General features: G+C 70.3%; 56 protein-coding genes (1 of these 56 running past the window's edge). 24 read left to right on the forward strand and 32 right to left on the reverse strand.

Going from position 1 to position 54,875, the window contains the following annotated elements; all coding sequences use genetic code 11:
- The coding region (locus tag VGO10_RS21710) for a prepilin-type N-terminal cleavage/methylation domain-containing protein (RefSeq protein WP_349258908.1) at nt 1-171 on the reverse strand (171 nt) is incomplete at its 3' end.
- A 270-nt stretch (nt 172-441) separates the two neighbouring features.
- Between VGO10_RS21710 and VGO10_RS01410 the strand changes: the two genes are divergently transcribed.
- Nucleotides 442-2,118, forward strand: a complete 1,677-nt coding sequence (locus VGO10_RS01410) for a glycosyltransferase 87 family protein (protein WP_327464379.1) — start codon at nt 442-444, stop codon at nt 2,116-2,118.
- Here VGO10_RS01410 and VGO10_RS01415 read toward each other — a convergent pair.
- Nucleotides 2,115-2,333 (reverse strand): hypothetical protein, encoded by a 219-nt coding sequence (locus VGO10_RS01415; protein WP_327464381.1) that lies wholly within the window; start codon nt 2,331-2,333, stop codon nt 2,115-2,117. The genes VGO10_RS01410 and VGO10_RS01415 overlap by 4 nt on opposite strands.
- Before the next feature lie 131 nt (nt 2,334-2,464).
- Between VGO10_RS01415 and VGO10_RS01420 the strand changes: the two genes are divergently transcribed.
- From VGO10_RS01420 to VGO10_RS01435, 4 genes are read left to right on the forward strand one after another with little or no spacing between them, the layout of a single operon-like run.
- A complete protein-coding gene (locus VGO10_RS01420; protein ID WP_327464383.1) occupies nt 2,465-2,890 on the forward strand; it encodes a hypothetical protein in 426 nt (141 codons plus the stop codon).
- Nucleotides 2,887-3,819 (forward strand): NAD(P)-dependent oxidoreductase, encoded by a 933-nt coding sequence (locus VGO10_RS01425; protein WP_327464385.1) that lies wholly within the window; start codon nt 2,887-2,889, stop codon nt 3,817-3,819. The genes VGO10_RS01420 and VGO10_RS01425 overlap by 4 nt, the downstream gene beginning before the upstream one ends.
- Nucleotides 3,786-4,739: a tRNA glutamyl-Q(34) synthetase GluQRS gene (gluQRS, locus tag VGO10_RS01430; RefSeq protein ID WP_327464387.1), complete on the forward strand. Its 954-nt coding sequence runs from the start codon at nt 3,786-3,788 to the stop codon at nt 4,737-4,739. The genes VGO10_RS01425 and gluQRS overlap by 34 nt, the downstream gene beginning before the upstream one ends.
- Before the next feature lie 58 nt (nt 4,740-4,797).
- On the forward strand, nt 4,798-5,955 hold the full coding sequence (locus tag VGO10_RS01435) for a ribonuclease D (RefSeq protein ID WP_327464389.1): 1,158 nt from the start codon (nt 4,798-4,800) through the stop codon (nt 5,953-5,955).
- Nucleotides 5,956-5,971: 16 nt separating this feature from the next.
- On the opposite strand, the gene VGO10_RS01440 is transcribed toward VGO10_RS01435, so the two are convergent.
- From VGO10_RS01440 to VGO10_RS01455, 4 genes are all read right to left on the reverse strand, one after another.
- Nucleotides 5,972-6,985, reverse strand: a complete 1,014-nt coding sequence (locus tag VGO10_RS01440) for a GGDEF domain-containing protein (protein ID WP_327464391.1) — start codon at nt 6,983-6,985, stop codon at nt 5,972-5,974.
- A 193-nt stretch (nt 6,986-7,178) separates the two neighbouring features.
- Nucleotides 7,179-7,772, reverse strand: coding sequence for a hypothetical protein (locus VGO10_RS01445; RefSeq protein WP_327464393.1), 594 nt, complete (start codon nt 7,770-7,772; stop codon nt 7,179-7,181).
- 121 nt (nt 7,773-7,893) lie between these two features.
- Nucleotides 7,894-9,102, reverse strand: a complete 1,209-nt coding sequence (locus tag VGO10_RS01450; RefSeq protein ID WP_327464395.1) for a type II secretion system F family protein — start codon at nt 9,100-9,102, stop codon at nt 7,894-7,896.
- A 3-nt stretch (nt 9,103-9,105) separates the two neighbouring features.
- Complete coding sequence (locus VGO10_RS01455; RefSeq protein WP_327464397.1) at nt 9,106-10,191, reverse strand: type IV pilus twitching motility protein PilT; 1,086 nt, start codon at nt 10,189-10,191, stop codon at nt 9,106-9,108.
- Nucleotides 10,192-10,269: 78 nt separating this feature from the next.
- Between VGO10_RS01455 and VGO10_RS01460 the strand changes: the two genes are divergently transcribed.
- On the forward strand, nt 10,270-10,779 hold the full coding sequence (locus tag VGO10_RS01460; protein WP_327464399.1) for a GNAT family N-acetyltransferase: 510 nt from the start codon (nt 10,270-10,272) through the stop codon (nt 10,777-10,779).
- Here the strand turns inward: VGO10_RS01460 and VGO10_RS01465 are convergent.
- Genes VGO10_RS01465 through mnmA form a run of 6 tightly spaced genes read right to left on the reverse strand, consistent with a single transcriptional unit; the run spans nt 10,776 to nt 19,505 of the window.
- A complete protein-coding gene (locus tag VGO10_RS01465; protein ID WP_327464401.1) occupies nt 10,776-12,599 on the reverse strand; it encodes a GspE/PulE family protein in 1,824 nt (607 codons plus the stop codon). The two genes, VGO10_RS01460 and VGO10_RS01465, sit on opposite strands and share 4 nt — an antisense overlap.
- Entirely contained in the window at nt 12,568-13,440 is an 873-nt protein-coding gene (gene aroE / locus VGO10_RS01470; protein ID WP_327464403.1) for a shikimate dehydrogenase, read from the reverse strand. Before aroE ends, VGO10_RS01465 begins: the two co-directional genes overlap by 32 nt.
- 7 nt (nt 13,441-13,447) lie before the next feature.
- Complete coding sequence (mltG, locus tag VGO10_RS01475; protein ID WP_327464405.1) at nt 13,448-15,064, reverse strand: endolytic transglycosylase MltG; 1,617 nt, start codon at nt 15,062-15,064, stop codon at nt 13,448-13,450.
- Nucleotides 15,061-15,462 carry a Holliday junction resolvase RuvX gene (gene ruvX, locus VGO10_RS01480; RefSeq protein ID WP_327464407.1) on the reverse strand — a complete coding sequence of 134 codons (402 nt, stop codon included), beginning with the start codon at nt 15,460-15,462 and terminating at the stop codon, nt 15,061-15,063. The genes mltG and ruvX overlap by 4 nt, the downstream gene beginning before the upstream one ends.
- Before the next feature lie 33 nt (nt 15,463-15,495).
- On the reverse strand, nt 15,496-18,099 hold the full coding sequence (alaS, locus tag VGO10_RS01485; RefSeq protein WP_327464409.1) for an alanine--tRNA ligase: 2,604 nt from the start codon (nt 18,097-18,099) through the stop codon (nt 15,496-15,498).
- On the reverse strand, nt 18,096-19,505 hold the full coding sequence (gene mnmA / locus VGO10_RS01490; protein ID WP_327464411.1) for a tRNA 2-thiouridine(34) synthase MnmA: 1,410 nt from the start codon (nt 19,503-19,505) through the stop codon (nt 18,096-18,098). Before mnmA ends, alaS begins: the two co-directional genes overlap by 4 nt.
- Nucleotides 19,506-19,681: 176 nt before the next feature.
- Between mnmA and VGO10_RS01495 the strand changes: the two genes are divergently transcribed.
- Nucleotides 19,682-20,500: a hypothetical protein gene (locus VGO10_RS01495; protein WP_327464413.1), complete on the forward strand. Its 819-nt coding sequence runs from the start codon at nt 19,682-19,684 to the stop codon at nt 20,498-20,500.
- A gap of 33 nt (nt 20,501-20,533) precedes the next feature.
- On the opposite strand, the gene aspS is transcribed toward VGO10_RS01495, so the two are convergent.
- From aspS to VGO10_RS01525, 6 genes are all read right to left on the reverse strand, one after another.
- Nucleotides 20,534-22,345, reverse strand: a complete 1,812-nt coding sequence (gene aspS / locus VGO10_RS01500) for an aspartate--tRNA ligase (RefSeq protein WP_327464415.1) — start codon at nt 22,343-22,345, stop codon at nt 20,534-20,536.
- Nucleotides 22,342-23,583 carry a histidine--tRNA ligase gene (gene hisS, locus VGO10_RS01505; RefSeq protein ID WP_327464417.1) on the reverse strand — a complete coding sequence of 414 codons (1,242 nt, stop codon included), beginning with the start codon at nt 23,581-23,583 and terminating at the stop codon, nt 22,342-22,344. The genes aspS and hisS overlap by 4 nt, the downstream gene beginning before the upstream one ends.
- A complete protein-coding gene (locus VGO10_RS01510) occupies nt 23,583-24,239 on the reverse strand; it encodes an MBL fold metallo-hydrolase (protein WP_327464419.1) in 657 nt (218 codons plus the stop codon). Before VGO10_RS01510 ends, hisS begins: the two co-directional genes overlap by 1 nt.
- Before the next feature lie 3 nt (nt 24,240-24,242).
- A complete protein-coding gene (locus VGO10_RS01515) occupies nt 24,243-24,596 on the reverse strand; it encodes a hypothetical protein (protein ID WP_327464420.1) in 354 nt (117 codons plus the stop codon).
- A gap of 19 nt (nt 24,597-24,615) precedes the next feature.
- On the reverse strand, nt 24,616-25,479 hold the full coding sequence (locus tag VGO10_RS01520) for a hypothetical protein (RefSeq protein ID WP_327464422.1): 864 nt from the start codon (nt 25,477-25,479) through the stop codon (nt 24,616-24,618).
- A 109-nt stretch (nt 25,480-25,588) separates the two neighbouring features.
- Nucleotides 25,589-27,577: a glycoside hydrolase family 3 protein gene (locus VGO10_RS01525; protein WP_327464424.1), complete on the reverse strand. Its 1,989-nt coding sequence runs from the start codon at nt 27,575-27,577 to the stop codon at nt 25,589-25,591.
- Between the two features lie 218 nt (nt 27,578-27,795).
- On the opposite strand from VGO10_RS01525, the gene VGO10_RS01530 reads away from it, so the two are divergent.
- Complete coding sequence (locus VGO10_RS01530) at nt 27,796-28,155, forward strand: STAS domain-containing protein (protein ID WP_327464426.1); 360 nt, start codon at nt 27,796-27,798, stop codon at nt 28,153-28,155.
- Here VGO10_RS01530 and VGO10_RS01535 read toward each other — a convergent pair.
- Entirely contained in the window at nt 28,136-28,984 is an 849-nt protein-coding gene (locus VGO10_RS01535) for an alpha/beta hydrolase (protein ID WP_327464428.1), read from the reverse strand. The genes VGO10_RS01530 and VGO10_RS01535 overlap by 20 nt on opposite strands.
- Before the next feature lie 126 nt (nt 28,985-29,110).
- Between VGO10_RS01535 and VGO10_RS01540 the strand changes: the two genes are divergently transcribed.
- From VGO10_RS01540 to VGO10_RS01560, 5 genes are read left to right on the forward strand one after another with little or no spacing between them, the layout of a single operon-like run.
- Nucleotides 29,111-29,944: a transglutaminase family protein gene (locus VGO10_RS01540; protein WP_327464430.1), complete on the forward strand. Its 834-nt coding sequence runs from the start codon at nt 29,111-29,113 to the stop codon at nt 29,942-29,944.
- Between the two features lie 39 nt (nt 29,945-29,983).
- Entirely contained in the window at nt 29,984-30,349 is a 366-nt protein-coding gene (locus VGO10_RS01545) for a metalloregulator ArsR/SmtB family transcription factor (protein WP_327464432.1), read from the forward strand.
- A complete protein-coding gene (locus VGO10_RS01550; RefSeq protein ID WP_327464434.1) occupies nt 30,346-30,927 on the forward strand; it encodes an SRPBCC domain-containing protein in 582 nt (193 codons plus the stop codon). Before VGO10_RS01545 ends, VGO10_RS01550 begins: the two co-directional genes overlap by 4 nt.
- Before the next feature lie 19 nt (nt 30,928-30,946).
- Entirely contained in the window at nt 30,947-31,420 is a 474-nt protein-coding gene (locus VGO10_RS01555; RefSeq protein WP_327464436.1) for a group III truncated hemoglobin, read from the forward strand.
- A gap of 14 nt (nt 31,421-31,434) precedes the next feature.
- Nucleotides 31,435-31,758: a hypothetical protein gene (locus VGO10_RS01560; RefSeq protein ID WP_327464438.1), complete on the forward strand. Its 324-nt coding sequence runs from the start codon at nt 31,435-31,437 to the stop codon at nt 31,756-31,758.
- Nucleotides 31,759-31,765: 7 nt separating this feature from the next.
- On the opposite strand, the gene VGO10_RS01565 is transcribed toward VGO10_RS01560, so the two are convergent.
- From VGO10_RS01565 to VGO10_RS01580, 4 genes are all read right to left on the reverse strand, one after another.
- Nucleotides 31,766-31,984, reverse strand: a complete 219-nt coding sequence (locus VGO10_RS01565; RefSeq protein WP_327464440.1) for a hypothetical protein — start codon at nt 31,982-31,984, stop codon at nt 31,766-31,768.
- A gap of 78 nt (nt 31,985-32,062) precedes the next feature.
- The gene (locus VGO10_RS01570) at nt 32,063-32,266 is read right to left on the reverse strand and encodes a cold-shock protein (protein ID WP_327464442.1); all 204 of its coding nucleotides are present in this window, start codon (nt 32,264-32,266) and stop codon (nt 32,063-32,065) included.
- Between the two features lie 138 nt (nt 32,267-32,404).
- Nucleotides 32,405-32,773 carry a hypothetical protein gene (locus VGO10_RS01575; protein WP_327464444.1) on the reverse strand — a complete coding sequence of 123 codons (369 nt, stop codon included), beginning with the start codon at nt 32,771-32,773 and terminating at the stop codon, nt 32,405-32,407.
- Between the two features lie 38 nt (nt 32,774-32,811).
- A complete protein-coding gene (locus tag VGO10_RS01580) occupies nt 32,812-33,675 on the reverse strand; it encodes an alpha/beta hydrolase (protein WP_327464446.1) in 864 nt (287 codons plus the stop codon).
- 60 nt (nt 33,676-33,735) lie between these two features.
- On the opposite strand from VGO10_RS01580, the gene VGO10_RS01585 reads away from it, so the two are divergent.
- From VGO10_RS01585 to VGO10_RS01595, 3 genes are all read left to right on the forward strand, one after another.
- The gene (locus VGO10_RS01585) at nt 33,736-34,581 is read left to right on the forward strand and encodes an SDR family oxidoreductase (protein WP_327464448.1); all 846 of its coding nucleotides are present in this window, start codon (nt 33,736-33,738) and stop codon (nt 34,579-34,581) included.
- Between the two features lie 59 nt (nt 34,582-34,640).
- Nucleotides 34,641-35,699 carry a flippase-like domain-containing protein gene (locus VGO10_RS01590; protein WP_327464450.1) on the forward strand — a complete coding sequence of 353 codons (1,059 nt, stop codon included), beginning with the start codon at nt 34,641-34,643 and terminating at the stop codon, nt 35,697-35,699.
- A gap of 166 nt (nt 35,700-35,865) precedes the next feature.
- Complete coding sequence (locus tag VGO10_RS01595; RefSeq protein WP_327464452.1) at nt 35,866-37,419, forward strand: M1 family metallopeptidase; 1,554 nt, start codon at nt 35,866-35,868, stop codon at nt 37,417-37,419.
- Between the two features lie 11 nt (nt 37,420-37,430).
- Here the strand turns inward: VGO10_RS01595 and rsmD are convergent, their stop codons facing one another.
- From rsmD to VGO10_RS01620, 5 genes are all read right to left on the reverse strand, one after another.
- On the reverse strand, nt 37,431-37,985 hold the full coding sequence (rsmD, locus tag VGO10_RS01600) for a 16S rRNA (guanine(966)-N(2))-methyltransferase RsmD (protein ID WP_327464454.1): 555 nt from the start codon (nt 37,983-37,985) through the stop codon (nt 37,431-37,433).
- A gap of 15 nt (nt 37,986-38,000) precedes the next feature.
- Nucleotides 38,001-38,438, reverse strand: a complete 438-nt coding sequence (locus VGO10_RS01605; protein ID WP_327464456.1) for a hypothetical protein — start codon at nt 38,436-38,438, stop codon at nt 38,001-38,003.
- Between the two features lie 74 nt (nt 38,439-38,512).
- A complete protein-coding gene (locus tag VGO10_RS01610; protein ID WP_327464458.1) occupies nt 38,513-39,013 on the reverse strand; it encodes a nitroreductase/quinone reductase family protein in 501 nt (166 codons plus the stop codon).
- Nucleotides 39,014-39,050: 37 nt separating this feature from the next.
- Complete coding sequence (locus VGO10_RS01615) at nt 39,051-39,347, reverse strand: nickel-binding protein (protein ID WP_327464460.1); 297 nt, start codon at nt 39,345-39,347, stop codon at nt 39,051-39,053.
- Nucleotides 39,348-39,371: 24 nt separating this feature from the next.
- Nucleotides 39,372-42,335: an ATP-binding protein gene (locus VGO10_RS01620; protein WP_327464462.1), complete on the reverse strand. Its 2,964-nt coding sequence runs from the start codon at nt 42,333-42,335 to the stop codon at nt 39,372-39,374.
- A 159-nt stretch (nt 42,336-42,494) separates the two neighbouring features.
- Here VGO10_RS01620 and VGO10_RS01625 point away from each other — a divergent pair, with 159 nt between their 5' ends.
- Nucleotides 42,495-43,889 carry an FAD-binding oxidoreductase gene (locus VGO10_RS01625; RefSeq protein WP_327464464.1) on the forward strand — a complete coding sequence of 465 codons (1,395 nt, stop codon included), beginning with the start codon at nt 42,495-42,497 and terminating at the stop codon, nt 43,887-43,889.
- A gap of 81 nt (nt 43,890-43,970) precedes the next feature.
- Here the strand turns inward: VGO10_RS01625 and VGO10_RS01630 are convergent, their stop codons facing one another.
- From VGO10_RS01630 to VGO10_RS01640, 3 genes are all read right to left on the reverse strand, one after another.
- The gene (locus VGO10_RS01630; RefSeq protein WP_327464466.1) at nt 43,971-45,989 is read right to left on the reverse strand and encodes an SIR2 family protein; all 2,019 of its coding nucleotides are present in this window, start codon (nt 45,987-45,989) and stop codon (nt 43,971-43,973) included.
- Nucleotides 45,990-46,124: 135 nt separating this feature from the next.
- Entirely contained in the window at nt 46,125-46,817 is a 693-nt protein-coding gene (locus VGO10_RS01635) for a hypothetical protein (protein ID WP_327464468.1), read from the reverse strand.
- 74 nt (nt 46,818-46,891) lie between these two features.
- On the reverse strand, nt 46,892-47,452 hold the full coding sequence (locus VGO10_RS01640; protein WP_327464470.1) for a hypothetical protein: 561 nt from the start codon (nt 47,450-47,452) through the stop codon (nt 46,892-46,894).
- Between the two features lie 474 nt (nt 47,453-47,926).
- Between VGO10_RS01640 and VGO10_RS01645 the strand changes: the two genes are divergently transcribed.
- From VGO10_RS01645 to VGO10_RS01675, 7 genes are all read left to right on the forward strand, one after another.
- Nucleotides 47,927-48,532 (forward strand): helix-turn-helix transcriptional regulator, encoded by a 606-nt coding sequence (locus tag VGO10_RS01645; protein WP_327464472.1) that lies wholly within the window; start codon nt 47,927-47,929, stop codon nt 48,530-48,532.
- A gap of 459 nt (nt 48,533-48,991) precedes the next feature.
- Nucleotides 48,992-49,786, forward strand: coding sequence for a hypothetical protein (locus VGO10_RS01650; RefSeq protein ID WP_327464474.1), 795 nt, complete (start codon nt 48,992-48,994; stop codon nt 49,784-49,786).
- Nucleotides 49,787-49,850: 64 nt separating this feature from the next.
- Nucleotides 49,851-50,411 (forward strand): helix-turn-helix domain-containing protein, encoded by a 561-nt coding sequence (locus VGO10_RS01655; RefSeq protein WP_327464476.1) that lies wholly within the window; start codon nt 49,851-49,853, stop codon nt 50,409-50,411.
- Nucleotides 50,412-50,529: 118 nt separating this feature from the next.
- The gene (locus VGO10_RS01660) at nt 50,530-50,781 is read left to right on the forward strand and encodes a multiubiquitin domain-containing protein (protein WP_327464478.1); all 252 of its coding nucleotides are present in this window, start codon (nt 50,530-50,532) and stop codon (nt 50,779-50,781) included.
- Nucleotides 50,778-51,179, forward strand: coding sequence for an E2/UBC family protein (locus VGO10_RS01665; protein WP_327464480.1), 402 nt, complete (start codon nt 50,778-50,780; stop codon nt 51,177-51,179). Before VGO10_RS01660 ends, VGO10_RS01665 begins: the two co-directional genes overlap by 4 nt.
- Complete coding sequence (locus VGO10_RS01670) at nt 51,176-52,603, forward strand: ThiF family adenylyltransferase (RefSeq protein WP_327464482.1); 1,428 nt, start codon at nt 51,176-51,178, stop codon at nt 52,601-52,603. The genes VGO10_RS01665 and VGO10_RS01670 overlap by 4 nt, the downstream gene beginning before the upstream one ends.
- Before the next feature lie 14 nt (nt 52,604-52,617).
- Complete coding sequence (locus VGO10_RS01675; RefSeq protein WP_327464484.1) at nt 52,618-53,583, forward strand: hypothetical protein; 966 nt, start codon at nt 52,618-52,620, stop codon at nt 53,581-53,583.
- Between the two features lie 1,076 nt (nt 53,584-54,659).
- Here VGO10_RS01675 and VGO10_RS01680 read toward each other — a convergent pair.
- Nucleotides 54,660-54,875, reverse strand: the 3' portion of a protein-coding gene (locus tag VGO10_RS01680) for a hypothetical protein (protein ID WP_327464486.1). It continues 225 nt past the right edge of the window; the window shows 216 of its 441 coding nt (coding positions 226-441); the start codon falls outside the window, past its right edge; its stop codon occupies nt 54,660-54,662.

The following is a 54,875-nucleotide window of genomic DNA, read 5'->3' on the forward strand; positions in this document are numbered from 1 at the left end:
GATGGCGTTACGCGCGTCCGACTTGGCCGAGGAGTCCTGGGCCTTCTTCTGCTGACCGAGGAAGCTCGGCAGAGCGATCGCGGCAAGGATGCCGATGATCAGGATGACGACGAGGAGCTCGATGAGCGTAAAGCCCTCATCCTCGTTCTTGAAACGCTGAAGCAAGACGATCCCTCCTGTGAGATCTAGGTTTGGCCTTCTCGTGCGGAGGGCCGACGTCCCTGCGGTTTCCGTCCGGGGTTTAGGTCTTTGCAGCAAGCCCCGTCAGTTGCCCGGTGGTCCGTCACCGCACAGTCGGAGTGATCGGCCGGTTGCGCCTTGGCTTGCGCACGAGTGTCCGATCTCTGGACTTCTGTTCTACGGTCAACACCCCAGAGGGGCCGTCGGTCTGTGCCAGGGGCACAGGCTCAAGCTCACGCCCGGGGCGCCGATCTGCTGGGCATGCGGCGTCTTTCCCTCCTCGGCCTGCTACTCGGCCTCGTCGTCCTCGTGCTTCCCGCGGCTGCGCGCGCGGGAGAGCTCGATCACCGGTCGGTCGGCGTCCCGCTCACCCCACCGCCGAGCCTCGATGTGCCGCCTCCCGGCTTCAAGACGACGGGCCGTCAGGCCATCGCCATCGCCGACGCCCAGCCGCAGGTGCGCAAGCTGCGCGCCGCGCACCACGACGCGCGCGTCGAAGTCGCCGTCTTCGCCGGCTGGCGCTGGGAGGTCGACGTGATGGAGGGGTCGCACTCGCTGGCCGTCGTGGACATCGGCTACGACGGCCGCCTGCTGCACACGTGGACGGGCGTGGCCGCCAACTCCTACATGGCCCGCGGGCACTTCAACCCGACGTTCGACCGACCGTGGGTGTGGCTCGTGTTCGGCGTCCTGTTCCTGGTGCCGTTCGTGGATCCGCGCCGCTGGCGCCGGATGCTGCACCTCGACCTGCTCGTGCTGTCGTCCTTCGGGATCTCCTACGCGCTGTTCGAGACGGTGCGCTCCAACGCGGCGGTGCTGGCCGTCTACCCGCCGCTCGTCTACCTGCTGGTCCGCATGCTCATCGTGGGCCTGCGGCCGCGCCCGCGCCACGGCCGCCTCGTGCCACTGCTTCCGACCGTCGTCCTGGCGGTCGGCGTGATCGCGCTGTGCGGCGCGCGCGTGGCGCTCAACGTGACCAGCGATCGCGTCATGGACATCGGCTACTCGTCGGTGGTCGGCGCCGACCGGATCGCGCACAAGCAGGAGCTCTACGTCGACAACGACACCCATGGCGACACCTACGGGCCGGTCAACTACCTGGCCTACATCCCGTTCGAGCTCGCGTTCCCGTGGGTCGGCGAGGGCGCGAAGGTGCCGGCGGCGCACGCCGCGACCGTGGCCTTCGATCTGCTGACGATCGCCGCGCTGCTGCTGCTCGGCATGCGGCTGCGGGCGGGACCGGAGGGCCGGCGCCTCGGCCTGGCGCTCGCGTGGGCGTGGGCGGCGTTCCCCTTCACGCTGCTGGGCGTGATGGAGAACACCAACGACGGCCTCGTCGCGCTGCTGATCGTCGGGTCGCTGCTGGTCTTCGGCCGCCCGCTGGCGCGCGGGGCGATGCTCGGCCTGGCCGTCGCGGCGAAGTTCTCGCCTGGCGGACTGCTGTTGCTGTACCTGCGCGGCCGTGACGGCGACGGGCGCCAAAGCGCGCTCGCGGTCGCCGCGGGATGCCTCGGCGTCGCCGCGTTCTCGCTGCTCGTCTACATGCCCGCGGGCGGCCTGCACGAGCTGTGGGCGTGCACGATGGGCTACCAGTTGAGCCGTCCGCCGGATTGGTCGCTGTGGGCGATCTCCACGAACATCGGCTGGACGCAGACCGCGCTCGAGGCGTTGAGTGTCCTGCTCGCGGTCGCCGTCGCGGTGATCCCGGGGCGACGGACGATCGTCGAGGTCTCCGCGCTGGCCGCCGCCGTGCTGATCGCCCTGCAGCTGCCGGCCGGCCACTGGTTCTACTTCTACCTGATGTGGTGCACGCCGCTGATCTTCGTGGCGCTGTTCGCCGCCTACCTGCCGCCCGCGGCTGCCGCGGGCGCCGAGGACCACGAGCGCGACGGCGACGATGTCGTCGCGCTCCCGCCGCGCCTGGCGCTGGCGAGTTAGTTCGCGGCGCTGGCGCCGCTGGCCTGCTGCTCGGCGGCAGCCTTGCGGGCCGCCTGGGCGTCGTGGTCGGGAAGGAACACGCCGGTGCCTTCGCACCAGGCGCAGTCCACGTTGGACGGCGAACCGCCGAGGTTGGAGATCAGCGTGCCGGTGCCGCGGCACACAGTGCACGGCACGGGCTCAGCGGTCTCGGGGGTCTCTTCGTCAGCGCTCACGACGCCGCGAGCGTAGCGGCTTGCCGCCCCGGTGACCGGTCCGCCCGGTCCACGACCCCTGCAACCGGTCCGGTGCGATGGCGCCGTAGTGGTCCTGTCGGGCGGACCGGCGGCGCAGTAGCGTCGCGCCTATGCAGCACATCGTCCCCACCCCCGCAGCGCGTGCGACGGCCCTGCGCGCCGGCGTGTTGGCGGTCGCCGGCGTCCAGCTGGTCACCGGCCTCCTGATGGCGTTCACGCCGGGCGCCTTCTATAGCGCGATCGCCGATTTCGGCCCACGCAACGAACACGACCTGCGCGACATGGCCGCCTTCTACCTCGCGTCGGCGATCGTGCTGGCGGTCGCCGCCGGCCGCCCGTCGTGGCGCGCGCCGGCGCTGGCGCTCGTCGGCCTGCAGTTCGCGCTGCACGCCGTCAACCACCTCGTCGACGTCGGCAACGCCGACCCGTCGTGGATCGGCCCCTTCGATCTCGCCACGCTCGCGATCGGCGGGCTGCTGCTCGGCGGCCTCTATCGCGTCGCGGCCCGCGACGACGACGCGCGAGGCGTCCGATGAGGGTCTTCCTGGCGGGCGCCGCAGGCGCGGTCGGACATCCGCTGGTCGCTCGTCTTCTCGCCGAAGGCCACACGGTGGTCGGCACGACGCGCGACGAGGCCCGCGCGCGGACGCTGCGCGCCCAGGGCGCCGAGGCGGCCGTCCTCGACGCCTTCGACGCCGCGGCACTGCGTGCCGCAGTCCTGGCGGCCGAGCCCGAGGTCGTCATCCACCAGCTGACCGCGCTCCCGGCCCAAGCCGACCCCAAGCTCATGGCCGCGGCGCTGGCATTGACCAACCGCCTGCGCCGCGAGACGGTCCCGACGCTGCTGTCGGCCGCGACTGAGGCCGGCGCGCGCCGCGCGGTGGTGCAGAGCATCGCGTTCGTCACCCGTCCCGACGGCCGCCCCGTCCACGACGAAGACGCACCGCTGTACCTCGATGCGCCCGAGCAGTTCCGCGACAACGTCGCGGCCGTGCGTGACCTCGAGGCGGCGACCGCCGGCGCGGCCGGCATCGAGGGGCTCGTGCTGCGCTACGGCTTCTATTACGGGCCGGGCACGTGGTATGCCAAGGACGGCACCATGGGCGAGCTGATCCGCAAGCGGCGCTATCCGATCATCGGCAGCGGCGAAGGACGTATGTCGTTCGTCCACCTTGACGACGCCGTCACGGCCACCGTGCGCGCGCTGGACCATGGCACGCCGGGCGTCTACAACATCACCGACGACACGCCCGCCACCTCGCGTGAGTGGGTCCCCGAGGCCGCGCGGCTGCTTGGGGCCAAGGCACCACGCAAGGTGCCTGCGTGGCTGGCGCGGCGGCTGGCCGGCGACGCCCTGGTCTATTACTCCACGACGCTGCCGGGCAACGCCAACGGCCGGGCGCGCGCCGCCTTGAACTGGGCGCCGCGCCCTTGGCGCGACGGCTTCGCCGAGGTCTTCGGCTGAGCCCGACACCGAACCGGACCGGGCGCTTCGCGCCGTCGCCGACCGGGACGCTGCACCTCGGCAACCTGCGCACCGCGCTCCTGGCGTGGCTCTACGCCCGCGCCCAGGGCGCGCCGTTTCTCCTGCGCGTCGAGGATCTCGACACCGGCCGGGTGCGCCCGCACTTCGAGACCGAGCAGCTCGCCGATCTCGCGGCGATCGGGCTGGACTGGGACGGTCCGGTCGTGCGCCAGTCCGAGCGGCTGGAGCTCTTCGGTGCGGCCTTGGAGCAGCTCGCCGCCGATGGCGCGCTCTATCCGTGCTGGTGCACGCGAGCGGAGATCCGCGAGGCGGCCTCAGCACCGCACGGTCCGCTGCCCGAGGGCCACTATCCCGGCACCTGCCGGCGACTGACGACCGCGCAGCGCGCCGAGCGCGAAGCCTCCGGGCGACCGCCCGCGCTGCGCGTCGACGCCCGGGACGCACTGATCACGTTCGTCGATCGCCTGCACGGCCCACAGCAAGGCGTGGTCGACGACTTCGTCGTGCGCCGCAACGACGGAGCGTTCGCCTACAACTTGGCCGTCGTCGTCGACGACGGCGCCCAAGCCGTCGGCGAGGTTGTCCGCGGCGACGACCTGCTCGACTCCACCCCGCGTCAGCTCTGGCTCGCCGCACGTCTGGAGCTCACCGCCCCATCGTTTGCCCACGTGCCGCTCGTGCTCGGCCACGACGGCGCCCGCCTGGCCAAACGCCATGGCGCGGTCACCCTCGCCGATCGCATCGACCAGGGTGAGAGCGCCGCCGACGTGCGCGCCCACCTGGCCGCCTCGATCGGCCTGGCCGCGCCGGGCGAACGGCCCTCCCCCGCCGAGCTCGTCGCCCGCTTCGACGCCGATCGCTTCGCCGCGCCGCCGTCCGGTCCCCTGCCCGGGGTCTGACCCCTCAGGGCCCCGCCCGCGCCGCCCCACGGTGTGAATGCGGATAGCGTGCGCGCCCATGTCGTGGTCGACCGCAGACATCGCCGCACGTGCCCGAGAGACCGGGCGCCTCGGCATCGACACGGAGTTCATGGGCGAGGGCCGCTATCAGCCCCTGCTCTGCCTTGCCCAGATCGCCCTCGACGATGGCGAAGGCGGCTCCGAGGTCATCGTTCTCGACCCGCTGACCGAGGAGTACGACCCGGCGCCGCTGGCCGAGGTGCTGGCCGCCCCCGAGATCGAGATCGTCCTGCACGCCGCCCGCCAGGATGTGGCGCTGCTGCGCCGCGACTGGGGCGCCCCGGTGCGCAACGTCTTCGACACGCAGGTCGCCGCCGGCTTTGCCGGCATGCGCGCCCAGCTGGGCTACGAGCCGTTGTTGAAGGAGATGCTCGGCGTCAAGCTGCGCAAGTCCGCATCCTTCACGCGCTGGGACGACCGGCCGCTGACCGAGGAGCAGCTCGGCTACGCCCGCGAGGACGTCCTGCACCTGCTGCAGCTGGCGAGCGCGCTGCAAGACCGGCTCACCGAGCTCGACCGCCTCGAGTGGGCCCGCGAGGAGTGCCGGGCCTTCGAGGCGATCGACGACAAGCGCGATCTCGACGTCGTCTTCGGCAAGCTGCCGCGCGTCAACTCGCTCGACCCGCCCCAGCGCGCGGTCGCGCGCGAGCTGGTGCAGTGGCGCGAGGAGGCCGCACGCGAGGGCGACCGGCCGGTGTCGAGCATCCTGCACGACGCGGCGCTGATCGAGATCGCCAAGCGCCGTCCCCAAAGCGTCGACCGCCTGCGCCAGATCCGTGGCCTCAACGACGCGACGCTGCACCGTCGTGGCAAGGCGATCGTCGAGGCGGTCGCCCGCGGGCGGGAGCGCGAGCCGATCGCCGTCGAGGGCGTCCGCCCCACCCAACCCGACGCCGAGGACGCGCCGCTGATCGCCCTCGGCGAGGCGCTCGTGCGTACCAGGGCGATGGAGTCCGAGCTGGCCTATGAGTTGATCGCGGCGCGCGCGGACCTGCAGAAGATCGTCACGTCGGTCCGCGAGGGCGGCGGCGAGCCCGACGTGCGCACGCTGCAGGGCTGGCGGCGCGAGGTCGTCGGCATCGAGCTGCTGGAGCTGTTTGCCGGGCGGCGCGCGCTGCGCGTCGGCACCGACAAGCGGCTCGAGATCAGCGAGTAGCGCGGCGGCGCAGCAGCTAGGCCACGAGCGGCAGCTCGGCGGCCACCGGACGCTCATGGGTAGGTGGGTCGGTGCTGACGCGCACGCGGTTGCGGCCGTCCTGCTTTGAGCGGTAGAGCGCGAGATCGGCCTCGGCGAAGATGTCGTCGTAGGCGAACTCGCCCGGCTCCGAGGCGCTGACGCCGAAGGAGATCGTGACCATCAGCCCGGCGATCGGCTCGTTGCCGATGGCGCTGCGCAGCGTCTCGGCGACCGCGGTCGCCTGGATGCTGTCGGCACCCGGCAGGATGATGAGGAACTCCTCGCCGCCGAGGCGGTAGGCGAGGTCGTAGGCGCGCAAGGCCTTGCGCATCCGGTAGGCCACGTCCTTGAGCACGACGTCGCCGGCAGCGTGGCCATGGCCATCGTTGATGGCCTTGAAGTTGTCCAAGTCGCCGACGATCAGCGCGACCGGCTCACGCAGGATGGCGGCCTGCTGGACCAGCTCGGCGATGCGCGTCTGCAGCGCGTTGCGGTTCAACATCCCCGTCAACGGATCGATGACCGATGAGCTGCGGTGCTCGAGGTCGGACTTCATCAACGCCGAGGAGAGCAGCGCGACGGCGCCGATCAGGGCTATCGGCGCGATGATCGACTGTGGGTGGTCGATGATGTAGGGCGTATCGACCCCGAAGGTCGTCGCCAGCAGCAAGAGCGTGACGACCCCGACGCCGACGGCGACCGCGCGGCTGTTGAAGCGGGCCGGCAGCGTGACGAGCGGGATGACCAGCCAGGCCACGGCCGGGCTGCGCGGGCCGCCGGTCAGGGCGATGCTGCCAGCGATGGCGAGCTCTGAGATCAGCCACGCCGCGGCGATCGTGAACTCGGGTCGCGCCGCGGTGGCCAACGAGCGATCGACGATCAAGAAGCCCACCACGGCGACGGCGAGCGGCAGCAGCTCCCACCAGCCGACCCAATGGCCGCAGAGCAGCAGCGCGATCGCGAGCACGATGAACGACGCCCGGCGAAACGGCCTCAGCCGCTCCTCCATGTCAACAGCACGGACACGATCCGCGGGCTCCGGGCAGAGCCAGGACCTCGGGGCAACGCTGATGTCTGCGTGCTGCTGCTCCACAACACGATGGTCGGCCGCCTTGTCAAGCAACCTGAGGTCCGGCAATCCTTCTTGCACAGGTTTTCGAGCGCCGCGAGGACCGAACGTGCACCAATTGCGCAGCGGCGCGCTATTCGCAGACGGGCATGCAATCGGTCAGCCGGCCCGCGTCCGGCGCCGCGACCGCGCTGCGGGCCTGGAAGCGGAAGGAGCGGAAGATCGCGCCGACGCCGCGCTGGTCAAACGGCTCACGCGCGACCAGGATCGAGAGGCGGTGGCCGCTGATGCCGACCGTCGCCTTGATCTTGTGGAAGTGCTGGCCGGTGCCGGTGCTGTCGAGCAGGACCTCGGGCGCTTGGCCGGCCAGGACGCTGGCCTCCAGTTGGACCACGGGCGCGTCGGCAGCCTGCGGGCGCATCGTCAGCACGAACGCGACGTAGGGCCGGATCGGCGCGTCGGCGGTGAACTCCGCGCACAGCTGCGTCGGGCTCTTGGCCACGCGCAGATGCAGCAGGTCGCCCTTGGGCTCGGCGCTGGCCTTGACGCCCTTGCTCGTGCGCTGGTCGCCGGCCGGATCGTCGGTCACGACCGGCCGCCCGACCTTCGCGCAATCGGTGAAGGCGCCGAAGTTCAGCGTGTCGTCGGTCTGACCACACGCCGACAGCGCGAAGACCGCCCCGAGAGTCGCGGCACTGCCCGCGAGAATGCCGATCGGCCGACGCACGCCCGGCAGTCTCGCAAGATGGCGCCGGATCGGGGTTGCCACAACGACGACGGGCGCCCTCCCAGGCGCCCGTCGTCGTTGCTGTTGGCGCGCAGCGCGCGCCTCCCTGCCCGTAAGGGCGTTACTTGATCGCGTCGTAGACCTTGAAGAGCGGCATGTACATGGAGATGACGATGAAGCCCACCATGCCGCCGACCAGGACGATCATCACCGGCTCGAGGATGGAGGCCAGCTGCTTGACGGCGGCGCCAACCTGGTCCTCGTAGAAGTCCGCGATCTTGGACAACATGGTGTCCATCGCGCCGGTTTCCTCGCCGACGCCGATCATGTGCGACACCATGCCGGGGAAGACCGGGGCGTTCTTGAGCGGCTCGGCGATCGTGCCGCCCTGGCGGACGCTGTCGATGACGTCGGCCATCGCCTTCTCGACGCACCAGTTGCCCGCGGTCTGGCCCGTGATCTCCAGGGCCGACATGAGCGGCACGCCGGCGCTGACGAGCGCCGACAGCGTGCGCGACCAACGGGCGAGCGCGATCTTCTGCACGATGTCGCCGATCTTCATCGGGATGCGCAGCTTGAAGGTGTCCCACAGCTTGCGGCCGCCGTCGGTGGCCTTCCACTTCTTGAAGCCCCAACTCGCGGCGAAGCCGCCGATGATGAAGGCGTACCAGTAGCCGGTGATCGCGTTGGAGAGCCCGACGGTGAACTTGGTGATGGTCGGGAGGTCGCCGCCGAACTGCTTGAACGTGCCGACGAAGACCGGCACGAGGAAGACGACGAGCGCGATCAGCACGCTGAACGCGAAGACCATGACGACCATCGGGTAGGCCATCGCGGCCTTGACTTGACGGCGCAGCGAGTCGGCAGCCTCGAGCTGGTCGGCGACGCGCATCAGCGCGGAGTCCAGGACGCCGCCGGTCTCACCGGCGCGGGTCATGGCGACGAACAGCTGGTTGAAGACCTTGGGGTGGCGCTCCAGCGCGTCAGACAGCGGCAGGCCGGCCTCGACGTCCTTGCGGACGAGCGAGATCGCCTCGACCAACTTGTCGTTCTCGGTCTGCGCCTCGAGCACGTAGAGCGCCCGCAGGATCGTCATGCCGCTGTTGACCATGGTCGCCAGCTGGCGGGTCATGATCGTCAGGTCGGCGGGCTTGATCCGGTTGAAGAACGGGATCGCCAGCTCTTTGGAGGCGTGCTTGTCGGCGATGTCGAGGACGATCAGCCCGCGCTGCTTGAGCTGGTCGGAGACGACCTGCTTGCTCTCGGCCTCCACCTCTCCGGACGCCTTCGCGCCCGTGAGGTCCATCGCCTTGAAGACGTAGGTGGACATGGCCTATGCCGCCTGCAATCCGCCGAGGCCGCTGGAGAGCCGCTTGAGCTCCTCCGGCGTGGAGGACCGCTGCTCGGCCTGGCGCTGGGTGATGCGCCCGGCGCGGACGAGCGCGGCGAGCGCGGTGTCCAGGGTCTGCATGCCGACGCCGCCGCCGGTCTGCATCGCCGAGAGGATCTGGTGGGTCTTGCCCTCGCGGATCAGGTTGCGGACCGCGGGGGTCGGCACCAGCGTCTCGCAGGCCACGACGCGCGAGGCGCCGTCGGCCGACGGGATCAGCGTCTGGGTCATGACGCCCTGCAGGGCGACCGACAGCTGCGTGCGGACCTGATCCTGCTGGTGGCTGGGGAAGACGTCGATGATGCGGTCGACCGTCTGCGGCGCGCTCTGGGTATGCAGCGTTGCGAAGACGAGGTGGCCGGTCTCCGCCGCGGTCAGCGCGGTGGAGATCGTCTCCAGGTCCCTCATCTCGCCGACGAGGATGACGTCGGGGTCCTGGCGCAGCGCGCCCTTGAGCGCAAGCCCGAAGCCCTGCGCGTCGGAGCCCAGCTCACGCTGGTTGACCATGCACTTCTTGTGGGAGTGCAGGAACTCGATCGGGTCCTCGATCGTGAGGATGTGCTCCTCGCGGGTCTCGTTGATCTCGTCGATCATCGCGGCCAGCGAGGTGGACTTGCCCGAGCCCGTCGGGCCGGTGACGAGCACCAGGCCGCGCGGCTTCTTGCAGTAGTCATGGACGACGGGCGGCAGGCCGAGGTCGTCGATCTTGGTGATGACCGACGGGATCAGGCGGAACGCCGCGGCCATCGCCGAACGCTGCATGTAGGCGTTGACGCGGAAGCGAGCCGTGCCGGGGATCGCGTAGGCGAAGTCGAGCTGCCAATCGGTCTCAAGCCGCTGGCGCTGATCGTTGCTGAGGATCCCGTAGATGATCTCGCGGGTGTCCGTCGGGTCGAGGACCGGATAGTCCTCCAGCGACGTCAGGCGACCACGGACGCGGATCATGGGATGTGATCCCGCCGTGATGTGCAAGTCGGAGGCACGACGCTCGAGGACGTCGAGGAGGAGCTGGGCGAAATCGATCCGCATCGCCACGATGGTCGACGCATGGACCACTGTTCTTGAGCCGCGCCGGCCGGAATGGACGGGCGCAGTACCGTCGGCGGCGTGCCGGCAGACCAAACGGAGGTGACCCTGCGTGCGCCTGGTCCGGGCGACCTGGGCTGGATCGTCGCCCGTCATGGTGTCCTCTATGCCGAGGAGTTCGGATGGGGTGCTGGCTTCGAGGCGCTCGTCGCCCGGGTGATCGCCGACTTCGCGGCGGGGAGCACCGCGAGCGCGCAGACGCCCGAGCGCGCGTGGGTCGCCGAGGTCGAGGGCGCCGCGGCGGGCTGCGTGCTCTGCGTGCGCGGCGATGAGCCGGGCGACGCGAAGCTGCGCCTGCTGCTCGTCGAGCCGTTCGCGCGCAGCCTCGGGGTGGGCGGCAGGTTGATCGACGCCTGCATCGCCTTTGCCCGCGACGCCGGCTACAACCGCCTGACGCTGTGGACCAACGCGCCGCTGGTCGGCGCGCGCCGGCTTTATGACCGCCGCGGCTTCACGCTCCTCGACGAGGAGCCCCACAGCGATTGGGGCATCCCGACCGTGGGCCAGGTGCTCGCGCTGCCGCTGCGCTAGCCCGTGCCCGTAACGCGCGAGACCTCGGCGATCGAGGTCCGGCCCTGGCGGACCTTCTCCAGCCCGTCGTCGCGCAGGCGGCGCATGCCGTCGCGCATCGCGACCTCCGCGATGCGGTCGGCCGGCGCGCGCTCGATCGCCAGGCGGCGGATCTCGTCGGTGATCGTCATGACCTCGTAGAGGCCGATCCGCCCCTTGTAGCCCGAGCCGCCACAGCGCGAGCAGCCCTTGGGGTCGTAGGCCTCGATGTCGACGTGCGAGCGGAAGCCGTGGTCGAGCAGCACGGCCGAGGAGATGATCGTGCGCTGCTTGCAGTGCGAGCAGAGCGTGCGGCACAGCCGCTGGGCGATCACGCAGTCCACCGCCGAGGCCACCAGGAACGGCTCGATGCCCATCTCGACCAGGCGCGTGATCGACGTCGGCGCGTCGTTGGTGTGCAGCGTGGAGAGCACGAGGTGGCCGGTCAGCGCGGCCTCGATCGCGATCTTCGCCGTCTCGGCGTCGCGGATCTCGCCGACCATGATGATGTCGGGGTCGGCGCGCATCATCGCGCGCAGGCCGTTGGCGAAGGTCAGGCCGGCCTTCTTGTTGACCTGGACCTGGGTCACCCCCTCGAGCTGGTACTCGACCGGATCCTCGATCGTGATGATGTTCTTCTCGGGCGTGTTGAGCTCGCCCACCGCCGCATACAAGGACGTGGACTTGCCCGAGCCCGTCGGGCCGGTGACGAGCACGGCACCGTAGGCCTGGTGAAACGCCTTCTGAAAGCGCGCGGCGTCGCTCTCCCCCATGCCGAGCTTCTCGAAGTCGAACTGGACGTTGGACTTGTCCAGGATGCGGATGACGATGTTCTCGCCGTGGACCGACGGCAGCGTCACCACGCGCAGGTCGATGTGGCGGCCGTCGAGGCTGAGGCCGACGCGGCCGTCTTGGGGCAGGCGACGCTCGGCGATGTCCAGGTCGCTCATGATCTTCAGGCGCGAGACGACGCCCGAGACCATGCGTCGCGGCACGGTCATCGTCTCGACCAGCACGCCGTCGATGCGGAAGCGCACGCGCATCGAGCCGTCCTCGGGCTCGAAGTGGATGTCTGAGCTGCCCTGCTCGGCGGCCTGGGCGACGATCTGGTTGACGAGCTTGATGACCGGCGCGTCATCGGCCGACTCGCGCAGGTCGACGATCTCGCCGATGCCGTCTTCGTCGCTGCTGAGATCGATCTCGGCCGTGGCCGCGACATGCTCCAGGCGCGACTGGCGCGAGATCAGCGTCGCGATGTCTTCGCGCGAGGCGACCGCGACGCGGACCTCGTAGCCGGTCATCAACGCGATGTCGTCGACGGCCAGGACGTTGGCCGGGTCGGCCATCGCGATCAGCAGGCCGCGCTCGCCGGCGAAGGAGACCGGCACGGCCTCGTAGCGCTTGGCCGCCTGCGGGGCGATCAGGTTGGCCGCCGACATGTCGATGTGGAAGACCGACAGGTCGAGGTGGTCGAGGCCGTGGCGCTCGGCGACCGCGCGGGCGTGGTTCTCCATCGACAGCGCGCCCTGGTCGAGCAGGACGGCCTCGGGCGTGGTGCCGGTGGCGCGCGCCGCCTCGACGGCCTGCTCGACGCGCGGGCGGTCGACGAAGCCGAGCTCGACGATGACGTCGGTCAGGAAGCGGGCGCTGCCGCCGCCGGTGCGGCGGGGCGGCGTGATGCCGTTCCAGTCCGCTGGACGTTCGTTGGACGGGGCGGGTACCGCGGACGCTGCGACCGACGGTGGCGCGACGGTGGCGCCGGCAACGACATCATCGACCGGGGCGCCGGGGATCGGCGGCACGGCGGTCAGGTGAGTCGCTGGTTCCGGGGTCATGGGAGTCGGGGAACGCTCCGCGAGCGCTGTCTCGCATCACGTCAATGGGCGCTTGGAGGCCGGTCCAGGCCTGAAAGCTCAACGCACCCTGGCGGACGAGGACCTCGAGGCCACCGACCACCGCGCATCCTGCACTGCTCGCTGTCGCGATCAGCTCGGTGCCGCCGGCCCGGTAGACCAGGTCCGCCACGGTTGCATATGTGCCCAGCGCATCGGCGTCGATCGGCAGATCCTTGAAGTTCCCGTCCGCCAGCCCGACACTCGTGCAGTTGACCAACAGGTCGGCGGTGATCGGCCGAGTAACGGCGTCAACGCCGAGGTCGGAGGCCAGCGCGACAGCGCGGTCTGATGATCGGTTCCAGACCGCGACGCGAGCCGCGCCCGCCTCGCGCAGCGCGTAGGCGACCGCGCGCGCTGAGCCGCCGGCGCCGAGGACCAGCGCGGTCTGGCCGGCCGGCGCTCGGTCGATCGCCGCGAGCGCCGTCAGGATCCCTGGCGCGTCGGTGTTGGCGGCGGAGATGGCACCGTCGACCCCGAAGCTCAGCGTGTTGGCCGCGCCGATCGCGCGGGCGGCGTCGGTGGCCTCGTCGGCCAGCGCGAGCGCCGCCTCCTTGTGCGGGATCGTGACGTTGGCGCCGACGAAGCCCGCGGCAGGGAGCCCGCGCACGGTCTCCTCGAAGACCTCGGGAGGGACCGGCAGCCGCTGGTAGTGCCAGTCCTTGAGGCCGAGCTGGGCCAGCGCGGCGTTGTGCATCTGCGGCGAGCGGCTGTGGGAGACCGGCCAGCCCAGGACCCCGAGGCGCTTCATGAGACCACTAGCAGTGCGACGGGTCCTTGCCGCCGAGCTGCGCGCGCTTGCGGTTGTAGGCCTGCACGTCCTTGGTGAACTGGGCGTCGGTCGACGAGAAGGCGTGCGCGCCATTGCCGCAGGGCTTGACGACGTAGAACAGGTAATTGACCTTGGCCGGGTTCAGCGCCGCCTGGATCGAGGCGAGCCCGGGGCTGCCGATCGGCGTCGGCGGCAGGCCCTGGCGCGTCCGCGTGTTGAAGACCGAGTCCTGCTGCAACTCGGACTGCCTGAGCGGCCGCGACCAGTTGTTGAGGTGGTAGCGCAGCGTCGCGTCGATGCCGAGCGGGATGTGCTGCTTCAGGCGGTTGTAGATGACGGCCGAGATCAGCCGGCGGTCCTTGGCGATCTGCGCCTCGCGCTCGATCATCGAGGCGATGATCAGCACGTCGTAGTCGCTGAGGTTCTTGCGGTGGGCGGCCTTGCGATCGAGCGGATCGAAGGTGCGCTTGAAGGTCGCCAGCTGCTGGGCGGTGAGGTCGCGGGCGGTGGACTTGCGCTTGAGCTCATACGTCGCCGGAAAGAGGAAGCCCTCCAGCGTGCGGGTGCCGCGCGGCACGCCGTAGCTCTTGAAGCCCTTGACCTCGCGCGGGTTGCGGTGCGCGGCCTTTAGGTAGCTGCCGCTCAGCGCGGTCTGACGGACGATTGCCGCGGTCTCGGCGATCGAGCGGCCCTCGGGGATCGTGACCTTGACCGTCGGCGCCGCCGCCGGGTTCTGCGTCAGCGCGTCCAGCGCGGCGCCGTAGCTCATGTCGCGCTGCAGCGTGAAGCGCCCGGCCTTCAAGTCACCGCGCTTGCCCGAGATGCGCGAGCGGATGTTGAAGTAGAACGCCGAGTCGATGACGCCCTGGTCGGCAAGCTCGTCGGCGATCTCCCCGGCGGTGGCGCCGGGCGCGATCACGACGGCGATCGGGCGCTTGGCATCGCCGTCACCGTGGCCGGGCTGCCAGATGCGGTAGGCAAACCACCCTGCCACGACGACAAGGAGCAGCAAGAGCAGCGGGATCAGGCGGCGAGCGCCGCGCCGCGAGCGCGGGAGGCCGCGCTGGCGCGGGACCTTGGCGGGACGGTCACGACGGCGCGTGCGCCGGCCGGCCGGCCCACGGACGGGTCCGGGCGGCGTGGGTCGGGGGCCGCCGACCTGGGGCAGGTCGCCGACCGAGGGCGCGGTGACGCGCTTGACGCCCGCAGGCGCCTCGACCTTTGGATGCAGCTCGGTCTCGTGATCGTGCTCGAACGGTTCGGGCGGGACGGTGACCGGTTCGGGCTTGGGCTCCCATGCCGGCTCGGCGACGGGCTCGAACGCAGCCTCGTAGGCCGGCTCGGCCGGCAGCTCGGAGACCGGCTCTGGTGCAGGCTCGTAGGCGACGGGCTCTGGCTCGTAGACCTCGGGTTCCGGCTCGAACGCGACGGGTTCCGGCTCGACCGCGGCCGGCTCAGACTCGGGGACCGGTGGCGGCGTGCGCCCCTCGCGTTCTGCGCGCCGGCGCTCGCGCTCCAGCCGCGCCACCTCGCGCTCGGCGGCGCTGCGCGCGCGCTCGGCAGCGCCCCCATCGTCCTTCTTGCCTCCGAACAGCGGCGTCACGTCAGCTCTCCTCCGTGCAGCGCCAGCCAGTCCTCGAGCAGCACGGCGGCCGCGCGCGAGTCCTCGCTGGTGCGTGTGTCGCCGGACTTCGCCGCGATCGCGGTGGTGAAGCGCTCGTCGTAGAGCTCGACCGGAATCGGCTTGACGCGCTCGCGCAGGCGGTCGGCCCACTCGCGCGTCTCGCGCGTCTGGTCGGTGTCACGGCCCGACAGGCCGAGCGGCAGACCGACGACGATCCGCGCCACCTCACGCTCGCGAGCGAGATCGGCGACGCGGACCAGGCCCTTGCGGGTCCCCGGTCGCTCGATGTGGTCGATGGGCGTCGCCAGCGTCCCCGTAGGGTCGCTCACGGCAACGCCGCACCGGGCCGAGCCGTAGTCCAGCGCCAGCACGCGCATGAGGCTAGAGAATCAGCAACTGCGGACGGTGTCTCACGAAGCCAACGCGTTTTCGATGTGCGCGCGGGCCGCCGCGAGGGCATCGTCGAGCTTCTCGGGATCGCGCCCGCCGGCCTGGGCCATCGTGTCGCGCCCTCCGCCCCCACCTCCGACGACCTGCGCGGCGACCTTGACGAGCTCGCCCGCCTTGATCCCGCGCGCCACGAGCGACGGCGCGACCGAGGCGATCAGCGCGACCTTGCCATCGGTGACGGCGCCGAGGACGATCGCCGCGTCGCCGAGCACGTTCTTGATGCGGTCGGTGGCGTCGAGCAGTGCCTTGGCGTCGGGCACCGCGACCGTCGTGGTCAACACGCGAACGCCCGACAGCTCGTCGGCCTGTCCCGCCAGTGCGTCGACGTCGACAGCGCCATTGGATCCGAACGAGTGCGCCTTCGCCGCGGCCTTGAGCTGCGCCTGGAGGTCGGCGACCTTGGCCGGCACCTGCTCGGGCGACGTGCGCAGCTCGCCCGCCGCCTCGCGGATCAGCGCGTCGTGGGAGCGCAGCAGCGTCACGGCCTCCGGGCCGGTGACCGCCTCGATCCGGCGCACGTTGGACGCGCTCGAGCCCTCGCTGACAATCCGAAAGACGCCGATCTCGGCCGTCGCGCGCACGTGGGTGCCGCCGCAAAGCTCGCGGGAGTACTCGCCGCCGCCGATCTGCACCATCCGCACGACGTCGCCGTACTTCTCGCCGAAGAGCGCCATCGCCCCGAGCTCCTGGGCCTCCTTGAGCGTCGTGGTGATCGGGCGCACGGGGTCGTTGGCCAGGATCCAGCCGTTGACGCGGTCCTCGACCTGGGTGACTTCCTCGGACGAGAGCCGCGTGCCGTGGGTGAAGTCGAAGCGCAGCTTGTCGGGCCCGACGTAGGAGCCGGCCTGGCGGACGTGCGTGCCGAGCGCCTCGCGCAGCGCGGCGTGCAGCAGGTGGGTGGCGGTGTGGTTGGCTTGCGTGGCCTGGCGCGCAGCGCGGTCGACGCGCGCGACGACCTTCTCGCCCGCCTTCAGCGAGGGGTGAGTGGGACCGTCTCCCTCCAGCACAACCGCTTGGTCCTCGCCGGAGCGCAGCACCTCGTTGACGGTCGCGCGGAACGCGCCGTCCTCGGTCTCGACAACTCCCGTATCGGAAACCTGCCCGCCGCCTTGGGCGTAGAACGGCGAGCTGCCCAGCTTCACGAAGATGCGCCCGCCCTGCTCCAGGACACCGGCGACCGTCGTGCGCTCCTCCAGATGCTCGTAGCCGGTGAACTCCGTGGGCTCCTCGGAGAGCTGGCGGATGACCTCCTGCTTGGCCCCGACGCGCTCCTGGGTGCCCGCGCCTGCCGAGGAGCGCAGGCGCTGCTCCTCCATGCGCGTGTCAAAGTCGGCGATGTCGACCGGGACCTCGCGCTCACCCGCGATCTCGACCGTGAGGTCGATCGGGAAGCCGAAGGTGTCATGGAGCTTGAAGGCATCCTCGCCGCTGACCGCACCGCGCGCGAGCAGTTCGTCGAGCATCGCCAGACCGGTCTCCAGCGTGCGGCCGAAGCCCTGCTCCTCGGCCGTGACCCAGCGCAGGATCGCGTCGCGCTCGCGCGCCAGCTCCGGGTAGGCGGCGCCCATCGTCGCCATCACGACGTCGACGTACTTGGGGAGGAACTCGCCCTCGAAGCCAAGGCGATGGCCTTGGGCGATCGCGCGGCGCATCAGCCGGCGCAGCACGTAGCCGCGGTCCTCGTTGGAGGGCACAACGCCGTCCGCGATCATGAAGGTCATGCCGCGCGAGTGGTCGGCGAGGATGCGCAGCGCGCGCTCGTCGATCTCGTTCCTAGCCAGCGACCTGCCCAGCTCCATCAACGGCACGAACTGGTCGGTGTCGAAGATCGAGTCGACGCCCTGCTGGATCAAGGCCATGCGGTTGAGGCCCAGGCCGGTGTCGATGTTCTGGTTGGGCAGCGGCGTCAGGGTCCCGACCGGATCCTGGTTGTACTGCATGAAGACCAGGTTCCAGTACTCGAGGAAGCGCTCGTTCTCGCCGCCGGGCAGGTCGTCCTCGGTGCCCCACTCCAAGCCGCGGTCGTAGTAGAGCTCCGAGCACGGCCCGCAGGGCCCGGTCTCCCCCGCCTGCCAGAAGTTCTCCGAGCGCGGGCACAGGACGATGCGCTCACGCGGGACGCCGATCTTCTCCCAGACCGCGATCGCCTCCTCGTCGGGGCCGAGGCCGAGCTCCTCATCGCCCTCGAAGACCGTCACCCAGATGCGCTTAGGGTCAAAGCCGAAGCCGTTGAGCGACAACTCCCACGCGAACTCTGCGGCGCCCTCTTTGAAGTAATCGCCGAGCGAGAAGTTGCCGAGCATCTCGAAGAACGTGAGGTGGCGGGTCGTCGTGCCGACAACGTCGATGTCCGGCGTGCGAAAGCACTTCTGGCAGCTGGTCAGACGATGGTGCGGCGGTGCCTCGAGGCCCTGGAAGTACGGCTTGAGCGGGTGCATGCCCGCGGTGGTCAGCAGGACCGACGGATCGTAGGAGGCAGGCACCAGCGACGCGCTCTGAAGGCGCTTGTGGTCGCGCTGCTCGAAGTACGACAGGAAGGACTCGCGGATCTCGTCGGACGTCACGCTGCGATCGTCGCACATCCGATGACGACATCCCCCGCCAGCAGCACGGCCGTCTGGCCCGGTGCGGGGGCCGAGAACGGCTCCGACAACAGCACGGTGCCATCGTCCTGCAGACGGCAGGGCAGGATCTTCGCGTGGTAGCGCAAACGGACGCCGTCGACCTCCGTCGCGTCGCGATGCAGCCGCACGCCGCGCAGCGCGACGCGGTCGACGTCGAGCGCCGTCCGCGGGCCGACGGTCACGGTGTTGAAGCGCGCATCGGTCGCCAGCACGTAGAGCGGCTCGGCGGCCGCGACCTCCAGGCCGCGGCGCTGGCCCACGGTGTAGTGGAAGTGGCCGCGATGGCGCCCGAGCTCGTGGCCCGCGCGGTCGACGATCGCGCCGGGACGCTCACGCAGGCCACCGTGGCGGGCCAGAAAGCGCTCGCGGCCGGTGCCGGCCAGGAAGCAGAGGTCCTGAGAATCGGGCTTGCTGGCCACCGGCAGGTCGTGCTCGCGCGCGAGCGCGCGAACCTCGGGCTTGGTCAGCTCCCCGAGCGGGAAGCGCAGCCGCTGCAGCGTCGCGCGGCTCAGCGCGGCCAACATGTAGGTCTGGTCCTTGGCGTCATCGGCGGCGGCGCGCAGCAGGCCGTCGGGCGCGCGGCGCGCGTAGTGGCCGGTGGCCAGCGTGGCGGCGCCGAGGCGATCGGCGAAGTCGACCATCGCGTCGAGGCGGACCTCGCCGTTGCAGCGCACGCATGGGTTGGGCGTCAGACCCTCAGCATGCTCGGCCAGCCACGGGTCGACGACGCCGGCGCGAAAGCCGGCGCGCAGATCCAGCGTGAAATGCGCCAAGCCCATGCGATGGGCGATCGCCCGCGCCGAGCGCACGGCGCTGGCCGAGCAGCACGAGGCCTCGGCGTCGTTCTCGGGGTCACGCCAGAGCTCGAGCGTGACGGCGACGACCTCCTCGTGGGTGGCGGCGAGCAGGACGGCGGCGACCGTGCTGTCGACGCCGCCGGACATCGCGATCAGCGTGCGACCGGCCGACGGCGTCGCGGCAGCCTCCTGGGCGACCGCGGCGCCGAGCGCCTGGTGCAGCGCGTCGGCGGCGAGGTCGGCCGCATGGAGCTTGCCGACGCTGAGGCCGCCCAGCTCCTGCGCGATCGCCGCCGTCCCCACGCGCGCGGCGTCGAAGATCGAGGCGTCGCGGACCAGTTCGACCGCGGCGCTGCCGGCAGCCAGCGCCGCACCGCAGCCCGAGGCCTCAAAGCCCGCGTCGGTCACGCGCTCGCCCGAGACCGTCAGGCGGATCGTGACGAGATCGCCACAGGCGGCCCCGCCGGCCACGCCCGCATAGGAGCCTGCGGGCGTGTGGCCGCGACCGATTGGGTGGCTCAGGTGCTCTGCGAAGCGCTCATCGGGCACGTCGGGGTTGAGTCTATGGCGAAGGCTCGCCCAGAGGGCTCGCTTCGCGGCGGGTGTTCGCCCAGGGGGCGAAACCCGCGGGAGCGCAACCCGCGGGGCGTCCAATTGGTGTGGACCGGCTCAACTTCGGGTGGGGTGCGGTCGACAACGCGGGTGTGGACCAGGTCAGTCGCCCCATGCAGATCGCCCTCGTGGCCGTTGTGCTGCTCGCCGGCATGTGGTTCACGGTGCTCAGGCCAAAGCCCGCCGCCGATACGGCCGCGCCGACGCCCGCCGCCGTGACCCCGGCCAAGTCGGAGCCCGTGGCGCCTGGCGTCAAGGGCCTCACGAGCGCCATCGACAAGGCCAAGGGCGCGTCAGCCACCTCTGACGCGACCAACGCGAAGATCCAGCAGGCCACCGGGGGCGCCCCGACGATCACCGGGACGCCTGCCGCCAAGCCCGCCGCCGCAGCGCCTGCCGCTGCCAAGCCCACGGCTGCCGCCAAGCCCGCGGTCGCCAAGGCGACGCCGGCCGCGAGCAAGGGCGTCAAGAGCACGACGCCGGCCAAGGCCAAGACGGTCGCCGCCGTCAAGACCGGCACCAAGGTCGCCGCGCCCGCCGCGGTCAACGCGAAGCCCGCCGCCAACAAGGCCGCCGACGTCGACCCGTCCGACCGTCTGCTCAAGTACCTCACCAAGGGCAAGACGCTCGTCATCCTCTTCCACGGCGCCGGCGCGGATGACCGCGCGGCCCGCAAGGCCGTCCACCGCGCTGCGGCGGCCGACCCCAAGCACATCGTCTCGGCCTACATCCCGATCGGGGACGTCGGCAAGTACGAGGCGATCACCACCGACGTGCAGATCCTCTCGGCCCCGTCGATCCTCGTGATCGGCACCAACGGCAAGGCGACGCTGCTCACCGGCTACGTCGACGCCGCCGTCGTCCGCCAGACCGTCGGCGACGCGCGCCGCGAGTCCGCGGCCGACGCGAAGTCCGCCAAGACCACCAAGTAGCTCGCCCCGCGGCGCGGCCTACGGCCCTCGCCGTCAGCCCTGCGGCACCGCCGGCGGCGGTGCCGTGCTCGCGACGAACAGCTCGCGCAGCTGCTTGTCGTCCACCGGCGCAGGCGCGCCGGTCAGCGGATCGCCGCCTGAGGCGGTCTTCGGGAACGCGATGACGTCGCGGATCGAGTCGCGCCCCGCGAGGATCGCCACGATCCGGTCGATGCCCATCGCGATGCCGCCGTGCGGCGGCGCGCCCTGCTTGAGCGCGTCGAGTAGGAAGCCGAAGCGGCGGTTGGCCTCCTCCTCGCCCATGCCGAGCACCGCGAAGACCTGCTCCTGGATGGCCTGCTCGTGGATGCGGATCGAGCCACCGCCGATCTCGACGCCGTCGAGGACGAGGTCGTAGCCGCGCGAGCCGAGCGCGCCGGGGTCGGTGAAGTCGGTGCCGGTCGGCGCCGTGAAGGGATGGTGGATCGCCGTCCACGGCAGCTCCGCGTCACCGGTCGCCTCGAACATCGGCGGCTCGGTGATCCAGAGCACGTCATGGCGCCCCTCGGGAATCAGGCCGAAGCGCTCGCCGAGCTCCAGGCGCAGCGCGCCGATCGCGGCGGCGGCCGTCGGCTCGGCATCGGCGACAAAGAGCAAGAGGTCGCCGTCGGATGCCCCTAGCTCGGCGTTGACCGCGCCGATCTGCTCAGCCGTGAAGAACTTCGCCAGGTTTCCCTGCCAGCCGGCGTCTCCGCCGGCCACGATCGGGGCGACCGCCTTCGCCCCATAGCGCTGGACGATCTCGTTGAGCCCGTCGAGCTCCGAGCGCGACATTTCCCGCACGCCCGCGTTGAACGCCCGGATCGCGCCGCCGCGCCCCAGCACACCCTCGAAGACCTTGAACTCCGAGCCGCGCAGCAGCTCGCCGACGTCGTGGATCTCCAGGCCGAAGCGCGTGTCGGGCTTGTCGTTGCCGTAGCGCAGCATCGACTCGGCGTAGGTCATGTGCGGCCACGGAGCGGGCGCCACCTCGAAGCCGTCGACCAAGGCGAAGATGTTGGTCATGACCTCTTCCATGACCTCGATGACGTCGGCCTCCTCGACGAAGGACATCTCGAGGTCGAGCTGCGTGAACTCGGGCTGGCGGAAGCCGCGCAGGTCCTCGTCGCGGAAGCAGCGGGCGATCTGGAAGTAGCGCTCGTAACCGGCGATCATCAGCAGCTGCTTGAACAGCTGCGGCGACTGCGGCAGCGCGTACCAGCCGCCGGGCTGCAGCCGCGAGGGCACCAGGAAGTCGCGGGCGCCCTCGGGCGTCGAGCGCGTGAGGATCGGCGTCTCGATCTCCAAGAAGTCGCGCTCGTCGAGCACGTCGCGCATCGTCTTGACGATCGCGTGGCGCAGCTCCAGCGTGCGCTGCATGACGTCGCGACGCAGATCGACCGCGCGGTTGGTCAACCGCAGCGTCTCGTCGACCTCGATGTCCTCGTCGACGGGGAACGGCGGGGTCTCGGCCTCGGCGAGCGTGTCCATCGCCGTGACGGAGATCTCGACGTCGCCGGTCGGGATGTTGGGGTTCTTGTTCTGCGGCTCGCGCTCGACGACGGTGCCCAGCGCGGAGATCACGTGCTCGGAGCGCAGCCGCTCGGCCGCCGCGAAGGCTGCGCCACTCGTGTCCGGGTGGAACACGAGCTGGACGATCCCGCTGCGGTCGCGGACGTCGATGAAGATCAGCCCGCCGTGGTCGCGGCGGCGGTGGACCCAGCCGGCGACGCGCACCTGCTGGGGGTGGGTGGGATCGGCATCTGACGCCCGGAGATCACCGGTCCAGGTGTCGCGGAACCCGTTGGCCTTCGGCGGCTGCCTCATCCGATGTGCCTCCCACGCAGGACACGGGCGACGATCGCGTCGGCCGCCAGCACCTCCTGCTCTCCGCTCTCCAAGTCCTTCAAGATGGTCCCTTCGTCTTCGCTGAAGATGGCGACGTGGCGCGCGCCGGATCGGTCGGCCTGCTTGAGCTGGCCCTTGCGCGAGCGCCCCGCGAGCTCAAGCTGCACGTTGAGCCCGGCGCGGCGCGCCTCGGCGGCCAGGGTGAACGCGGCGACCGACGTGCCGGCCACGTAGAGATCGCAGACGGCCTGTGGCCGTGGCTTGTGGTCGCCCGCCAGCAGCAACCGCTCGACGCCCGCCGCCCAGCCGATGCCCGGCGTCGGGTTGAGGCCGAGCACCTCGGCCAGGCCGTCGTAGCGCCCGCCGCCGCCGACGCCCGACTGCGCGCCGAGCGCGTCAGAGGTGAACTCGAAGAGCGTCCGCGTGTAGTAATCGATGCCGCGCACGAGCGTCGGGTCGATCACGTACGCGACGCCGGCGGCATCGAGGCGCGCGCGAACCTCGGCGAAGTGCTCGGCATCCTCGGGCGTCAGATGGTCCAGCAGCAGCGGTGCCGAGGCCATCACCTTGCGCGTGCCCGGATGGTCGGCGTCGAACGCGCGCAGCGGGTTGAGATCGATCCGCGCACGGACGTCTTCTGACAGCTCGCTCTCGTGGGCGCGCAAGTGCGCGATCAACTTGTCCCGGTACTCCGCGCGCGTCTCCGGCGTGCCGAGCGAGCCGAGCCGCAGCGTGACGCTCTCGATGCCGAGCTCGTAGATGAGCGTCTGCAGCAGCAGGATCGTCTCGGCGTCGACCGCCGGGTCATCGGAGCCGATCGCCTCGGCGCCGACCTGCCAGAACTGCCGGAAGCGCCCGGCCTGTGGCTTCTCCTGGCGAAAGAACGGGCCGAAGTACCACAACTTCACCGGCTGAGGCAGCTTGTGCATGCCGTGCTCGGCATAAGCGCGCATGACCGGCGCGGTGCCCTCCGGGCGCAGCGTCAGCGACCGGTCGCCGGCGTCGGTGAAGGTGTACATCTCCTTCTGGACGATGTCGGTCGATGCGCCGACACCGCGGGCGAAGAGCTCGGTGTGCTCGAAGATCGGGGTCTCGATCCGGCGGTAGCCGGAGCCGCCGAGGATGTCGCGCGCGGCGTGCTCGACCGCGGCGCGCGCGGCGTCCTGCTCGGGCAGCACGTCGTACGTGCCGCGCGGCGCCTGGGGCTTCTCGGCCATCAGGTCTGCGAGAGCTCGGTGAGGAACGGGTTGTGCGCGCGCTCGGCGCCGAGCGTCGTCAGGCCCATGTGGCCCGGATGGACGACGGTGTCGTCGCCGAAGCGCTCCAGCAGCGTGGCGATCGACGCCAGCAGCGTCGCGTGGTCGCCGCCGGGCAGGTCGGTGCGGCCGATCGAGGACTGGAACAACACGTCACCGGAGAAGAGCGCGGTCGGCGCGCTCTCGGCCTCGTCGGCGATCGCGTACGTCACATGGCCCGGGCTGTGACCGGGCGTGAAGAGGACGTCGATGTCGTAGCCCGCCAGCTCCAGGCGCTCGCCGCCGGCGACGGTGTGTTCCGGGTCCCAGGACTCGAACGGCCCGAACCCCGGCCACGGCACGTAGGCCATGATGTCCTGCAGGAGCGGCACCTCGATCTCCGGGCAGTAGACCGGGGCCCCGGTCGCCTTGGCCACCGGTGCCACCGCGCCGGTGTGGTCGAAGTGGCAGTGGGTGAGCAGGATCGCGTCCAGCGTGACGCCGAGCGCCTCGATGGCGCCCAGCAGCTTGGGCGCCTCCTCCCCAGGATCGACCAGGAGCGCGCGGTCACTGCCGTCGCGCCGCAGCAGGAAGGCGTTCTCCTGGACCGGCCCCACGGTGAACATGCGGACGTCCACGGCCTACGACTTCCCTGCGGCCTTCTTGGCCTGACGCTTGTCGTAGATGCGCTTGTCGGTGTAGAACCCAAGCCCGGTGTAGGCGGGGAACATGAGCAGGCCGATGACCAGCGCCGACGGGAGATTGTGCTGCAGCAGCGTGATGACGACCACGAACAGCACCGTCGCGATCGCCGAGCGGTTGGCCGCCGAGCGCCACGTCGGTGGCCGGTCAAGACGGTCCAGGCGGACCGAGCCGCCCTTGCCCTTGCCGCCCTTGGCTGGTTCGACCTGGCGGCCCGTCCGCCCACGCACCTCGACCGACCCCGCGGCGTTGCCGCGATGCTTGGACCGGCGCTTGCGCTTCGTCTGGGCCATGGGCCTGGACGATAGCTCCTCAGGGGCTCTCGCCGAGCGCCTCCTCGAGCGTGCGGCGGCCCCTGATCGGCATGCTGTCGGGGAAGCCGTCGAAGGCGGCCGCCGGCGCGAGGCCGACCAGCTCGCACGCGGCGACCGGCGCGCGCCGGGCCACGGCGGCCACGAGCCGCGCCAGCGGCACCGCACGATGGTCCTCGACGTTGGTCGAGACCTGCGCGATCGCGCTCTGCGCGGTCAGCTCTAGGCCGAGCGCGCGAACGCCCGGCAACCCTTCGGCGCCGCCCTCGCGGATACGCGCCGCGATCGCCTGCGCATCGGCCAGCGTGGCCGGCGGCGCCAGCTCCAGGTTGAAGGCGACCAGCGGCGGGCGCGCCGCGACGAGGACCGCGCCGGCGGTCGGGTGCGGTCGCGCCGGACCGAAGTCGGGCGCCAGCTCGCCGGCGGCGATCCGCCGCGTGAGCTCGGGCAGGCCGCCGCGGCGCAGGAAGGCGCGGGTGCGGCCCTCGGCAAGCAACCCATACAAGAAGACCGGCAGCCCGACCTCCTCGCCGAGCCGCTCGGCCACGGTCAGCGCCTCGGCGCACGCCGCACCGCGCCGGGCTTCATCGAGGAAGACGACGGGCGCCACGTCCAGCGCGCCCACATGCGGGTGCATGCCGCGCTCGGTGCGGAGATCGATCCGCACCACCGCGGTGCGCGCGCCCTCGACCAGCGCGTCGGCCAGGACGCCCGGGCGCGCCGCGAGCGTGTGGACCGAGCGATGGTGGTCGCGGTCGGTGTGGGTGTCGAGCAGCCGCGCCCCGCCGCGCAGGTAGGCGGCGCCGATGTCGGCGACCGCTGCGAGGTCACGGCCCTCGGAGACGTTGGGAATGGCGAGCAGCACGACGTGGGCGCGAACGCTATCGGTGCGGGCTCACCGTTCCGGGAATGGCGAGCAGCACGGGCGAGCGCGAGGGTGCTTCGCGCTCGCCCGGCGTCCATGTCCTACCGCGTCACCGCGTCCGCAGGCCGAACCCGAATGGGAACAGCGGGTCGTAGTCGGCGTCGCCGATGTTGATCGGCTCCTGATCGAGCGTCCTGGGCCAGGTCACCGGCAGCTTGCCCGTGAACGGCCGGCGCCCGAAGAGGACATCGGCGACGCCCTCCCCTTCACTGCCCGGCAGCCACGAGGCGACCAGCGCGTCGATGTTGTCCAGCTGTGTCGGATCGATGATCAGCGGCCGGCCGGAGACCACCAGCACCACGCACTTGGCTGCCGCCGCCCAGACCTTGTCCACGGCCGCCTTGTCGGCGTCGTTCAACGTCATGGTCTGCGGCGGACGCGGCACGTTGTTGTCGCCCGGGTCAAACGCCCACTGCGGGCCGCCGACGTCGCCGAAGCCCTCGGCATACGGCGTCTCGCCGACGACGACGATGCCGGTCGCGCCCTCAGGGATCGCCGCGCTGGCGTCGGGGCTCGAGATGACCTCGCGCTGGCCGGCCGCGTCCTTGATGCCCTGCAGGATCGTCGTTCCCGGGATCACGTTGGTCGAGCCGCCCTGCCACGTCAGCGTCCAGCCACCGGCCTGGTTGCCGATGTTGTCGCTGTTGCTGCCGGCGACGTAGATCGGCGCCGTGCCGTCGTGCTTGTGGCCGCGGCCGTCGCTGCGCAGCGGCAGGGTCTTGTCATCGTTCTTGAGCAGGACCTGCGATTCAGCGACCGCGCGGCGCGCCACGGCGCGATGCTCGGGCGAGCCGATCTTGTCGATGTCGGTGCGATCGGTGAACGGGTGCTCGAAGAGCCCCAACTGGAACTTCTTGGTGAGGATCCGACTGACGGCGTCGTCGATGCGGCTCATCGGCACCTCGTCGGCGTTGACCGCCGCCACCAGGTTGGTGATGAAGTCCGCGTAGTTGCTGGGCTGCATGAACATGTCGATGCCGGCGTTGGCGCCGTCGACCACGTTGGAGTGGAAGTCGCCGCCGATGTGGTCGATGCCGTTGTAGTCGCTGATGACGAGGCCGTCGAAGCCCATCTTGCCCTTCAGCGTGTCGGTGATCAGCTCCCGGTTGCCGTGCATGTTGATGGGGTTGCCGGTGCCGTCCTCGGTCCAGTCGACGCTGGAGTAGGACGGCATGACCGAGCCGACGTTGTGCTGCTTGACGGCCGGCACGTACTGGCGCAGCGACGTGTCCCAGAAGTCCTGGCGGTTGGTGACCGCGATCCCCTGGTCGATCTTGTAGTCGCCGGAGCCGGTGCCGTAGACCGTGTCGCCGTCACCGGCGTAGTGCTTGGCGGTGGCGAGCACGCGGTCGCGGTTGGCGAGATCGTGGTTGCCGTCGCCCTGGAAGCCGTCGATCGCGGTCTCCATCTTGATGACGAGGCTCGGGTCCTCGGAGAACGACTCGTACGTGCGGCCCCAGCGATCGTCGCGGGCAGCGCAAATGCACGGCGCGAAGGCCCACTGCGGCCCGCTGGCGCGCGTCTCGGCGGCGGCGATGTGCTCGACGTCGGCGACCAGGCCGGGGTCACGCGTGGCGCCGAGGCCGATGTTGTGCGGGAAGACCGTCGCGCCGTAGAGGTTGCCGTGGCCGTGGACGGTGTCGACGCCGTAGATGAGCGGGATCTTCAGGCGCGTCTTCAGCGCCTCGCGCTGGAAGCCGTCGACCATGTCGGCCCAGCCCTCGGGCGTGTTCGGCGTCGGGACCGAGCCGCCGCCCGACAGCAGGCTGCCGAGCGCCAGCGCGGAGATCGGCGTCGGATCCTCGGCGACCGACGCGCGCTCGGCCTGGGTCATCTGACCGACCTTCTCCTCCAGCGTCATGCGCGAGAGCAGATCGGCGACGCGCTTGGGGATCGGCGCGCGCGGGTTCTCGTAGATCGCACCGCCACCTTGACCACCGCCGTCGTCGCCGTGCCCGTGGCCGTGTTCCGGGCCGCCACCCGCCACCGCCCCGGGCGCCGCGACGACCGCGGTCACCCCCATGCTCAGCGCGGCCATCGCCGCCATGATCGCACGCCGCGTGCGGCGCCTTCCGGACCCATCGACCATTGCTGCGTTCCTCCTGGTTGGACGCGCGGGAGATACCCCGGTCCAGACCCCGGCGAACCAGCGACGGATCGCGTGCGGACGACCGAGATTCGGGGCGTCGCGACACGCGTGCGTTTACCCGGATCGCACCGGGGTACCAAGGCGCCCAACGTCACGTGGAGGGTGCGATGCACGGCTTCGAGTTGACGGTCCAGCAGATGGGGACGGGCGCGATCAGCATCCGCCTCCGCGGGGCACTTGACCTCGCCTACGCCTATAAGTTCGACGACGCGTTGCGCCACGCCGAGCGTGACGCCACGTCGTGTCTCATCCTCGATCTCCGCGAGCTCGACTTCGTCGACTCGGCCGGGATGTCGCGGATCCTCGCGGCCCGCCGCCGCGCCCGGCGCTCGGGGCGGCGGCTCGTGCTGGTCCGCGGCTCGACCGCCGTCCAGCGCTTCCTGCAGTTCGCCGCGCTGACCGAGCACTTCGAGTACGTCGCCGAGCCAGCGGACGCGCTGCCCGCCGCTAAGACACGAACCGCTTGACGAACGCCAGCGCGGTGTCGCAGACCTCGCGCCAGCCGGAGTCGATCGTCAGCGCGTGCCCGCGGTTGGGGATCTCGACGATCTCGGTCACGCTCTCGTTGCGCTTCTGCTTCTTGTAGGAGGCGTTGGCGATGGCCCAAGGCACCGTGTGGTCCTTCTCCCCGGAGACGATCAGCAGCGGCCCGCGCTCGGGGTTCTTGCTGTTGACCTTCGCCTCGGTCCACGGGTTGAGGTTCGCCGTCGCCGCCTGGAAGAGTGGGATGCCGGCGGCCGGGACCGCGTAGGTGGTGTACAGCTCCTTGGCCTCGTCCTCGCTGACGGCGTTGGCGAAGCCGAACCGGAACTGCTCGTAGGTCAACGGCACCGCGCGGCTGCGGTTGGCCGGGTTGCCGAGCACCGGGCTCGCGGACTTCAGCGCCGAGACGGGCAGCGGCAGGACGCCGCGAAACGGCGCGGGGTCGATCGCGACCGAGACGGCCGCGAGGCTGCGACCGGCGATGATCTGCGTCAGCAAGCCACCGAAGGAATGCCCGAGCACGGCGGGCTTCTTGTCCAACTTGCCGATCAGGCCGCCGATGTAGTCGGCGACCTGGCCGACCGACTTGCCGGCGAAGACCTCGGGATGGGCGTTGGCCTCGTCGACCGTCTCGGGGTCATCCGGCCAGCCGGCCAGGACGGGGAAGTAGCCGGCCTGGGCGAAGACCTCCGCCCAGCGGTCCCAGCTGCTGGGCAGCAGCCAGAGCCCGTGGATGAAGACCGCCGGCGTCAGGCCCGAGGCGTTGGCCTGGTCGATCTGCTGCTCGTCATGGGAGAGGGTCGTGGCGGCCATGCCTCCGACCTTACGCCGAAAGGAGAGGTTCGTCATGGGCCATCGCGGCTAAGGACCGCGTGCGACGAAACGTCGGACCGAGTGTCGATCGCGACGGGCCGCACGACCGCGTACGGTGGAGCTCTCTTGGACGACGACTTCAGGCCGCTGGCCCTCGCCGTGGGGTGCACCTTCGGCTTCTCCACGCCCCAGCCCGTCCCGTCGGTCTTCCAGGTCGCGCCGACCGGCGGCGCCGTCCAGCTCGACGGCGAGCGCTGGGAGACCGGCATCGCGACCCACCACACCTACCGCGACTTCTACGGCAACCGCTGCGAGCGGCTGACGATCCCGGCCGGCGAGTCGCGCGTGGTCTATGACGCCGAGGTCGTCGTCGCGGCGCCGCACGACCGCCTCTCCCCCGGCGCGGTCGAGACGCCCGTCTTCGCGCTGCCCGACGAGCACCTGCACTTCCTGATGCCGAGCCGCTTCTGCCTGCCCGACGAGCTCGGACACGAGGCATGGCAGCGCTTCGGCTCGCTCGAGCCGGGCTGGGAGCGCGTCCAGGCGATCGTCGACTTCGTCCACGGCCACCTCGAGTGGGTCGAGGGCGCATCGAACCCGTGGACGACGGCCGCCGACGCCTACCGCGCCGGCCAGGGCGTCTGCCGCGACTTCGCCCACCTCGCGATCACCTTCTGCCGGGCGCTGAACATCCCGGCCCGCTACGTCTTCGGCTACATCCCGGCCATCGACGTCCCGTTGCCGGTCGAGCCGATGGACTTCGCCGCCTGGTTTGAGGTCTACCTCGACGGCACCTGGCACACCTTCGACGCCCGCAACAACCGCAAGCGCGTCGGCCGCGTCGTCGTCGGCCGCGGGCGCGACGCCGTCGACGTGGCGCTCGTCACCTCCTTCGGCCCGGTGACGCTGACCGAGTTCGAAGTCCGGGCTGAAGAGCCCAACGCGCCAGCTTTGAATTAGTTCTTGCTTATATAAGCAGCTGCCGATACCGTGCTCGGCATGCACGCGTTCGACATCCTGGGCGACCCGGTCCGGCGGCGCATCGTGGAGGTGCTCGCCGACGGCGAGCAGGCCGCGGGCGACGTCGGCGCGGTGATCCAGCGGGAGTTCGGCATCTCCCAGCCGGCGGTCTCGCAGCACTTGAAGGTGCTGCGCGAGAACGGCTTTGCGACGGTCCGCGCCGATGGCGTGCGACGGCTGTACGCGGTCGACGCCGCACCGCTGCAGGAGGTCGACCGGTGGCTGGAGCCCTACCGGCGCTTCTGGAACCAGAAGCTCGACGCCTTGGCCACCGAGGTCGCGCGCGGCAAGCGCGCCCGGCGTGCAGCACCCACCCATCCCGAGCAGGAAGGCGGTACGACATGACCATCGAGACGAGCACCTACACCGAGCCGGCACCCGAGCTGCGCCATCGGACGATCGACGCCGGCGAAGCCCGTGTCGCCGCGTTGACGCGAACCTATGAGACGAGCGTCGAGGATCTCTGGGACGCGTGCACCGACCCCGAGCGCCTCGCGCGCTGGTACACGACCGTCACCGGTGAGCTCCGTGTCGGCGGCATGTTCGACCAGGTCAACATGGGCGGCGGAACCATCGCCGTCTGCGACGCACCGCACCACCTCAAGGTCATCCTCGGCAAGGGCGGCGTGGACGAGATCGAGGTGCGCATCTCCCCCGGCCCGCGCGACGGGACTGCGACGCTCGAGCTCCAGCACGCGACGACGCTGGACACCCACGAGATCGGCGGCCAGATGTATGACGCGGTCTTCTGCATGGGCGGCGGCTACTACCCGCGCCTGCTGGCCCTGGACCTCCACCTCCGCGGCACCCTGCCCGCCGATTACGACGCCACGGCGTTTCACCTCAACCCGGAGATGCGCCCGGCGATCGACCGCGGCAGCGCGGCGATGGCCGCCCTGGTGGAGGCCGACAAGTCGGCCTAGCTCCTATCGTGGATCGAGCGTGAGCGACGATCGCCAAGACATCCAGACCCGCGAGGACTGCGAGCGGCTCGTCCGCGCCTTCTACGGCCGGGCGCTGCACGACCCGCTGATCGGCTGGATCTTCACCGACGTCGCCAAGCTCGATCTCGAGGAGCACGTGCCGACCATCACCTCCTTCTGGGAGACGATGCTGCTCGGCGCCCGCAGCTACGGCGGCGGTGCCTTCGCGCCGCACGTCGACATCCACTATCGCGCCGGCGGCCTGCGCCGGCCGCACTTCGAGCGCTGGCTGCTCCTCTGGCGCACGACCGTCGACGAGCTCTTCGCCGGCCCGCGCGCCGAGGAGGCCAAGGCGCACGCGCTGCGCGTCGGCGCCGCGTTCCACAGCCGTCTGCAGACGCTGCCAACGGCCGAGGATGCGCAGGCGCCCGCGCACGCGCCGGCCGCCGGGCTGACCATCACCCAGCACGGCGCTCCGCCCACCGGCGTCTGACACCGGGAGACGCCATGCGCCAGCACGCGCCGCGCAACGCGATGGACGACCTCGACGAGATCGCGCGCTTCCGCGACCGCTGCAGCGCGTTCATGGGCGCGCTGTTAGACGAGCTGGCGACAACGCCCGACCAGCCGCGGACGTTCCCTGAGATCGAGGACGCGCTGGGCTGGCCACGGCGCCGGCTGGCGTCGGTGCTCGGCGGGGTGTCGCATATGCGCCACGCCGAGTTCGGCGGGCGCCGGCCGTATCGCTTCTACGGCGATCGCGACTCAGCGTCGGGACGCTGGGAGATCTGGGTGGACGCGGGCCAGGCTGCGGCCATCGCGTCTGACTGACGCGGAGCTACGGACGCCGGCCGGCGGCGAGCTCGGCGGCGCTGAACGGATCGACGTAGCGATCCAGATGCGACAGGTCCTCGACCTCGGTCTCGCCCTCAGCGACGTCGGGCTCGTCGTCCTTGCGCGTGTCCTTGCGGTGCTGCTTTTCCATCTTGCGCTCACGGAGCCGCTGTTCGCGGTTGAGCTTCGCCATCGTGGTCTTGCGCTTGCCACTGGAGGCCATGGTCTTCTTCCCTTCGGTCTTGCACGACCCGGGAGCCGACTGGCGGCTCCCGGGGTGCGACGTGTAAGCGAGTGGTGCTTAGAGCGTGACGACGTTGGCCGCGGCGGGGCCCTTGGGGCCCTGCTCGGCGTCGTAGCTCACCTTCGCGCCCTCGGCCAGCGACTTGAAGCCGCTGCCCTGGATCGCGTTGTGATGCACGAACAGATCCTTGCCCGCGTCATCGGGCGTGATGAAGCCGAAGCCCTTGTCGTCGTTGAACCACTTCACGGTTCCTGTAGCCATGGTGTTGCCCCTCCGGGGTATGTGTACTGCGGAAACGCGGAGGGAGCTCGAAGGCAACGACTGCGAAGACGCGGGACACTGCGGCGCCGGGCGTCTGCCCGACCTGTACAGGAAGTCTAGCGCCCCTGGCGGCGGCGACTACTCGGCGTCGCGCAGCGCGGCAACGCCAAGCCCCGCTGCCGCAACGGCGGCGCCGGTCACGAGGAAGCTCGTGACCTTGGGCAGATAGCCGCCACGCGCGCCGGCGACTCCGGCCACCGCGTCGGCCACATCGCAAGCCGCGCCGATCGCCAGCCATTGCCGGCGCGTCTCGCCCGTCGTGGTGAGGATGCCGTAGCCGAGCATGAAGTCACGCACGCCAAAGAGCCGCGCGAGGTAGGGCGACTGCGGGTTGGCAGCGGCGTCGAGTCCGAAGGTCTTGCCGGCGAGGCGCGGCGTCACCCACGAGGCGGTGCCGATGGCCAGCCGGAGGCCCGCGAGCGTGGTCAGCGTGTTCGAGCGGCTCATGGGCGCGAGCCTATCGGCTCCGGGCCGCCCCAGAGTCGTCAGTCCCTGCCGAGGTGGCAGCGGAGAAACGCGAGTTGGTCGGTGACGACGGCCTCGTGTGCTGGGCCGTCGTAGATGTCGAAATGGTCGACGCCGGGGTAGGTGCGTAGCTCGCCGTGTGGCGCACGGCGGGCCGCGGCGATCGCCGGACCGGGCTTTGCGACTTGGTCAGCCTCGCCGACGCAGACCAGCCACGGGCAGTGCAGCGTCGCCGCGTGGCGCGCCGGGTTGAAGGGACGACCGAGCAGCCACCGGGCCGAGACGCGATCGCGCCAGCGGGAGTCCTCACCGGTCGCGACGATCCGGCGCCAGCCGGCCTCGGCGTCTGGGGCATTGATGAACGCGGCTTCGCCGGGTTGGCCGACCGCGGGCAGGTGGCCGCCACGCATTGCCGTGAGCAGCACGCGGGCGGCGACGCGCGGCGACGAGCGATGCGCCTGGCGCAGCATGTCGAGGAACGGGACCTGGCTGATCGCTGCGGCAACCCGCGGGTCGGCAGCCGCGGCGGCCAGCGCGTTGCCGCCGCCCATCGATGATCCGAAGGTCACGACGCGCTCGGCGTCGACGCCTGGCAGCGCGCGAGCGCAGGCGATCGCGGCAGCCCAGTCCTCCAACTGGCGCGCCGGCTCGAAGAGGTCCCGCTCGCCGCCGCTGTCGCCGAAGCCGCGGTGGTCGAACACGAGCGCCACGAACCCCGCCAGCACGAACCGCTCCGCAAAGGGGCCGAGCCGGTCGCGCCGCGTGCCGGAGAGCCCGTGCGCCATCACCACCACCGGCGTCGCCTCCTCCTCATCGGCGGGCCGGTACAGCCACGCCGCGCAGTGGTCGTCGCCGGACGGGAACGTGATCTCCGCTCTGCTCATGCGCCCCCAACGCCGGGGCGGCGACAAACGTGAGACCAGGGCTCCGATAGGTTCCGCGCCATGCCCACCGTGCTGATCACCGGAGCCAGCCGCGGGATCGGCCGCGCCACCACGCTGCGACTTGCCGGCGCCGGATGGGACGTCGTCGCCACCGTGCGATCGGCACAAGACGCCGAGCAGCTCATCGCCGCTGCTCCACCCGGCGGCGCGGTCAAGACGGTGTCTTTGGACGTCACCGACGCCGCGCAGGTTGCGGCGCTGACGGCCGAACTGCCCGAGCGGTTGGACGCGGTGGTCAACAACGCGGGGATCGTGGTCGCCGGCCCGCTGGAGGGCCTGACCGCCGAGGACCTGCGCCGCCAACTCGAGGTCAACGTCGTCGGTCCGCTGGCTGTGACCAACGCGGTGCTGCCAAAGCTGCGCGCCAGCCGCGGGCGCATCGTGTTGGTGTCCTCGCTCAGCGGGCGCATCTCGTCGCCGATGACCGGGGCCTACAACGCGTCGAAGTTCGCGCTGGAGGCGATGGCCGACGCCTGGCGGATGGAGCTGCGTCCCTGGGGCATCGCGGTCGCGCTGATCGAGCCGGCGATGACCGACACCGACATGTGGCGTGCGGCGCCGGAACTCCAGGACGCGACCGAGGAGGCGATGAGCGAGGAGCACCGCGCGCTCTACCGGCGCCACCTGGACGGCCTGCGCCGCACGATCCCGCGCCTGCAGAAGATGGCCAAGCCGGTCGATGGCGTGGCGGAGACGATCGAGCGGGCGCTCACGGCGTCGCGCCCCAAGGCCCGATACGTCGTCGGGCTCGACGCCAAGGTCCAGGCTGCGGTGATGACGGTGCTGCCCCAGCGCCTGCAGGACACGGCAGTCGCGTTGGCCACCGGCACGCCGCGGCGCGGCTAGCCGCAGGCCGTCTGACAGCGCCCGCCGGGCCGATTTCGGCCCGCTGCCATCATGGACGCGTGAGCCAACGGCCGACCCTCGTCGCCGAGACCGGGCCGGCGCGGCCCGGCGCCGACCTTCCCGAGGATGTCGATCCGCGCAGGCTGGCGCGCCGGGCGTTGGAGGTCATCATCCTGCTCGGCGTCCTGGTCTTGGTCGCCCTGCTGGCACCCGGGCTGGGCGAGGTCCGTGACCGGCTCAAGGACGCCTCGCCAGGGTGGTTGGCGATCGCGGTCGTCTTCGAGGTCCTGTCGGCGTTGTCCTACGTGTTGATGTTCCGGCCGGTCTTCTGCTCGATCATGCCGTGGCGCTCGGCGGCCGAGGTCGGCCTCTCGGAGGTCGGGACGGGCTCGATCATCCCGGCCTCAGGCGCCGGCGGGATCGCGCTGGGCGCGTGGGTGCTCTCGCGCGCGGGAATGAAGGCGGAGACGATCGCTCGCCGGTCGGTCGCGTTCCTGTTGTTGAAGAGCTCGGTCAACTTCGCCGCCGTAGCCGTCGTCGGGGTGCTGGTCTTCCTCGGGATCCTCGGGCCATCGCAGTCGGTCTGGCTGACGCTGCTGCCGGCGGTGCTGTCGGTCCTCGCCATCGCCGGCGTGGCGCTGATCGGCCGGGTGCCGGAAGGGCCGTCGCCAAGCGAGCACGACGGCCGGCTGCGCCGTCTCTGGGCCCACTCCCGCACGGCGCTGGTCGGGGGCGTCGCCGAAGCCGGGATGCTCTTGCGTCGCCACGACCCGCTGCTGATCCTCGGCATCGTCGGCTACTGGGCCTGGGACAACCTCGCGCTGTGGGCGACGTTTCACGCGGTCGGCTACTCCCCCGGCGCGAGCGTGATCCTGTTGGCCTACTTGATCGGCCAGCTCGGCGGCCTGCTGCCGATCCCCGGCGGCATCGGCGGGATCGACGGCGGCCTCATCGGCACCTTTATCGTCTTCGGCGCGCCGGCCTCGGCGGCGACCGCCGCCGTCCTGGCGTACCGCATCATCTTGTTCTGGGTTCCCTTGATTCTGGGCGCGGTCGCCTTCGCGTCCCTGCGCCGCTCGATGGCCAAGCCGGCGGGGTTCATCCCGTGCGCGGAGTGAGTCACGGTCGCCAAGAGCGCGCCCCTGCCATCGCCTGAATGCTCACGGCTCCATCATCCGGAGCTTTGAGGCGCGCGCAACCGATCGGGACGAATCGCCGATTCGGCGTGTCCGCTGACGCTGCGATGACCTGCGCGGACGTCGGCGGCGCGCGTAAGGTCGCGCCATGCGTCGTCCTCTTGCACTCGCGTTCACGCTGCTGGCCCTCTTCGTTGCTGCGCCGGCGCTCGCCAGCGTGGCCGCCCCACCGACCCCGGGCGCCGCCGGCGTCGGCGACCGGCTCTTCCCGCAGCTCGGCAACGGCGGCTACGACGCCCTGCACTACGACGTCAACCTGCGCTACGCCACGAGCGCTCCGTCGCAGCCGATGCAGGGCACGGTGACGCTGCTGGCCAAGGCGACCCAAGCGCTGTCAAGCTTCGACCTCGACTTCTCCGGCCAGTCGATCGGCGCCGTCGCCGTCAACGGCCGGCCCGCGGCCTGGCGGCGCGATGGCGAGGACGTCGTGATCACGCCGCGCCAGCCGCTGCGCGCCGGCCTGCCGTTCCTGGTGAGCGTCTCGAACTTCACCGCCGTGCCGACCGTCGCAGATTCCGCCGACGAGAGCACGACCGCGTTCTTCCAGCACTCGGTCGGCTCGGCCACCGCCGGCCAGCCGAACTGGACCCACTCCTTCCTGCCGTCCAACGACCATCCGAGCGACAAGGCGACCTTCGACATCCGCTTCGACGTGCCGGCCGGCGAGACCGCGGTCGCCAACGGCGTGCTGGCGGCGAAGTGGACCGGCGGCGGCCGCTCGCACTACATCTACGTCCAGCGCCAGCCGATGGCCACCGAGCTGATCCAGCTCGCCGTCGGCGACTACGACATCACCTCGCTCGGCGTCCACTCCGGTGTCTACCTCCGCGATGTGACGGCCAAGCCGATCACCGCGCAGATCGCGCCGCTGATCGGCGGCGTCACCCCGTCGCAGATGGATTGGATGCAGCAGCGCGTCGGCGGCTACCCGTTCGACCTGTACGGGTCGCTCGTGGTCCAGGCCGACATCGGCTTCGCGCTCGAGTCCCAGACGCTTGAGCTCATGGACACCAGCTGGTTCGACGACTTCGGCCAGGGCGTCTGGGAGCCGACGCTGCTGCACGAGCTGTCGCACATGTGGTTCGGCGACAGCGTCTCGCCCAAGTCCTGGAGCGACCTTTGGCTCAACGAGGGTCACGCCAGCTGGTACGAGTTCCTCTACGCGCAGGAGAAGGGCGAGCTGGCCGAGGACACCGAGGGCTATCCGGATGACAATGGCTATGCCAACTTCGATGACCTCATGAAGGCCGTCTACGCCCACGGCGACCAGTGGCGCGCCGACGACGGCCCGGTCGCGCTGCCGACCAGCGCCGACACGCTCTTCAGCTTCCAGGTCTACCACGGTGGGGCGCTCGTGTTGTACGCCTTGCGTCAGGTGGTGGGCGCGGCGACCTTCCAGCGCATCGAGCAGAGCTGGCTGCGGACCTACGAGGGCAAGTCGGCGAGCACCGACGACTTCATCGCGCTCGCCTCACGAGTCTCCGGCCGCGACCTCGGTGACTTCCTGCGCGCGTGGGTCTACGGCACCAAGACGCCGCCGATGCCCGGGCACCCGGACTGGACGGTCGATCCGGTCCAGGCGGCGGCGCCGCTGGCACGCCTCACGGCGCCGCAGGCGCGGGCGCAGGCACGGAGGAAGTAACGCAGGCCGCGTCAGCCCTGCGCGACCCGGGTGTAGAACCCGAACTGCACGCCGCCATAGGCCTTGCTGCGGACCCGCTCGAAGTGCTCGAGCGCCAGGTCCTCGTCCTCCTTGGGGTCGTGCTGGGCGACGATGAGCCCATCCTCGGCGAGCCAGCCCGGGCGCCCGTCGAGCATGGCCATCGTCTTGGTCCACAGCCCCTGCCATTGCGGCGGCGCGACGAAGATGATGTCGAACGGCGACGGCGGCCGATCGAGGAAGGCGAACGCGTCGCCGTGGATCACCGTCGCCCGGTCCGCGAGGCGCGTCTTGTCCAGGTTGAACCGCAGGTCTTCGACGACCGCCGCCGTGAGCTCCACGAACGTGGCGTGGTCAGCACCCCGGCTCAGCGCCTCGATGCCGGCACCGCCAACGCCCCCGAACAGATCCAGGAACGCGCAGCCGGGCAGCCGCGGGTACAGGATGCTGAACAGCGCTTCCTTGCCACGGTCAGAGATCGGCCGCGTACCGTCAGCGCTCGGTGACCGCAGCGGCACGCCCCGCGCGCTCCCGGCGATCACCCGCACCGGACGACGGCCTTCCTACGCCTGCAGCGCGCGGCGGTACTCCGTGAACAGGCGATCGAGCGCCTGGGAGGCGAGCCGGTCGGTCTCGATCTCGGCGCGCAGCGTCGCGGCCTCCGCGTCGTCGCCGGCGGCCTTGAAAGCCGCGAGGCGCTCGAGGTTGGCGGCGCCTAGGTCGTAGCGGCGGCGGTAGAGCTGCTCCATGTGGCCGGCGGTCAGCGGGACCTCGACCGGACCGCTGTCGGCGGCCGGGTCCCAGCCGATGGCTTCGAGGACGTCAACGGCCTCGCGGAAGATCATCGCGCGCGCGTGCTGCTCATCGGGGGTGAGCTCCAGCATGCGCTTGAGGTGACGCTGGTTGTACTTGATGACCAGGAGGGTCTGGCGGCGCAGGACCTTGGCGAGCCAGGGCTCGACGGTGACCGTGTGGACGGGAGGGGGCTCTGGGGCGTTCATGACTGCAATCGCGTGGCGGTGAGATTGTTAAGGATGTTGCTTGTCGAATTTTAGCCGGGCGGTCGGCGGAAGCCTCAGCGCGGGACGAGCTGCAGGATCGGGACCGTGCGATCGCTCCTGGCGGCGCGCTCGCGATAGGCGGCGTAGGGCGGGAAGACGCGGTCAGCCAGTTCCCAGAGCCGTGCACGCGACGTCTCGTCCTCGACGATCTCAACGCGAAACGGCCGACCGGCGAGGAGGACCTCGGGGTTCGCGCAGACGTTGTGAAACCACGACGGATGCTCGGGCAGGCCGAGCTTGGAGGCGATCACGGTGACGCGCTCGCCATCGTGGAAGTAGATGACCGCGTTGCGGCGCGCGCGGCCGCTGCGGGCGCCGCGCGTCTCCAACAAGGCGGTCGGCAGCATCAGGCCGAGCCCAAAACGCCCGCGGGTCACCCGCAGCAGCACCGGATCGAGCTTCCACACGACGTGCATCGACAGCCAGGCGGCAACGCGCGTGCCGAGAAAGCGCGTGAACGTCCGGTGCAGCAGGCCCTGCGGGGCGCGAGGATCGACGTACGGGAGGACGGACAAACGCTGCCGGGAACGGAGTGGCCGAGGCCGGGTCAGCCTAGGACGAGGGCTGCGAGGCGGTCCACTCCGCCAACCGCCCGGTCAGCTCTGGCGCAGCCGCGCCGCTGACCTCGACGACCTCGTCTGCCGGCACGTTGGCGCGCCGCGCGGCGGCGATGATCGCGTCCGGCGAGGGCGCCTCGTACAGGCAGTAGGTCCGGCGCCGGTCGGCGCTGAGGAAGGAGAACACCCAGCGGACGTCCTCGTCGGCGTTGATCTCGTCGATCAACATGACGTCCTCGCCGGTGAGGTCCAGCTCGACTGCGAAGTTTCGCTCGATGACGTAGAGGGGCATCGTCGACCGATCGTACAGGGCCCGTCAGGCCTCGGCGAGACCGTGACGGTGGGCGTAGGTGGCCGCCTGTGTGCGGTTCGCACAACCGGTTTTGCGCAGAATGCTGCGCATGTGGTTGGCGGCCGTGTGCTCGCTGATCATCAGCGCGGCGCCCACCTCACGATTGCTGAGCCCGCGGGCGACCAGGCGGAGGATCTCGACCTCGCGCGACGAGAGGCCGTCGGGCAGCGCCTCCGGGGTCGCGGGCGGCTCGGGACCGATCGATCGGATGCGCGCCAGCAGGGCGCGCTGGCCGCTGGCCTCGGCGATCGCAGCCGCCTCGCTCAGCAGCGGGACGGCGCCCGCGGCGTCGCCACGGGCGATCCGCGCGCGGGCGTGCTGATGCAAGGTGTGGCTGAGCCACGTGAGCATGCCCGTGCGCCGGTTGAGCGCGGTGGCGTGCTCGAAGTGCTCGTCGGCACGATCCCACTCGCCGAGGGTCGCCGCGAGCATGCCGAGGTAGCGATCGGCCGCGCCGTAGCACGCCACGAGGTGGCCGACCATCACGTTGGTGCCGGCCAGCGGCTCGAGCTCGGGATAGACGAGCGCCGCCGTGGCCTCGTCGCCCAGCGCCGCGCACGCGTCGGTCAGGTACGTGAGCGACGCCAGCCAGAGCGACTCCCGCAGGCTGTCCAGACCGTCGGTGCGCACCTGCTCGAGCTCCTGACGCGCGGCGGTGTCCATGCCCAGCTCCACGAGCACGGAGACCAGCCCCGGCCGCCACGGTCCGCTGCTTCCGGGCTGCCCGGCAAGCAACCGGATCACGGGCGCGAGCTCGGCCAGCCGGCCCTGCTCGCGGCGGATGCCGAACATCTGGATGCCGTGGACGCCCGATGCTTCGCGGCCGGTCAGCAGCCTGCTCCAATCATGCGAGCGGTTCGCCAACGCCTCGGCCTCCTCGAGGCGGCCGTCAGACAACGCCATCGCCGCGCCGCAATGCGCAGCGACGTGAAGCATGAACGGTTGGGCGGTGTGCTCGGCCGTCTCCAGGAGGACCACCACCTCGCGACGCGCAGCCTCGATCTCGCCGAGCGCCACGAGCGTCGGCACCTGCCAGGACATCGCCTCCGTGCGGATCTCCGTGTTGCCCAGCTCCTCGCCGATCATCGCCGCCTCGGTCAGCATGGCGAGGATCTCTTCCAGCGAGTTCTTGCCGCGCGACCAATAGGCACGCATCAGCACGGTCGCCAGACCGGCGCGATCACCCGACCGCTGCGCCATGCCGATGGCGCTGGCCCGGACGATCGCCGCGCGTTCGTGATCGCCTTGAAAGTCCAGTGCGCGGGCGAGACCGCTGAGGAGGCCAATGCGGATCTCGGAGCTCGCTTCCCCGACCGCCGCCGTGGCCTCCTCGAGCAGCTCGACCGCACCCTGGTCGGCCATGCCCGGGCGCCAGCAAGCGTCCTCGTAGCCGATCGCTGCGCGCCCGAGGAGATCCGGATCGCCAAGCTCACGGGCGATCTGCGCAGCATCCCTCAGCGCATCCAACGCATCCAGCGCGTTGCCGGCACGGTGGTTGGCAATGCCGAGCTCGATCAGCACCTCCGCGCGGCCCTGCGGGCTCTCAATCTGCAGGTCAAGCGCGGTGCGCAGCCGCGCCACAGCCTCGTCGAACGCGAGCGCGCCGGTGGCCGCGCGCGCGGCCAGCACGTTGTACTCCACCCCACGCTGCGCGCCGCCCAGCGGGGCCGCCAGCGCGAAGTGGTGCGCGAGGTCGGCGAGCGCCCGGCCGGAGCGTGCCTCGGCGCTCTCCAGCGCCTCGCCGACGCGCAGGTGCAACTCGGCGCGACGCACGCCGGTGAGCCGGTCATACAGCGCCCGTCGCACCAGCTCGTGGGCGAAGCGATAGGTCAGCGTCCGCGACGGCAGCTCGTCGATCATCCCGCTGCGCACCGCCTCGTCGAGGCGCTCGAGCAGGTCGGCGTCCGAGACGCCTGCGGCACGCCGGACCACGTCGAGGCCGAACTCGCCGCCGGCGGTCGCCGCGAGCTCCAGCAGCTCGACGGTCCCGTCGGCGAGGCGCGCGAGCCGCTGGCTGACGACCTCGCGCACGCTCTCGGGCGTGCCGAGATCGGTCGTCGCGCGGGTCAGGCGGACCGTCCCGTCGACGAGCTCGACCATCCCGGTCTCGACGAGATCGCGCCACAGCTCGCAGACGAGGAAGGCGTTGCCGCCGGTGAGGTCGCCGATCGCCTTCGCGAGCCAGGGCGGCCCGGCGCCGACCTCGCCACCGGCGGCGCAGCGGATGAACTCGGTGACCTCTTCGCCGGAGAAGCCGGCGACCCGCATCCGGACGACGGTGTCGGAACGGCGCAGGTCGGCGAGCGTCTCGGCCAGCGTGCCGGGGACGTCGGCCTCGGCGTCGCGGAACGTGGCCAGCAGCAGCAGCCGCGCGCTGCCCGCCGCGCGTGCCAGGTAGCGCAGGAGTTGCAGCGTCGGCGCGTCGGCCCAGTGGCCGTCCTCGAGGACGAGCAGCACCGGGCGGCGCCGGCTGATGGCGGTGAGCAGCGTGGCCACCGTCGTGTGCAGCCGGTGGCGCTCGGTGTCCGGGTCGGCGGCGACCGGCGCCGCGAGCTCGCCGATGCGGGCCGGAAGGTCTGGCAGCAGGCGCGTGAGCTCGCCGCCGGTGGCGCCGAGCGCGGTTCGCAACTCGTCGGGGTCGATGGTCCGAGCGAGCTGATCGAGCGCCTCGACGAACGGCCCGTAGGGCGTGCGCACCACCGCGTCGCAGGCGCCGGTCAGGACGAGCACGCCATCGCTCGCCGCCTCCGACGCCAGCTCCCCGACCAAGCGGCTCTTGCCCGAGCCGGGCTCGCCGCCCAGGAGCACGACGCGACCGCCCTCGCTTTCGGCCAGCGGCAAGAGTGTGCGGAGCTTCCTGAGCTCCGCCGAGCGCCCGACGAACGGGAAGGTCGACGTCAGGCGAAGCGAGCCGGGTGGGTCGGGCATGAGGGCGATCGCAGACGACGATAGTCAGGTCTGATCATCCGTGCCGGATTTCAGGGCAGGTGGCGCGCCGGCAAAGTGGGTCAGCTCAGGTCATGACAGCCAGCCGCGGCGGGCGTACGGTCGTTCCACATTCGCTCAAAGACCCAACAGGAGCACCACATGAGCACCGTCATGACCCCTGCGGCAACCGCACGCCGTGAACTCCCCCGCTTCGCCGGCCAGCTGATCGGACCCGGCGACGCCGACTACGACGAGGTCCGCAAGGTCTACAACGCGATGATCGACCGCCGGCCCGCGCTGATCGCCCAGTGCGCCGGCCCCGAGGACGTCGCGCAGATCGTCAGCTTCGCGCAGGCCCACAGCCTGCCGCTGGCCGTCCGCGGCGGCGGCCACAACGGCGCGGGCCTCGGCACGGTCGACGAGGGCGTCGTGATCGACCTCTCCCTGCTGCGCGACATCGAGGTGGATCCGCAGGCCCGCACCGTGCGCGTCGGCGGCGGCTGCACCTGGGCCGAGGTCGACCGCGCCACCGGCGAGCACGGGCTCGCGACGCCGAGCGGGATCATCTCGACGACGGGCGTCGGCGGCCTCACGCTCGGCGGCGGCCTCGGCCATCTGACGCGCAAGTTCGGGTTGGCCGTCGACAACCTGCTCGAGGCCGAGGTCGTGCTGGCCAGCGGCGAGCGCGTGCGCACCAGCGCCGACGAGCGGCCGGAGCTGTTCTGGGCGCTGCGCGGTGGCGGCGGCAACTTCGGTGTCGTGACGTCGTTCACGTTCCGGCTGCACGAGGTCGGCACCGTGGTCGCGGGCCCGACGCTGTGGTCGCTGGACGACGCCGCGGCGGTGCTGTCGGCCTACCGCGAGTTCATCGGGAACGCACCGCGCGAGCTCAACGGCTTCTTCGCGTTCATGAGCGTGCCGCCCGGCGATCCGTTCCCCGAGGAGCTGCACCTGCGCAAGGTCTGCGCCGTCGTCTGGTGCTACGTCGGCGACGAGGCCGACGCCGCGGCCGCGATGGCGCCGCTGCTCGACGCCGTCCCCGCACCGCTGCTGCACGGGGCCGCACCGGTGCCGCATGCGGACTTCCAGGGAGCGTTTGACGGCGTCTACCCGGCCGGGCACCAGTGGTACTGGCGCGCGGACTTCGTCAACGAGATCTCCGACGAGGCCGTCGAGGCGCACGTCAAGTGGGGCAAGGCGATGCCGACCTGGCAGTCGTCGATGCACCTCTACCCCATCGACGGCGCCGTCCACGACGTGGCCTCCGAGGACACCGCGTGGAGCTATCGCGACGCGCAGTGGGGCTCGGTCTTCGTGGGCGTCGACCCGGCGGCCGAGAACGCGGGCACCATCAAGGACTGGACCGTCGGCTACTTCGACGCGCTCCACCCCCACTCGGCGGGCGGGGCCTACGTGAACATGATGATGGACGAAGGCCAGGAGCGGGTGAAGGCCAGCTACCGCGACAACTACGAGCGGCTGGCGCGCATCAAGGCGACGTATGACCCCAACAACGTGTTCCGGGTGAATCAGAACATCGAGCCGGCGGCTTAGGCGGCCTGCGCAGTGGGAGGGCGGCCTCGTGCCGCCCTCCGTCGCGTTCGCGACGAGTTGCGTCGGGCGCGATCACGACGGCTAGGGCCGTCGTGAGTTCTTCGCCTGGCGATACATTAGGTCGAAGGACCGCTTCAGGCGTGCCGCGTCCTCGGCCTCGTTGAGATACACCGGGGTGATTAGCGGCGTGCGCTGTCGCCGTGCGAAGTACACCCCGCGCCACGGGTTGTTACCCCGGCATACGATCGTCATGTGGCGGTTGTGACGCCAAGGGTCGATGAAACTCATCTTCAGCCGATCCCCGTACCGCTTGTAGAGATCAGCGTACTTTCCTTTGAACGCGGTGATGACGCGAACGTGCTCCTGTTTGGACAGCACGTCGTACATCTGCTCGTCCTCGATCAGCCACTCGCCTGTCTCGCAGATGATGTACACCTTGTCCTGGGGCTGGATGCCCCGGAAGAGGCCGAGCGTAAACGTCCGCAGCGACGTGATGGTGGGCAGCGTCAAGGGGGCGTTGAAGGCCTTGGAGCAAACGCGATCGTCAGTTGGTTGTATCTCGACCTCGGAGCCGCCTTGGAGCTCGCCGATGGTCTTCGCAAGGCGATCGACCGCCGTCTGGTCAGCGATCCCGATCCGCAGCGCTACGTGCGCGGAGAGCTGCTTTGGAACAAACTCTCGCAGCAGGAATTCCTTGCGGCCGGTCACCGGCTCACCGCTCGGGACGCAGAGCTCCAGTTTGGCCTGCACAACGTCCGGAAGCTCCGAGGCCTCGACGAGCCCGGCGGCGGCGCGTAGCTCGTTCCAGCTCTCGGCCTGATCCCGGGTCTCCCTCGCCTTGCGGCGGTACATCTCGTAGTAGGTACCGCAGCGATCGACCGCCATCCACGAGAGCTGCGCGAGCCCACGCGCCTTCGCTCCGGAGAAGGCCAGCTCGAGGATCGTACGCTGCCGAAGGTACTCGATGTAGTCGCGCCGGTACTTCGTCGGGCTGCGGATCCACGACTTCAGCGCCGCCGCCGGACCAAGCACCTCGGCGATCGCCTCGTGACGGTCGACCGAGCGGAAATTGACGATGCTGTTGATGCTCCTGGGGTCGGCGTGCGAGTCGGTGTGAGCGGCGATCTGCCCGACGAGCGACCGCAGCCACCCGTTGCTGTCGGCCTCCTTGGCCTTCGGAAGTGCGAAGGTCGGGTCGTCTCGCTCCTCAGTGGCGGCGAACGAGTCGGCGCGAGGTGCTCGGCGCTCGGTCCTAATCTCCTTCTGCACCTTCGGGGTGACCGGCTTATAGCTGAGGTCGTGGATCTCCAAGCGGTGCGGAATACGCAACAGCCGGTGGAGGTCGAAGCCGGTCATCGCTGAGCCGATGTTGACGATCACGCAGAGCTGGCTCTCGAACAGCTCTTCCACGACGCCCATGAGCTTCTTCGGAAGCTCGTAGTAGGACTCGCGCGTGAAGCGGAGTGTGTCGGGCTCGGTCGCTGTGCCGTGCAACTTGACGTAGAGCGGCAGATAGTCGGGCTCGTCCGGGTCCGTCACCGTGCCGACCGCGTCGCGGTCAGAGACGAGGCAGCGGTATTCATCGGAACCGAGTTCGTCGTCCAGCGACTGGTCGAGGAGTTCGTCGAAGTTGAAGCTGATGATCGCGTCGAGAAAGCGGTGCTTGAGCAGATGGGCAAGTAGCTCATAGCCCAAAATTGTCGGGTGCCGGTAGGCGTAGTGCTGGGCTATGTGCTGGCGTACAGCCTGCGCAACCTCGGGCGTCCGGCTGAGTGCGGCGAGCCGCGTCTCGAAATGCGTGGGGTCGAGCCCGTAAACACGCTCGAGCCGGGAAAGCTCGGCCCCGCGAGACACTTCGTCGGAGGCGAACTCCTTCTCGAGACCTAGCGCCAAGGCGTCTCCCCGCTGGAGCAGGGGCGCGCTCGCGCCCGCCCCCACGATCGCGATACACCGAACTCGCTGCTCGAGAAGTACCTCGGGCCGCCGTCCCTCCTGCAACTCCTGTCGGCGGATCGGGTCCGGGATCGAGACACGGAGGTGTCTGACGATCAGGCGGTCCGCCAGCGTTCCAAGATCCAACGCGCTGCCAGAGTCGGGCATCCATTCCTTTCTCGACACGATCCCTCGCGCCGCTCAGGTGCGCTTTACCGCATCAATTCTCCAAGCGGCGAGCCTACCTGCGTCGTCAAGGACTCATGATCAACTCGGTGTTGTTCGTAATATCTGCACGTCGTACTAGCGCACTTCGCTGATGATGCGTCGTCGTTCGGCTTCGCTGAGCATGCCAGCAAAAGGCGAGTTCTGACGAAGGTCATCAGCTTCTGAACTCTCCTCGACCAGAACACGACGGATGGCTGGCACCGACCGATCCAACACGTCCCCCCACCGGCCGGCATAGCGCGGGTCGATCCGGCCCTGCTCGCGCCAGCGATAGAGGACGTGTCGAGCCTCATCGACCATCGGCCGACGCAGCCGCCGAGCGACCACCCGGTGATACGCCAGGCTGCGGGCGCTCGCGCGACCGTGGCCGCCCTTGTGGTCTGGGCTCTTGAGGTCATCGCTGCGCATACGCTCGGCGGCGGCGCGATTGCGGCTCATCGTCGGCGCGAGCGCGTAGCGCCGAGGCGCGTCGGCACGATCGGCCTCGACGGACTCCCGGAGGTCGATCAGCGCCGGAACGGGGATCTCGACGCGGCCCGTGGCCGATAAGACCACCGGCAGGTCACCCGACGCGATCCATCGCCCAAGCGCCGTGTGGCTGACACCCAGCACCCGCGCCGCCATACGACGCGAAACGGTCTCGCCAAGCTCACGCTCCAGGTTTACACGGACCGCCGAGATGTCTTCGTTTCCGGGCACCTCGCGACCGGCGCGGCGCAGCCGCACGATGTGCTCGAACAGCTCCTGTTTGCGATCGACGACGCCCATGACAAGCACGATGGTATCGCGAGCTTCCACAAAGAGCGAAATATGGAAGCTCGCTATGTCCCAGTCGCCGGTCCTTACGGCGCGACGTTCGCGCAGACGGCGTAGGCGTAGAGCGTCCAACTCTCGCCGGTGGCCGTGGGCTCAATCGCCTCGACGTACCAAGAGGTCGGATTTGGGACCGCGCCGGGAGCGCTGACGGTGACCCTGGCGTTCGTCTCGCCGGCGATGACAGAGCCGCCGCCGGTGACCTTCTTGCCCGAGGGGCAGTGCGCCTCGCTCGACTTGACGGTGAACGCGCCGCCGACGCTGGCGGCGTAGATCACTTCCAGGCCGCTGACACCACCCGCGGATCCGGCGGGACCCTGGGGACCGGCCGGCCCGGCGGGGCCCACTAATCCAGCCGGGCCCTTTGGCCCCCGTTGTCCGGCCGGAAGCTGGCCCGCCTTGAAGTCCGCGGCGAGCAGCGAGCCGTCCAAGACCTTGGGCGAGGTCACCGCGTTGCTCTGGAGCTGGGCCGTGCCCACGCTGTTTGCCGGCAGCTTGATCGCTGCGTAAGCACTTCCGCTGAGCGCCACGAACAGCGCAAGCGACGCCGTGACGTTGGCGTACGTCAGATGGGTCCGAACGATCCTCATTGGTGTAGCTCCTTCAATGGCTGGATGCGGATTCGCCGAGCGGCGATCAGGCCGGACATCGATGTGTCTTGCGTACATCGCCGGCAAGCCGCGACCTTACAGCTGACGGGCGCCCGTCCCGACACAGCGGGCGCACCCCGAAGTCCTTACAACAATTCCGTTGGGTTGGCGGATAGACTGAGCGTTGTGATCCCCGACTTCGACGAGAGCGGAAACCTCCCGCCCGGGGTTCATCATGAGAAGGAGATCCCTGGCGACTTCGACGCGTGCTGGGTGCCGGACGGGGTCTCCAGCGACGACCTCCACCCCTCGCTGCTCAAGCTCACGATCCCGCGCAGCGCACAGAAGCGGCGAGCTCGTGATCTCCGACGGGCTGAGCGAGCCGTTCGGCCCGCGTTACCTCCAGTTCTTCCAGCAGGACGGCCGCACCGGCCAGGTCGAGGGCATCATCAAGATCGATCTCAAGGAGCTTCGATGATCACCAACGAGCGGCAGTATCTGAATACGCGCGCGGAAGCCGAGAAGTTCGAGTGCGCGATCGATGAGGCGCGGCGTGCGGGGCCGCAGCCCCGCGTTGACGCGCGCGTGCACGCAGCCATGCTGGAAGGCATGGAGTCTGAGCTCGGGGAACTGCGCCGGCGGGTGCGCCGATATGAGCGTTTGAGAGCCGGCAAGGTCAAGACACACAAGGTGTCGCGGATCTCCGAGTTGCCCGACGCCCTCATCGAGGCGCGGATCGCGCGCAACTGGACACAAAAGGATCTTGCCTCGCAGCTCGGGGTCGCCGAGCAGCAGGTGCAGCGCTACGAGAACGAGCGCTACGGCCGGACCAGCCTGGATCGGCTGACCCGGATCGCCGACGTCCTCGGAGTGCGGATGGCGGGCGAGGTGAAGCTGCCTGCGGCTCCCGCGCAGCGCGCGACCGCGGGCGCCGTGAAGGCCAAGGTGGGCGCGGCACGCCGCGCTCGCTCCGGAGCGACGGCGTCGACCGGGCGCGCAGCGCCTCGGACGAGCAAGGCGGCAGGCAGCACCGTCGCCAGGCAAGCGGACTCCGGGAGGAACAGGCCGAAGTCGTCATAGCTGGGTGGGGACTCGACCCCGGACCTCACGATTATGAGGGGCTCCTGAGTATTACGGTGTTGTTGGTGGTGGTGGTGGGAAAGCGCCTGGTAATCGGCGCTTTACTGACGTAACCGGACGGGGCGATTTCGGCTCGTCTCGACGGGTTGCGTTCGCAGATGTTTGCACGCGCGCCAGCGAGAAGCGCCCCTGTCGCTGACTCCCCTGACGTGCGATGTCCTGGGTCGTCGCTCGGTATCCGGAGCCAGCAGCACCGTCTGCCTGGGCTTATATCGAGTTACGCCACCTCGATGCGGCCGCGGTAAGCGCCCTTTCCCCATCTTGTCCGTTCAGCGCTCTCGCTTCCCGCGCACGCACGGGCGCTCAGCGGATGGCAAGAACGTGAGCGGTTCCATCGTCCCCTTCCGTCGGCGCGACCGGCTACGCTCGCTGCTTCGCACCGGCTGAAGGTGCGTCACCATGCCCATCTCCCTGTCGATCAGCGGCGACATCCGCAGCGAAGCCGCCCTTATCCATCTGCCCGCTCCGCAGCGACGGCCCGCCGAGGTCATGCTGACGGCGCGCCACGTCGCGGCCGTCGACGCGTGGTCGGCGACGTCGCTGCGGTCGTTGATCGACTACTTCGCGCGCTACCAGCAGGTCAACGTTGTCTTCGAGCCGCCCGACGATCGCGCCGTCTGGCAGGTGCTGTGCGGCTCCCTAGGCACGCTTCCCGCGCACTTCATCCTGCGCGAGCCCGACGGCGAGGAGCAGCCGAGGAGCCGCCCGCGGAACGTGATCCTGCCGGCGCGGCGGATCGACACGATGATGGCCGCGCGGGAGGTCGGCGCCGGGCTCGCCGGTCCGCTGATGAGCAACTACCGTCGATCCGCTGCCAACTGGCTCGGCGGCATGGCCGGCGCGCTGCTCGACAACGCAGTCCGCCACCCTCGGGACTCGCCGACGGCCGCGATCGTGTCGGCCATGCACGAGCGCGACGAGAACGAGCTGCAGCTGGTGGTCAGCGACCTGGACACGACGGTGTCGAGCGACCCGGACGCCGCTGCCGCGCTCGACGCGATGCGGGACCGCAGCATCGAGAACTGGGGCGGGTTGGACACGATGGTGAACCTGTCCGTGCGCCGAGGCCTGGACGTTTCGCTTACGATCGCGGCGGGGACCGGCCGACTGTATTGGCGAGGAGGCGCGTGGACGACCGCGAGGGCCACCGCCGTCGCCGGCTTCACGGCCGCGGCAACCGTACACCTAGACTAACGAGGAGGATGGGAAGAGCATGACACGCACCGGAAAGAAGAGCGTCTATACTGCAGCAGACGCAATGAAGCCGGTCAACTTCGCCCTCGCCGATCACGGAACTGTCCTCGCCACACGCGCCGAGGGCCAGGACGTCGGCGACCAGGTCCGCCGCCTAGTTGTCGACGACGCGAGCCTCGTGCTCAGCTTCAACGACGTCCGGGCGATCACGCCGCCGTTCTTCGACGAGCTGTTCAAGATCCTGCGGGTGATGTTCGGAGCGGAGAGCCCGAGGAAGCGCGCACTCGTCGTCACCGGTCTGAGCGACGACACCCGGGAGACCATCGAGATGGTGCTCGAGCGGCACAAGGCGTCGCTCGTGGAGCTCAAGGGCGAGCACCTCGACCTCATCTCCGGGATCCCGCATCTGGCCGAGACGCTTGTGGCGGCGCAGGAGCTCGGCAAGTTCACCGCGCCCGAACTGGCCGAGCGCCTCGACCTCACCGTGCCGAACATCAACCACCGCCTCAAGAAGCTCGTCGAGGCTGGTGCCCTGACGCGCGAGACTGACAAGACGGCCGAGCACGGTCGGCGGTACTCATACCAGGCACACGCAGCGCCAGATCTCGCGGCCGCCGGCCGCTAGCCCCGCGTTTCTCGCAGGTCGGCCGCCAGGCCGCCGAACCAAGCCGGCTTGACAGCCGGCTTGCTTGTGCGGCAAACTACAGTAACTTCATTGTAGTTGACGTCTGAAAGGCGCGACCATGTCCGAGACGCTCCCCTCCTCAGAGCGCAAGAAGGCCAAGCCGACGACGGTGACGGTCAACAACCGGCCGGTGACCCTCCCCGACGACCACGCGACCGGCAGCGAGATCCTCGCCGCGGCCGGCGTGCCCTTCGACTTCAAGCTCTACCTGCACAAGGGCAAGAAGCTCGAGCTCGTCGACCCCAACGAGCAGATCAAGGTCCACGCCGAGGACAAGTTCACCGCAGTGAGCGGTCAGGACGTCTCGTGAGCGGGCCGGCGACCACTAGCGTCGCCGTCGCACGCGCGATCGACGAGCTGAAGGCGGAGTTTGGCGCCGAGGCCGTCGCGTCCAAGCCCGACGGTGACGGAGGCGCGTTCGTGCGTGTCTCCGATCTGGACTTCGGGCCGCAGTGGCGGGTCTCGCTCGCCGAGCTGCGGTTCCACTTGCCCTACAACTACCCCGACGCGGCGATCTACCCGTACTACCTGCTCAGCGACCTAGAGCGCCTCGAGGGCAACTGGCCCGACAACGTCCGGCGCGGCGTCGGGTTCGACGGCGGCACCTACATCCAGGCGTCGCTGCGCTTCAACCGGTGGAACCCCGGCATCGACACCGCCGCCGGCGCAGTTCATGAGGTCTGCGAGTGGCTGAGGACTGTCCTGTGAGCCGCCGGTACGCGGTCCGTATGGGGGCCCATCACGAGGACGCCTTGCATGGGCACCTCTTCCAGGACGACCAGGACGAGCACGGCGCGCTGCTGCTCGCCGCCCCGGTCGAGCTGCAGGGCGTGACCCAACTCCTCGTGCGCGAGGTCGAGCTCCTCAGTCCGGAGGACTTCGGCCCGGGCGTCCACGGCTACCGGCAGATCGCGCCGCTGCGCATCGCGGAGTGGGCCAACCGCGCGGCCGAGGCCGGGCTCATGTTCATCTCGGCGCACAGCCACCCGCTCGCACGGGACACCGTCGGGCTGTCGGGCGACGACCTGAACGCCCACCAGCGACTGTTCCCGCACTTGGTCGACCTCACGGGCGCGCCCGTGATCGGGATGGTGTTCGGGCAGGAGTCGGCCGCCGGCGAGGTCTGGACCTCCGGCTCACCGCCGGCCGACGTCGATCACGTGGTAGTCCTCGACCATCGGCTACGGCGGTTGACGGCGACGGCTTCGGAGGTCGGCGCCGGCCAGGCCGAAGGCCGGTTCGACCGGCAGGTGCGCCTGTTCGGCGCCGACGGGCAGCGGCGCCTCGGCGCGATGCACGTTGGGGTCATCGGCGCGGGCGGCGGCGGGTCGATGATCATCGAAGAGCTCGCGCACCTCGGGGTCGGCGGGATCACGGCCGTCGACTTCGACGTGGTCAAGGTGCACAACCTGTCGCGGATCGTCGGCGCGCGACGCCGCGACGCGCGGTTCCGGCGTAAGAAGGTCAAGGTCGCTCGCCGTCACGCGCGCTCGATCAATCCGCGCATCACGTTCAACTCGCTCGACGCCGACGTCTCGAGCAACGAGGCCGTCGAGGCGTTGAAGCACTGCGACTTCCTCTTCCTGGCCGGCGACAGCCACACGAGCCGCTTGGTCTTCAACGCCCTTGGCCACGTGTTCCTGATCCCGGGCGTCCAGATCGGCGCGAAGGTCGAGACGGCCAACGGCCAGGTCACCACGGCCTATACGGCGGTGCGTCCTGTGTGGCCGCACAGCGGCTGTCTGGTCTGCCAGCAACTGGTCGACCCGTTCGTCCTCCAACAGGAGGCCCTGTCCGAAGACGAGCGAGAGGCACAGAACTACCTCGGGACCCCGGAGGTCGTTGACCCGTCGGTGATCACGCTCAACGCGCAAGCCGTCGCCGGCGCGATGAACACCTTCCTGTTCGCGGCGATCGGGCTTGCCGAGCCCGACATCCTCGACCACCGCCTCACGTTCCCCGCCAGCGGCGAGACGATGGAGATCACGCCGCGCCGCGAGCCCGGCTGCCGCTGGTGCGGCAACCACGAGGAGTCGGCGCTGGCGACCGGCGACATCGCTCGCCTCCCAATCCGGCACGTATCGAGTGGACCCCGCGACCGTTGGAAGCTCCTCGACCGTCTCAGACACTGATCAAGGACCAGTACATGTCCCGTTCACCCAACGACGACCACGAGGCAACAGGGCGCCGCAACCGGCTCCTTCGGCGCGTGCTCGCGCACATCGGCCGGGTGCCGCCCGACGTGTTCTGGTTCGGGCTCGCGATCGTCGGAGCGCTCACCGGGTTCGCGTTGCAGCTCGTCGACGGGGACCTCGCCCCCCGCATCGGCGTCCTCTGCCTGGTGATCGGCTTTATCGTCGGGTTCGGCCGCATCATCTACGCCAAGCTCGGCCGCATCGAGCGGCTGGTGGGCAACTCGATCTTCGCGCTGATCTCCGACCGATCGCTGAGCCCGGTCGCGGTGCGTTTCCTAGCTCGTCACCACCAACGCAGCGTCGCCGAGCAGGAATCGATCCTCAACGGCGTCATCTCTACCGAAGACGAGGACGAGGCGAACGAGTGGATCAAGACACTCAGCCAGGAGGCAACGCACGACGTGCGCGCGGTCGATCATCTGCCGCTCAGCGACTGGTTCACGAAGCCCGAGGTGGCCCGGTGCCTCGATACTCAGCTGCGGCGCATCGACACCGACGACCTCAAGGTCCTGCGCCTGCGCATCGTCACCCCTGAACAGCTCGCCGACCGGGATGAGCGCGTGCTGCTGCGCGAGTACATCCGCCGCCACGACGACGCTGGGGCCGAGCTGCGGCTCGTGTCGGCGGATCGGGGCCGGGCGCTCCGGAACTTCTACCCCAGGACCAGCACCCTGCTCGTCGATGTCGACCACCAGCCCGCCTGCTTCATCGGCCACTACGGCGACGATCACACGATGGAGTCGGCGGTGATCTACCTGCGCCGAACCGAGCCGGTCGGCGCCTGCGCCGACCAGTGGAAGCGCCTGTGGACCGCCGCGACGAAGGGCGGCGCCGATCGGCGACTCCGCGACGTGCTCGACCAGCACCGAGACGATCCGCCGTTCGACGCTGCGCCGACCGCGGCGCTGGCGGGGTGAGCGCCATCGCCGCCGCCGGCGGCGCTGGCGGTCCGAGGCGCTTCGGGCCGCCAGCGTCGCAGGGACTGCGCCGCTTGGCAACGAGCATGCGGGGTCGTGGCGCGGGCAATGAGGGAACGGAAGCGGTCGGCGTGGGTCTGGAACCCGTGGTGCACGAGGGCCTCAGGTAAGCGCAGGGTGGACGTGCTGGCCGGTGGCGGCCCGCAAGCGTTCGGGCCATTACGGCGGACGACGCGGAGCCTCCGGGCGTCGCCATGAGGCCGAAAGGCGGGCCGCTGGAGTGCGCGCGGCCGGCGACCACCGCGGTCGTGCCTCTCGCGCGGGCGACGTGGAGAAGCGAGCGGGCACTTTCTCCGGCGTATACCGACTACTGCTATCGCGTGATTGGAGAACCTCCGAGACGACACCGTCGTATCGCGACACGGTCGGGACTGACGTCGTGTGGCGTGACGACGGGCCGAAGTTCGCGGGGTAGCCACGGCCGTAGATAGATAGCGCGATCGCGTCGCACCGCCGACGAGGATTGCGCTCAGCTCGCTGCCGGGTTGCCTGACGCAAGGTGGTCCGGGGCAGCGAGGGGAGGGGCGGTGCCGGCGCCATCTATCTTCCGCACGCGACGTTGGGAGACGAACGACGAGTTACGGTCTGTGGAACCTCGCGTGGCTGGCGCCGCCGGCCGAACTGGCGTTCACCGTGGAGATTGGACCGGTGCTCTACCCGTTCAGCACGGGTCTGTCTACCCGTTCAGCAACCCGTTCTGCCGTGGAACGGGTTGGAGTGCCGCTCGCCCCGCAGCCAATGGGTTTCCGGGCCCTCCGCGTGCTCGACCACCCGCACCCACCATTGACTTCGTCTGAATGGCGTGTGCGGGTGGTCGAGCCCACTACGGGCCGGGTTCCTTGGCTGCGGGGCGAGCGGCTGCCCAAGGGTGGTGGGTGGCTTCGATGCGGTGGGCGAAGGGTCTGGAAAGAAGTTGGTCGGGGTGATGGTGCGATGCGTGCCGTGACTGGTCTTGGCCGGCGAGAGCGGGGGCGGTGCGGGCGGCGAAGGGTGCCGCCCGCTGAGCCGAGTCGTGTCTATGGCGTGGTCGCGTGGGTGTAGTCGGTGAACAACCGGTCTAGCGTTTCTGTGGCGCGGTGGGTGGTGGTGATCTCGGCGTCGATCGCGGCGGCCTGCTCGTCGGTCTCGGCCCCTTCGAGGTCGTCGAGGAGGTCGAGGATGGTCGCGTCGAGGTCGTCACGGCGCTTGTGGAGCTGCTCGATGTGGCCGGCGGTCAACGGGATCTCGAACTG

Origin of the sequence: Baekduia sp. (genome assembly GCF_035996765.1) — a bacterium.
Taxonomy (GTDB): domain Bacteria; phylum Actinomycetota; class Thermoleophilia; order Solirubrobacterales; family Solirubrobacteraceae; genus Baekduia.

What these genes read in the sequence shown, in the direction of transcription:
- VGO10_RS01550 (WP_327464434.1), top strand. Translation starts at nt 30,346, where the DNA reads ATGACCATCGAGACGAGCACCTACACCGAGCCGGCACCCGAGCTGCGC.
- VGO10_RS01585 (WP_327464448.1), top strand. Translation starts at nt 33,736, where the DNA reads ATGCCCACCGTGCTGATCACCGGAGCCAGCCGCGGGATCGGCCGCGCC.
- VGO10_RS01525 (WP_327464424.1), bottom strand. Translation starts at nt 27,577, where the DNA reads ATGGCCGCGCTGAGCATGGGGGTGACCGCGGTCGTCGCGGCGCCCGGG.
- VGO10_RS01615 (WP_327464460.1), bottom strand. Translation starts at nt 39,347, where the DNA reads ATGCCCCTCTACGTCATCGAGCGAAACTTCGCAGTCGAGCTGGACCTC.
- VGO10_RS01545 (WP_327464432.1), top strand. Translation starts at nt 29,984, where the DNA reads ATGCACGCGTTCGACATCCTGGGCGACCCGGTCCGGCGGCGCATCGTG.
- VGO10_RS01420 (WP_327464383.1), top strand. Translation starts at nt 2,465, where the DNA reads ATGCAGCACATCGTCCCCACCCCCGCAGCGCGTGCGACGGCCCTGCGC.
- aspS (WP_327464415.1), bottom strand. Translation starts at nt 22,345, where the DNA reads ATGAGGCAGCCGCCGAAGGCCAACGGGTTCCGCGACACCTGGACCGGT.
- aroE (WP_327464403.1), bottom strand. Translation starts at nt 13,440, where the DNA reads ATGAAGCGCCTCGGGGTCCTGGGCTGGCCGGTCTCCCACAGCCGCTCG.
- VGO10_RS01635 (WP_327464468.1), bottom strand. Translation starts at nt 46,817, where the DNA reads ATGGGCGTCGTCGATCGCAAACAGGAGCTGTTCGAGCACATCGTGCGG.
- VGO10_RS01660 (WP_327464478.1), top strand. Translation starts at nt 50,530, where the DNA reads ATGTCCGAGACGCTCCCCTCCTCAGAGCGCAAGAAGGCCAAGCCGACG.
- VGO10_RS01655 (WP_327464476.1), top strand. Translation starts at nt 49,851, where the DNA reads ATGAAGCCGGTCAACTTCGCCCTCGCCGATCACGGAACTGTCCTCGCC.
- ruvX (WP_327464407.1), bottom strand. Translation starts at nt 15,462, where the DNA reads ATGCGCGTGCTGGCGCTGGACTACGGCTCGGCCCGGTGCGGCGTTGCC.
- VGO10_RS01440 (WP_327464391.1), bottom strand. Translation starts at nt 6,985, where the DNA reads ATGGAGGAGCGGCTGAGGCCGTTTCGCCGGGCGTCGTTCATCGTGCTC.
- hisS (WP_327464417.1), bottom strand. Translation starts at nt 23,583, where the DNA reads ATGGCCGAGAAGCCCCAGGCGCCGCGCGGCACGTACGACGTGCTGCCC.
- VGO10_RS01455 (WP_327464397.1), bottom strand. Translation starts at nt 10,191, where the DNA reads ATGCGGATCGATTTCGCCCAGCTCCTCCTCGACGTCCTCGAGCGTCGT.
- VGO10_RS01650 (WP_327464474.1), top strand. Translation starts at nt 48,992, where the DNA reads ATGCCCATCTCCCTGTCGATCAGCGGCGACATCCGCAGCGAAGCCGCC.
- VGO10_RS01640 (WP_327464470.1), bottom strand. Translation starts at nt 47,452, where the DNA reads ATGAGGATCGTTCGGACCCATCTGACGTACGCCAACGTCACGGCGTCG.
- VGO10_RS01565 (WP_327464440.1), bottom strand. Translation starts at nt 31,984, where the DNA reads ATGGCCTCCAGTGGCAAGCGCAAGACCACGATGGCGAAGCTCAACCGC.
- VGO10_RS01605 (WP_327464456.1), bottom strand. Translation starts at nt 38,438, where the DNA reads ATGAACGCCCCAGAGCCCCCTCCCGTCCACACGGTCACCGTCGAGCCC.
- VGO10_RS01435 (WP_327464389.1), top strand. Translation starts at nt 4,798, where the DNA reads ATGTCGTGGTCGACCGCAGACATCGCCGCACGTGCCCGAGAGACCGGG.
- VGO10_RS01560 (WP_327464438.1), top strand. Translation starts at nt 31,435, where the DNA reads ATGCGCCAGCACGCGCCGCGCAACGCGATGGACGACCTCGACGAGATC.
- VGO10_RS01645 (WP_327464472.1), top strand. Translation starts at nt 47,927, where the DNA reads ATGATCACCAACGAGCGGCAGTATCTGAATACGCGCGCGGAAGCCGAG.
- VGO10_RS01625 (WP_327464464.1), top strand. Translation starts at nt 42,495, where the DNA reads ATGAGCACCGTCATGACCCCTGCGGCAACCGCACGCCGTGAACTCCCC.
- VGO10_RS01620 (WP_327464462.1), bottom strand. Translation starts at nt 42,335, where the DNA reads ATGCCCGACCCACCCGGCTCGCTTCGCCTGACGTCGACCTTCCCGTTC.
- VGO10_RS01595 (WP_327464452.1), top strand. Translation starts at nt 35,866, where the DNA reads ATGCGTCGTCCTCTTGCACTCGCGTTCACGCTGCTGGCCCTCTTCGTT.
- VGO10_RS01630 (WP_327464466.1), bottom strand. Translation starts at nt 45,989, where the DNA reads ATGCCCGACTCTGGCAGCGCGTTGGATCTTGGAACGCTGGCGGACCGC.
- VGO10_RS01570 (WP_327464442.1), bottom strand. Translation starts at nt 32,266, where the DNA reads ATGGCTACAGGAACCGTGAAGTGGTTCAACGACGACAAGGGCTTCGGC.
- VGO10_RS01450 (WP_327464395.1), bottom strand. Translation starts at nt 9,102, where the DNA reads ATGTCCACCTACGTCTTCAAGGCGATGGACCTCACGGGCGCGAAGGCG.
- VGO10_RS01530 (WP_327464426.1), top strand. Translation starts at nt 27,796, where the DNA reads ATGCACGGCTTCGAGTTGACGGTCCAGCAGATGGGGACGGGCGCGATC.
- VGO10_RS01535 (WP_327464428.1), bottom strand. Translation starts at nt 28,984, where the DNA reads ATGGCCGCCACGACCCTCTCCCATGACGAGCAGCAGATCGACCAGGCC.
- VGO10_RS01410 (WP_327464379.1), top strand. Translation starts at nt 442, where the DNA reads ATGCGGCGTCTTTCCCTCCTCGGCCTGCTACTCGGCCTCGTCGTCCTC.
- VGO10_RS01575 (WP_327464444.1), bottom strand. Translation starts at nt 32,773, where the DNA reads ATGAGCCGCTCGAACACGCTGACCACGCTCGCGGGCCTCCGGCTGGCC.
- VGO10_RS01515 (WP_327464420.1), bottom strand. Translation starts at nt 24,596, where the DNA reads ATGGCCCAGACGAAGCGCAAGCGCCGGTCCAAGCATCGCGGCAACGCC.
- VGO10_RS01675 (WP_327464484.1), top strand. Translation starts at nt 52,618, where the DNA reads ATGTCCCGTTCACCCAACGACGACCACGAGGCAACAGGGCGCCGCAAC.
- VGO10_RS01425 (WP_327464385.1), top strand. Translation starts at nt 2,887, where the DNA reads ATGAGGGTCTTCCTGGCGGGCGCCGCAGGCGCGGTCGGACATCCGCTG.
- VGO10_RS01495 (WP_327464413.1), top strand. Translation starts at nt 19,682, where the DNA reads ATGCAGATCGCCCTCGTGGCCGTTGTGCTGCTCGCCGGCATGTGGTTC.
- VGO10_RS01580 (WP_327464446.1), bottom strand. Translation starts at nt 33,675, where the DNA reads ATGAGCAGAGCGGAGATCACGTTCCCGTCCGGCGACGACCACTGCGCG.